The organism is Actinoallomurus purpureus (genome assembly GCF_024055795.1).
Lineage (GTDB): Bacteria > Actinomycetota > Actinomycetes > Streptosporangiales > Streptosporangiaceae > Actinoallomurus > Actinoallomurus purpureus.
Window position 1 is genome coordinate 169,602 of record NZ_JAMXMY010000003.1, and the last position, 55,612, is coordinate 225,213.

54 protein-coding genes and 1 pseudogene (2 of these 55 only partly in view) are annotated in these 55,612 nt (G+C 71.2%); 30 read left to right on the forward strand and 25 right to left on the reverse strand.

Going from position 1 to position 55,612, the window contains the following annotated elements:
* From NE236_RS08590 to NE236_RS08600, 3 genes are all read right to left on the reverse strand, one after another.
* Positions 1-1,178, reverse strand: partial view of a DEAD/DEAH box helicase gene (locus NE236_RS08590; RefSeq protein ID WP_252841319.1) — the 5' end (the start) only. The gene continues 2,452 nt to the left of window position 1, outside the view; 1,178 of the gene's 3,630 nt are visible here — the first part of the coding sequence; the start codon lies at positions 1,176-1,178; its stop codon lies beyond the left edge, outside the window.
* Positions 1,179-1,448: 270 nt separating this feature from the next.
* The gene (locus tag NE236_RS08595; RefSeq protein ID WP_252841320.1) at positions 1,449-1,568 is read right to left on the reverse strand and encodes a DUF397 domain-containing protein; all 120 of its coding nucleotides are present in this window, start codon (positions 1,566-1,568) and stop codon (positions 1,449-1,451) included.
* Positions 1,558-2,307: a DUF5753 domain-containing protein gene (locus NE236_RS08600; protein ID WP_252841321.1), complete on the reverse strand. Its 750-nt coding sequence runs from the start codon at positions 2,305-2,307 to the stop codon at positions 1,558-1,560. Before NE236_RS08600 ends, NE236_RS08595 begins: the two co-directional genes overlap by 11 nt.
* A gap of 16 nt (positions 2,308-2,323) precedes the next feature.
* On the opposite strand from NE236_RS08600, the gene NE236_RS08605 reads away from it, so the two are divergent.
* The 3 genes and pseudogenes from NE236_RS08605 to NE236_RS44995 form a co-directional block, all read left to right on the forward strand.
* Positions 2,324-3,049 (forward strand): HNH endonuclease signature motif containing protein, encoded by a 726-nt coding sequence (locus NE236_RS08605; RefSeq protein WP_252841322.1) that lies wholly within the window; start codon positions 2,324-2,326, stop codon positions 3,047-3,049.
* Between the two features lie 41 nt (positions 3,050-3,090).
* Positions 3,091-3,348 (forward strand): hypothetical protein, encoded by a 258-nt coding sequence (locus tag NE236_RS08610; RefSeq protein WP_252841323.1) that lies wholly within the window; start codon positions 3,091-3,093, stop codon positions 3,346-3,348.
* Positions 3,321-3,380 (forward strand): annotated as a pseudogene (locus tag NE236_RS44995) (hypothetical protein); the annotation flags it as partial. The gene NE236_RS08610 and the pseudogene NE236_RS44995, both read left to right, overlap by 28 nt.
* 206 nt (positions 3,381-3,586) lie before the next feature.
* On the opposite strand, the gene NE236_RS08615 reads toward NE236_RS44995, so the two are convergent.
* A complete protein-coding gene (locus NE236_RS08615; protein ID WP_252841324.1) occupies positions 3,587-4,504 on the reverse strand; it encodes an oxidoreductase in 918 nt (305 codons plus the stop codon).
* A gap of 81 nt (positions 4,505-4,585) precedes the next feature.
* On the opposite strand from NE236_RS08615, the gene NE236_RS08620 reads away from it, so the two are divergent.
* Positions 4,586-5,185: a TetR/AcrR family transcriptional regulator gene (locus NE236_RS08620; RefSeq protein ID WP_252841325.1), complete on the forward strand. Its 600-nt coding sequence runs from the start codon at positions 4,586-4,588 to the stop codon at positions 5,183-5,185.
* A gap of 94 nt (positions 5,186-5,279) precedes the next feature.
* On the opposite strand, the gene NE236_RS08625 is transcribed toward NE236_RS08620, so the two are convergent.
* Both NE236_RS08625 and NE236_RS08630 read right to left on the reverse strand, forming a co-directional pair.
* Positions 5,280-6,158 (reverse strand): patatin-like phospholipase family protein, encoded by an 879-nt coding sequence (locus NE236_RS08625; protein WP_252841326.1) that lies wholly within the window; start codon positions 6,156-6,158, stop codon positions 5,280-5,282.
* A 139-nt stretch (positions 6,159-6,297) separates the two neighbouring features.
* Entirely contained in the window at positions 6,298-6,615 is a 318-nt protein-coding gene (locus NE236_RS08630; protein WP_252841327.1) for a GNAT family N-acetyltransferase, read from the reverse strand.
* A gap of 61 nt (positions 6,616-6,676) precedes the next feature.
* Here NE236_RS08630 and NE236_RS08635 point away from each other — a divergent pair, with 61 nt between their 5' ends.
* The 3 genes from NE236_RS08635 (at position 6,677) to NE236_RS08645 (ending at position 10,398) form a co-directional block, all read left to right on the forward strand.
* Positions 6,677-7,546, forward strand: a complete 870-nt coding sequence (locus NE236_RS08635) for an AAA family ATPase (RefSeq protein ID WP_252841328.1) — start codon at positions 6,677-6,679, stop codon at positions 7,544-7,546.
* Between the two features lie 73 nt (positions 7,547-7,619).
* Positions 7,620-8,981, forward strand: coding sequence for a vWA domain-containing protein (locus NE236_RS08640; protein WP_252841329.1), 1,362 nt, complete (start codon positions 7,620-7,622; stop codon positions 8,979-8,981).
* Between the two features lie 328 nt (positions 8,982-9,309).
* A complete protein-coding gene (locus tag NE236_RS08645) occupies positions 9,310-10,398 on the forward strand; it encodes a baeRF2 domain-containing protein (protein WP_252841330.1) in 1,089 nt (362 codons plus the stop codon).
* A gap of 150 nt (positions 10,399-10,548) precedes the next feature.
* On the opposite strand, the gene NE236_RS08650 is transcribed toward NE236_RS08645, so the two are convergent.
* Positions 10,549-12,240, reverse strand: a complete 1,692-nt coding sequence (locus NE236_RS08650; protein ID WP_252841331.1) for a cholesterol oxidase substrate-binding domain-containing protein — start codon at positions 12,238-12,240, stop codon at positions 10,549-10,551.
* Positions 12,241-12,538: 298 nt separating this feature from the next.
* Here NE236_RS08650 and NE236_RS08655 point away from each other — a divergent pair, with 298 nt between their 5' ends.
* Positions 12,539-13,825 carry an alkaline phosphatase family protein gene (locus NE236_RS08655; RefSeq protein WP_252841332.1) on the forward strand — a complete coding sequence of 429 codons (1,287 nt, stop codon included), beginning with the start codon at positions 12,539-12,541 and terminating at the stop codon, positions 13,823-13,825.
* Between the two features lie 103 nt (positions 13,826-13,928).
* Here the strand turns inward: NE236_RS08655 and NE236_RS08660 are convergent, their stop codons facing one another.
* A complete protein-coding gene (locus NE236_RS08660; RefSeq protein ID WP_308209068.1) occupies positions 13,929-15,380 on the reverse strand; it encodes a flavin-containing monooxygenase in 1,452 nt (483 codons plus the stop codon).
* A gap of 95 nt (positions 15,381-15,475) precedes the next feature.
* On the opposite strand from NE236_RS08660, the gene NE236_RS08665 reads away from it, so the two are divergent.
* The gene (locus NE236_RS08665; RefSeq protein WP_252841333.1) at positions 15,476-16,102 is read left to right on the forward strand and encodes a TetR/AcrR family transcriptional regulator; all 627 of its coding nucleotides are present in this window, start codon (positions 15,476-15,478) and stop codon (positions 16,100-16,102) included.
* A 170-nt stretch (positions 16,103-16,272) separates the two neighbouring features.
* Positions 16,273-16,848 carry a Uma2 family endonuclease gene (locus NE236_RS08670; RefSeq protein WP_252841334.1) on the forward strand — a complete coding sequence of 192 codons (576 nt, stop codon included), beginning with the start codon at positions 16,273-16,275 and terminating at the stop codon, positions 16,846-16,848.
* Between the two features lie 9 nt (positions 16,849-16,857).
* Here the strand turns inward: NE236_RS08670 and NE236_RS08675 are convergent, their stop codons facing one another.
* Positions 16,858-17,289 (reverse strand): nuclear transport factor 2 family protein, encoded by a 432-nt coding sequence (locus tag NE236_RS08675; protein WP_252841335.1) that lies wholly within the window; start codon positions 17,287-17,289, stop codon positions 16,858-16,860.
* Between the two features lie 112 nt (positions 17,290-17,401).
* Between NE236_RS08675 and NE236_RS08680 the strand changes: the two genes are divergently transcribed.
* Positions 17,402-19,375 (forward strand): ABC transporter ATP-binding protein, encoded by a 1,974-nt coding sequence (locus NE236_RS08680; protein WP_308209069.1) that lies wholly within the window; start codon positions 17,402-17,404, stop codon positions 19,373-19,375.
* A gap of 10 nt (positions 19,376-19,385) precedes the next feature.
* Here NE236_RS08680 and NE236_RS08685 read toward each other — a convergent pair whose 3' ends face one another.
* From NE236_RS08685 to NE236_RS08695, 3 genes are all read right to left on the reverse strand, one after another.
* The gene (locus tag NE236_RS08685; RefSeq protein ID WP_252841336.1) at positions 19,386-20,057 is read right to left on the reverse strand and encodes a TrmH family RNA methyltransferase; all 672 of its coding nucleotides are present in this window, start codon (positions 20,055-20,057) and stop codon (positions 19,386-19,388) included.
* Positions 20,058-20,112: 55 nt separating this feature from the next.
* Entirely contained in the window at positions 20,113-21,120 is a 1,008-nt protein-coding gene (locus NE236_RS08690) for a cytochrome d ubiquinol oxidase subunit II (RefSeq protein ID WP_252841337.1), read from the reverse strand.
* 72 nt (positions 21,121-21,192) lie between these two features.
* Positions 21,193-22,548, reverse strand: coding sequence for a cytochrome ubiquinol oxidase subunit I (locus NE236_RS08695; protein ID WP_252841338.1), 1,356 nt, complete (start codon positions 22,546-22,548; stop codon positions 21,193-21,195).
* 182 nt (positions 22,549-22,730) lie between these two features.
* On the opposite strand from NE236_RS08695, the gene NE236_RS08700 reads away from it, so the two are divergent.
* The gene (locus NE236_RS08700; RefSeq protein WP_252841339.1) at positions 22,731-23,906 is read left to right on the forward strand and encodes a winged helix DNA-binding domain-containing protein; all 1,176 of its coding nucleotides are present in this window, start codon (positions 22,731-22,733) and stop codon (positions 23,904-23,906) included.
* Between the two features lie 103 nt (positions 23,907-24,009).
* Here NE236_RS08700 and hrpA read toward each other — a convergent pair whose 3' ends face one another.
* From hrpA to NE236_RS08715, 3 genes are all read right to left on the reverse strand, one after another.
* Entirely contained in the window at positions 24,010-27,876 is a 3,867-nt protein-coding gene (gene hrpA, locus NE236_RS08705) for an ATP-dependent RNA helicase HrpA (protein ID WP_252841340.1), read from the reverse strand.
* A 185-nt stretch (positions 27,877-28,061) separates the two neighbouring features.
* Complete coding sequence (gene pgeF / locus NE236_RS08710; protein ID WP_252841341.1) at positions 28,062-28,772, reverse strand: peptidoglycan editing factor PgeF; 711 nt, start codon at positions 28,770-28,772, stop codon at positions 28,062-28,064.
* Between the two features lie 52 nt (positions 28,773-28,824).
* Positions 28,825-29,850, reverse strand: coding sequence for an NAD-dependent epimerase/dehydratase family protein (locus NE236_RS08715; protein ID WP_252841342.1), 1,026 nt, complete (start codon positions 29,848-29,850; stop codon positions 28,825-28,827).
* Between the two features lie 143 nt (positions 29,851-29,993).
* Here NE236_RS08715 and NE236_RS08720 point away from each other — a divergent pair, with 143 nt between their 5' ends.
* The 10 genes from NE236_RS08720 to NE236_RS08765 all read left to right on the forward strand — a co-directional run bounded on the left by NE236_RS08720 (position 29,994) and on the right by NE236_RS08765 (position 37,549).
* Positions 29,994-30,257 (forward strand): CoA-transferase, encoded by a 264-nt coding sequence (locus NE236_RS08720; protein WP_252841343.1) that lies wholly within the window; start codon positions 29,994-29,996, stop codon positions 30,255-30,257.
* Entirely contained in the window at positions 30,254-30,925 is a 672-nt protein-coding gene (pcaH, locus tag NE236_RS08725; protein WP_252841344.1) for a protocatechuate 3,4-dioxygenase subunit beta, read from the forward strand. The genes NE236_RS08720 and pcaH overlap by 4 nt, the downstream gene beginning before the upstream one ends.
* A gap of 62 nt (positions 30,926-30,987) precedes the next feature.
* Positions 30,988-31,524, forward strand: coding sequence for a protocatechuate 3,4-dioxygenase subunit alpha (gene pcaG / locus NE236_RS08730; RefSeq protein WP_252841345.1), 537 nt, complete (start codon positions 30,988-30,990; stop codon positions 31,522-31,524).
* Positions 31,525-31,634: 110 nt separating this feature from the next.
* The gene (gene pcaB, locus NE236_RS08735; RefSeq protein WP_252841562.1) at positions 31,635-32,915 is read left to right on the forward strand and encodes a 3-carboxy-cis,cis-muconate cycloisomerase; all 1,281 of its coding nucleotides are present in this window, start codon (positions 31,635-31,637) and stop codon (positions 32,913-32,915) included.
* 70 nt (positions 32,916-32,985) lie between these two features.
* Complete coding sequence (pcaD, locus tag NE236_RS08740) at positions 32,986-33,735, forward strand: 3-oxoadipate enol-lactonase (protein ID WP_252841346.1); 750 nt, start codon at positions 32,986-32,988, stop codon at positions 33,733-33,735.
* Entirely contained in the window at positions 33,732-34,109 is a 378-nt protein-coding gene (pcaC, locus tag NE236_RS08745) for a 4-carboxymuconolactone decarboxylase (protein WP_252841347.1), read from the forward strand. Before pcaD ends, pcaC begins: the two co-directional genes overlap by 4 nt.
* A 115-nt stretch (positions 34,110-34,224) precedes the next feature.
* Positions 34,225-34,776: a coiled-coil domain-containing protein gene (locus NE236_RS08750; RefSeq protein ID WP_252841348.1), complete on the forward strand. Its 552-nt coding sequence runs from the start codon at positions 34,225-34,227 to the stop codon at positions 34,774-34,776.
* Positions 34,777-34,861: 85 nt separating this feature from the next.
* Positions 34,862-35,644 carry an IclR family transcriptional regulator gene (locus NE236_RS08755; RefSeq protein ID WP_252841349.1) on the forward strand — a complete coding sequence of 261 codons (783 nt, stop codon included), beginning with the start codon at positions 34,862-34,864 and terminating at the stop codon, positions 35,642-35,644.
* 54 nt (positions 35,645-35,698) lie between these two features.
* Positions 35,699-36,862, forward strand: coding sequence for a 4-hydroxybenzoate 3-monooxygenase (locus NE236_RS08760; protein WP_252841350.1), 1,164 nt, complete (start codon positions 35,699-35,701; stop codon positions 36,860-36,862).
* Positions 36,863-36,910: 48 nt separating this feature from the next.
* Positions 36,911-37,549 carry a LysE family translocator gene (locus tag NE236_RS08765; RefSeq protein ID WP_252841351.1) on the forward strand — a complete coding sequence of 213 codons (639 nt, stop codon included), beginning with the start codon at positions 36,911-36,913 and terminating at the stop codon, positions 37,547-37,549.
* A 21-nt stretch (positions 37,550-37,570) separates the two neighbouring features.
* Here NE236_RS08765 and NE236_RS08770 read toward each other — a convergent pair whose 3' ends face one another.
* From NE236_RS08770 to NE236_RS08785, 4 genes are all read right to left on the reverse strand, one after another.
* Positions 37,571-38,416, reverse strand: a complete 846-nt coding sequence (locus NE236_RS08770) for a spermidine synthase (RefSeq protein WP_252841352.1) — start codon at positions 38,414-38,416, stop codon at positions 37,571-37,573.
* Positions 38,417-38,646: 230 nt separating this feature from the next.
* Positions 38,647-39,798, reverse strand: a complete 1,152-nt coding sequence (locus NE236_RS08775; RefSeq protein ID WP_252841353.1) for an acetyl-CoA C-acetyltransferase — start codon at positions 39,796-39,798, stop codon at positions 38,647-38,649.
* 10 nt (positions 39,799-39,808) lie between these two features.
* Entirely contained in the window at positions 39,809-40,426 is a 618-nt protein-coding gene (locus NE236_RS08780; protein WP_252841354.1) for a TetR/AcrR family transcriptional regulator, read from the reverse strand.
* A 79-nt stretch (positions 40,427-40,505) separates the two neighbouring features.
* Positions 40,506-41,306 carry an SDR family oxidoreductase gene (locus tag NE236_RS08785; RefSeq protein ID WP_252841355.1) on the reverse strand — a complete coding sequence of 267 codons (801 nt, stop codon included), beginning with the start codon at positions 41,304-41,306 and terminating at the stop codon, positions 40,506-40,508.
* A 62-nt stretch (positions 41,307-41,368) separates the two neighbouring features.
* On the opposite strand from NE236_RS08785, the gene NE236_RS08790 reads away from it, so the two are divergent.
* Entirely contained in the window at positions 41,369-42,499 is a 1,131-nt protein-coding gene (locus NE236_RS08790) for an acyl-CoA dehydrogenase family protein (RefSeq protein WP_252841356.1), read from the forward strand.
* A gap of 24 nt (positions 42,500-42,523) precedes the next feature.
* A complete protein-coding gene (locus NE236_RS08795) occupies positions 42,524-43,504 on the forward strand; it encodes an acyl-CoA dehydrogenase family protein (protein WP_252841357.1) in 981 nt (326 codons plus the stop codon).
* A 93-nt stretch (positions 43,505-43,597) separates the two neighbouring features.
* Here the strand turns inward: NE236_RS08795 and NE236_RS08800 are convergent, their stop codons facing one another.
* The 6 genes from NE236_RS08800 to NE236_RS08825 form a co-directional block, all read right to left on the reverse strand.
* Entirely contained in the window at positions 43,598-44,359 is a 762-nt protein-coding gene (locus NE236_RS08800) for a methyltransferase domain-containing protein (RefSeq protein ID WP_252841358.1), read from the reverse strand.
* Between the two features lie 86 nt (positions 44,360-44,445).
* Complete coding sequence (locus tag NE236_RS08805; RefSeq protein ID WP_252841359.1) at positions 44,446-45,705, reverse strand: MFS transporter; 1,260 nt, start codon at positions 45,703-45,705, stop codon at positions 44,446-44,448.
* 422 nt (positions 45,706-46,127) lie between these two features.
* Complete coding sequence (locus NE236_RS08810; protein ID WP_252841360.1) at positions 46,128-47,177, reverse strand: NAD(P)H-dependent flavin oxidoreductase; 1,050 nt, start codon at positions 47,175-47,177, stop codon at positions 46,128-46,130.
* 97 nt (positions 47,178-47,274) lie between these two features.
* Positions 47,275-48,021, reverse strand: a complete 747-nt coding sequence (locus NE236_RS08815) for a CoA-transferase subunit beta (protein ID WP_252841361.1) — start codon at positions 48,019-48,021, stop codon at positions 47,275-47,277.
* A gap of 52 nt (positions 48,022-48,073) precedes the next feature.
* The gene (locus NE236_RS08820; protein ID WP_252841563.1) at positions 48,074-48,925 is read right to left on the reverse strand and encodes a CoA transferase subunit A; all 852 of its coding nucleotides are present in this window, start codon (positions 48,923-48,925) and stop codon (positions 48,074-48,076) included.
* A 5-nt stretch (positions 48,926-48,930) separates the two neighbouring features.
* Positions 48,931-49,695, reverse strand: coding sequence for an enoyl-CoA hydratase family protein (locus NE236_RS08825; RefSeq protein WP_252841362.1), 765 nt, complete (start codon positions 49,693-49,695; stop codon positions 48,931-48,933).
* Between the two features lie 57 nt (positions 49,696-49,752).
* Here NE236_RS08825 and NE236_RS08830 point away from each other — a divergent pair, with 57 nt between their 5' ends.
* From NE236_RS08830 to NE236_RS08855, 6 genes are all read left to right on the forward strand, one after another.
* A complete protein-coding gene (locus NE236_RS08830) occupies positions 49,753-50,526 on the forward strand; it encodes an SDR family oxidoreductase (RefSeq protein WP_252841363.1) in 774 nt (257 codons plus the stop codon).
* 73 nt (positions 50,527-50,599) lie between these two features.
* Entirely contained in the window at positions 50,600-51,499 is a 900-nt protein-coding gene (locus tag NE236_RS08835) for an SDR family oxidoreductase (protein ID WP_252841364.1), read from the forward strand.
* A gap of 115 nt (positions 51,500-51,614) precedes the next feature.
* The gene (locus tag NE236_RS08840; protein ID WP_252841365.1) at positions 51,615-53,969 is read left to right on the forward strand and encodes an MFS transporter; all 2,355 of its coding nucleotides are present in this window, start codon (positions 51,615-51,617) and stop codon (positions 53,967-53,969) included.
* A 2-nt stretch (positions 53,970-53,971) separates the two neighbouring features.
* Entirely contained in the window at positions 53,972-54,457 is a 486-nt protein-coding gene (locus NE236_RS08845) for a MarR family winged helix-turn-helix transcriptional regulator (RefSeq protein WP_252841366.1), read from the forward strand.
* Positions 54,454-55,230 (forward strand): MSCRAMM family protein, encoded by a 777-nt coding sequence (locus NE236_RS08850; protein WP_252841367.1) that lies wholly within the window; start codon positions 54,454-54,456, stop codon positions 55,228-55,230. The genes NE236_RS08845 and NE236_RS08850 overlap by 4 nt, the downstream gene beginning before the upstream one ends.
* A gap of 14 nt (positions 55,231-55,244) precedes the next feature.
* On the forward strand, positions 55,245-55,612 hold the 5' portion of the coding sequence (locus NE236_RS08855) for a YceI family protein (protein WP_252841368.1). Its footprint extends 442 nt past the window's final position; only the first 368 of its 810 coding nucleotides appear in the window; its start codon is at positions 55,245-55,247; the stop codon falls past the right edge of the window.

Below are 55,612 nucleotides of genomic sequence, written 5' to 3' on the forward strand. Positions count from 1 at the left end.
ACGCCGTCGATCACCACGTCCCGTCTCTCGCGCACGTCGATGCGGTCACCGGCGGGTACGGCGGAGGGCGCGGTGAGGTAACGCGTCAGGGCGGCGCCGTACCCGCCGGAGGCCGCAGCCGCGACGCGTTCCAGGTCTTCGGGGAGCAGGCTGTTCAGGAACGGAGGCTCGGGATCCGGCAGCGAACCGTCCTTCTTCCTCGAGACCGGTCGGCTGTGGATCAGGAACCGCCGGTGGTCGACGAGATGCGATACGCCGCAGACGTCGGCTACGTGTGCTGCAAAGGCCACGACGTCCGGGAGGAGTAGCGGCCGTCCCGGGCCGCCGCCATGCTCCTTCTCATCTTCCTGAGGCTTGGTCTCCCGCGTCTCGCCGTTTTCGTCGGGCGCCTCGTCCTTCCCGGCGAGACGTTTGCCGAGCCGGTCCATCACAGGTTTGGCCACCCCGGAGAGCAGGCCGACCCCTACGGCGCCGATCATCCCGCTCAGCGAGGCGATCAGCGCGCTCACCGCGTTCTCGGCGGCCGACCCGAGGATTTCGCCGATCGGCTTGCGCCAGCCTTCCGGCGACGCCGAATCCGTGCCCGGATCATAGGAGAAGTAGTGATGCGTGAGGCGGAGGACGGCCATCGCGCACTCGGCCGAGATGGTGTCGAATCCATCGAGCCAGCCGCTGTCTCCAGGCCCAGGATCGAGGATCCGGCCGGTGGCCCACGCACAGGAGGAGAACACCGCGGTGTCCTCGAGAAGGATGCCCCGCTCATCCACGGTGAACGCGAAGACGGCTGTCTCTCCGGCCTTCCGCCTCCCGGCGTAGTCCTCTTCCTGCTGGAAGCCGAACCGGTCTGCCAGTGACGTGCGGACTGTGTCAAGCGAGAACACGCCGCCGTAGACGGTGTGCCGCCACGACGCGCCGTACCGGCCGCCCCTGGGACGTTCCTCGGACAGCAGGTGACCGGGCTGCCAGGGCAGCGCGGGTAAAGGTCCTCCATCCCGTATGGCCACTGGCTGGACCCATTCGGTGCCGGCCTTGCGCTCGCTTATCTTTGTCGGCTTGGCGAGCGTCGGTGGTGCGAAAAGCTCGATGGCCCGCCAGTACTCCAGTAGGTCCGCCATGCGCCGCTGCTCGCGCCCCAACCCGTCCCCCTCGCGTCGGCCGGCGATCGGCAGGGCCTTCACGATACGGGGGACAGCTCCCGGTTGGTGCCTGATTTTCGCCCCGCTGCGCGGCGCGGGCGCTGCCGTACGCAGCCGCCGATGGCGGAGCCGCTTGTTATGCCTGGTTCTGCATCGGACGGTTCGTCATCGGCGGCACGCATGCGGATCACGGCCACCTGCCGTGCGTTCCTCTCTCACGGCGCGTCGCGCGAGAATCTCGGCGGAGCCGGCGACAGGGGGACGCTCCGGCATCGCGATCGTCGCCGGGGTCTCGCCGTCGGGCATGGATGGTCAGACGACGGTACTCGCGGCGTCGGCGCGCCGTGCGTCCGTCGCGACCGCCACCTCGACGCAGGCTCCGTTGGGCTCGCTGCGACTCGACTTGCGCCAGTCGGTGTTTTCAGTGGTCATGGAGGAGATCCTGTCCTGAGAGGGGAGCGTCGGCCAGCTCGGTCAGCAGCGCGACGCTGTCCTCGGGCGACAGACACGCCTGCCGGAGATGGTCATACCGTCGTGTATACCGCAGCACCTCGCTCGGCTCGGTGTGAACGAGATCGGTGGTGACGGTGTCGACGACCGCCATCGGCAGGTCCTCGGCGTCCGCGAACGTGTAGAGGAAGAACGGCGACTTCGGAAGCAGACCGCCGCTGATGCGCGCGTCGATCGGCAGGAGCCGGATGGTGATGTTCGGCTCCGCCCGTGCGGTGTCGGCCAGGTGCCGGAGCTGGGCGATCAGCACGTCCGGCGGCACGCCGATCCGGCGGATGACGATCTCATCGAGGATGATCTCGTACGCTGGTCCGCCCGGTCGCAGTATCTGGCGCCGGCGCTGGAGGCGGGCCTCGGCCATGCGTTCGGGGACGTAGTCGATCGTCCCTTCGGCGCGGGTGAGCTGCACCAGCGACCACGTGAACTCGGGTGTCTGCAAGATGCCGGGCATCGCCGTCTGGTGGTATTCGCGGATCGTCTTGGCGCCGGACTCGATGTCGGCGTAGAGGCGCTGGCGGGCGCCCATGGCGTCGCCGAAGGAGTCCCACCAGCCCTTCTCGGCGGCGTCGCGGGCGATGCGGATGACCTCCTGCCACTTGTCCGGTGACACCCCGGATGGCCGACCCGGCGAAACCTCGATCGCCGATGACGGCGAACGCATCGATCCTCGGACGCGGATGCCGCGTGTGGTGGCCGCTGACGCGATGGCCCGCGCCGTCGGAGGTCGGATCGGCACCGTGCACCTGACCGTTCCGCTGCTCACGCTGCTCGGGCTGTCCGCCGAGCCGGGCGATGTGGCCGGGTACGGTCCGCTCACCGCGGAGATCGCCCGCCAGATGGCCGGTGCCGCGTCCGATCCCAAGACGCGCTGGTGCGTCACTGTTACCGGCTCTGACGGCGAACCTCTCCACCACGGGCATCTCGGCTATCGGCCTCCTGCGGAGATGGCCCATGTCATCCGGATTCTGCAGCCGACCTGTGTGCTCCCGGGCTGCGGTCGTCCGGCCTCCGCATGCGATCTCGATCACCGCGTCCCGTACGACCGGGGCGGCGCGACCTGCCCGTGCAACATGAGCCCGCTGTGCCGCCGGCATCACCGGACGAAGCAGGCCGATGGCTGGCGGTTCACCGAGCATGACGGCTGGCTCCGCTGGACCACGCCCGCGGGTAAGGCATACGACATGTCGCCGAATCTCTTGACCACCGATGCGCGCTTTCTGGTCGTCGCGGAGCATCGACCGAACGGTCCACCGGCCACGCGTGTCGGCGTTGCGCGTTCGCTCGTCGAGGACCGCTGGCGGAAACGCATCCCGGGCCCGCCACCTCTTCACCGGCCGAGAGCGGGCGGCGGCGGTTGCGCCGTGTCGGCCGAGAGTTCACCGTCCGCCGCGGCCGATTCATAGCGAGCAGTGCTGGATCGGTGCCACGCAAGGGCGCCGTTGCCGTGGTCATCGAAGAGTTGGTCGCCGCGGTGCTCCGTGGTGTCTCGATCGACATGATCCTGGAGACGACGGTGAGGGAAGGCGGAGCACTTGCCGGGAATATCGGCGGAGTTGCCGTTTTCCGGAGGCTGGAGGACCTGGCGCGATTCTGGCGCTGGCCGTCGCGGAACCGCCCGGTCGTAGGCCGTTCACGCGCAGCCTCCACGCCAAGCTCATCGCGGCAGATGAGCCTGTGGCGCTACTGGGCAGCGCCAACCTGACCGACCGGGCGCTCGCGCACAACATTGAGGTAGGGGTAGTGCTCCGGGAAAGCGACGCTGTACGGAACATCGTCCGCCACTTCCGTGGACTCATGGCACCACCCGACGGGCAACTGGAGCCGATCCTAATCAACGGATCGGCGGCCGGCTCGACCTCCGGACTTGCCGTATCACTCGGGCACGTCCTGCCATCGGCCACCACGGATTGGACCGGCCGGGAGGGCGGTGGGCCGGGCCTTCAGGCGCTGGCCGCCGTGGCCGGTTCGGGGAAGGTGACGCCGGTGAGTTCCTCGGAGACGGTCCACAGGCGCCGGGCGGTGGCAGGGTCGCTGGCCGCCGCCGAGCGGCCGACCAGGGTCGGGGCGCCGCGCATCTCGGCCAAGCCGTCGGGACCGACGTAGCTCGCGCCGGGCAGGTCCTGGACTGCGGCGTACAGGGTGGGGAGCGCACCGGCCCGGTTGTCCTGGGCTATGAACCTGTTGCCCATCCGCGCGAGGGTACGCCGGATGACGTTGGTGTCGTGTCCCTGGAGGTTGGTGGCGGCCCAGCCTGGATGCGCGGCCATGGCGCGTACGGGTGAGCCCGCTTCGGTGAGCCGCCGCTGGAGTTCCAGCGTGAACAGCAGGTTGGCCAGCTTGGACTGGCTGTAGGCCTTCATGGGAGCGTACTCGCCGGTCAGGTCGAGGTCGTCGAAGTGGATGTAGGGGCTGCCCGGCATCTTGTGCGCGCCGGACGACACGGTCACCACACGGTCGGTGATGTGCGGCAGCAGCAGGTTGGTCAGGGCGAAGTGGCCCAGGTGATTGGTGCCGAACTGCATCTCGAAGCCGTCCTTCGTCGCGGCCTGCGGGATGTTCATGACGCCGGCGTTGTTGACGAGCAGGTGCAGATCGCCGTGCCAGCCGGCGGCGAACTCGCGGACGGAGGCGAGGTCGGCCAGGTCGAGCCGGCGTACCTCCACGCTCCCCCGCACGGTCGCGGCGGCGGCCTCGCCGCGCTTGGGATCCCGTACGGCGAGCACCACATGGGCGCCCGCTCCGGCCAGCGCCTCGACGGTGGCGATGCCGAGCCCGCTGTTGGCGCCGGTCACGACGGCGGTGCGGCCTGTCTGGTCGGGTATGTCGGTGACGTTCCACTTGCTGGATGCAGTAGCCATGAGCGCAATGTAGGCGATGTCAACAATGCTGTCAACGACAACAATGTAGGCAGTGATCACTTCTCCGATACACTGACGGCCATGCAGACCCGCCCTCGTCGTTACCACCACGGAGACCTCCGTGCCGCGCTGCTGACTCGCGCCGAGGAGACGCTCAGGGAGAAGGGGCCGGCCGCCCTGTCGCTGCGCGAGCTCGCCCGTGACCTGGGCGTCAGCCACGCCGCGCCGAGCCGCCACTTCAAGGACAAGCAGGACCTGCTGGACGCGCTGGCGCTGAACGGCTTCGAGCGGCTGGGCGAGATCATCGCGGCGTCCCAGGAAGGGGCCGGCGAGTCGTTCGCCGAACGGCTGGACGCCATGGTCCGCGCCTATGTGGGATTCGCCACGGCCAACGCCGCGCTGCTCGACCTGATGTACTCGATCAAGCACGACCCGGAGGCGTCGGAGGCACTGAGCGTGGCCGCCCAGCGCTGGGCCGAGGAGATCGTCGAACTGATCGGCGATGGCCAGAGCCGGGGCGAGGTCCGGGAGGGACCGGTGGAGCGCGTCGGTGTGCCGGTCTTCGCGACCCTGCACGGTTACGCCGGCCTGGCGGTGAGCGGCATGCTGCCACCGGAGACGACCGAGCACGGACTGGACGACGTGATCGCACACACCTTGCGGGGATGCGCGCCGGACTAGGGCCGGCGAACTCCGGGAGTCGGGGCGCGGCCCCGACCCGTGTACGCAGGCGAAGCGGCATGAGCGTCGGGGCCTTCGCCCTCGGCGCGATGTCTCACATTACGGTGCCTGGACGCGCAGACCTCCACACGTGGGCGGTACGGTCCGCCTCCCGGCGGCCCTGCTCACGACCCGCGTGCGCCGTCGCCTCCCGGATGGACGGGTCGAGCGGGTTGGGGCCCATCGCGGCGACGGACGCCTCGTCCGGGTGGACGACCACGACCGTGGAGCCCCGGCGTCTGAGCTCTTCGACCTCTTCCTTGAGGCCGCCCCACGGGGGGCTCGGGGCGTCGGCCGGTGTCGGAGAGAGGATCAGAATGCGGTCGTAGCCCAAGGTCAGGTCGGCGTTCTCGCTGGATCGGACGCCGCCGTCGACGTAGCGGCGGCCGTCGATGGAGACCGGCGGCCAGATCCCGGGGACGGCGCAGCTGGCCGCCACCGCGTCGACCAGATTCACGGCGGACTCAGGATCGAAGATCCGCCGCTCACCGGTCTCCGCGTCGACGGCGGTGATGGCGACCGGGCGGTCCGGCCATTCGGATGACGGCAGGCGCGAGGCGACGGCCTCTCGTCGTGCCTTCTCCGGGACCGTGGGAACGTCCAGTGCCCAGGCGCCGATACGGCGACGGATCTCGAGAACGTCCTCTGTGCCCGCGATGATCTTCCCGAGGGTGGCGGCGTAGGTCGTGAGGTCGAGGTTCGCGGGGATCTCCCTGGCCTGGAGGGCGGGCTCGACCTGTCGCCGGAACAGATCCTCCATCGGCAGGCCGCTGCTCACCTGGGCCGCGACGGCGGATCCGGCCGACGTTCCCACGATCAGGTCGGCGCCCCGCACGTCGACACCGGCGTCGGTCAGGCCGGTGAGCACGCCTGTCTCCCAGGCGATCCCCGCCAGACCGCCACCACCGAGAACCAGGGCCCGTCGTATCGTCATGGCCCTGAGGCTAACTTCTTTGGTGGTCTCCATGATCAGGCGGAGCTTGGCGACCTGCTCGTCGTAGGTGTCAGGAGGCGCGCCGGAACATCGCCGGACGGTGAACGAATCTCACGTTCGCGTACCGCCCGGCGAAGGGTCAAGTAAAGAAGATCCGCTCCTGGGTGATGGGATAACCGGCCTTCGCGAACGCGGCGACCATGGGCGTGTTCGTCACATCGGTGTCGGCCAGGATGCGTTCGGCTCCCTGGCAGGCCAGGAGATGGGTGCATTCGGCGAGGAGGTCGAAGGCGTAGCCGTGGCCCCGCTGTTCGGGCACGACGCCGATGAGGCCGACGACCGGTGCGGTGTGGTTACGGGTCGGGACGACGAGCCCCACGAGGTCACCGCCGGGCGTGTACGCCAGCCGCCACCATTCGCGGGGGCTCTCACCGGGTGCCCTGTCTCGGGCGTCCATCCGTTTTCCGGGGCGGATGGGATAGGTTCGAACGCGATTCGGTCCGTTTCCTGGAGCGCAGATGACCTTCACCTCGCCCGCCGACGTCCGTGAGCGTCTCGCGGCCGTGGACTACCTGGCCGACGACGCGATCGCGACGACCGTCTACCTCGCCGCCGCGCTCGGCAAGCCGCTGCTGGTCGAGGGCCCGGCCGGGGTGGGCAAGACGGAGCTGGCCAAGGCCGTCGCCGCGATCACGGACGCCCGCCTCGTACGGCTCCAGTGCTACGAGGGCCTCGACGAGCCGCGCGCCCTGTACGAGTGGAACTACAAGAAACAGCTGCTGCGCATCCAGGCGGCCGGCGACCAGTCGTGGAACGCCACCCACGACGACATCTTCACCGAGGAGTTCCTGCTGGAACGCCCGCTGCTGACCGCGATCCGGCGTACCGATCCGACGGTGCTGCTGATCGACGAGATGGACAAGGCGGACGTCGAGGTGGAGGGGCTGCTCCTGGAGGTGCTGTCGGACTTCCAGGTGACCATCCCCGAGCTGGGCACGATCACGGCGGCGCGTCGGCCGTTCGTCGTCCTCACCTCCAACGCGACCCGCGAGCTGTCCGAGGCGCTCAAGCGGCGCTGCCTCTACCTGCACCTCGACTACCCGTCCACCGAACGCGAGCGCGACATCGTACGGGCCCGCGTGCCCGGCATCGACGAGGCGCTCGCGGCCCGGCTCGCGCAGGTCGTGGCGATGCTGCGGGAGCTGGAACTGAAGAAGGCGCCCTCCATCGCCGAGACCCTCGACTGGGCCCGTACTCTCCTGGCACTCGGCCTCGACCGGCTCGACGGGGAAGCGATCGCCGCGACGCTCGGCGTCGTCCTCAAACACCACTCCGACCACGAACGCGCGCTCAAGGAGGTCGTCCACGGCGATGCCCGTGCTCGGTGAGACCCAGGAGCGTGAGGGTGTCCGATGGGATCCGTGGCGTGATGACGCCGTCGGCTGAGATCCGGGAGTCCTGATGGCGCTGCTGGACCGGCACCTGGGTTTCCTCACGGCGCTGCGGGAGGCGGGCCTGCCCGTGTCGCTCGCCGAAGGGCTGGACGCCGTCGACGCCCTGGCCGCCATCGATCTGACCGAGCGTGAGTCGCTTCGCGCGGCGTACGCGGCCACCCTCGTCAAGCGGCACGCGCACCGTGAGGCATTCGACACGCTCTTCGACCTGTGGTTCCCGCGGGTGACCGGCAGCCCCGAGACGGCACGGGAGCGCCCCGCGTACGACGACCCGGAGGTGCGGCGGCTCCGTGACGAGCTGAGCCGGCTCCTGCTGGAGGGAGACGAGAACGCCCTGCGCGACTTCGCCCGCGAGGCCGTCGGCGCGTACGGCCGAGGCCCGGGCGGAAGCGGGGCCGGCGGGAACGGCCAGTGGTTCTCCTTCCAGGTGCTGCGAACGCTGTCCCCGGAGACGCTCATGGCCGGGCTGCTGGCCGCCGTGCTGACCTCACGTGGAGGCCTCGACGAGAAGGTCGCCCGCCGGACGTTCGTGCGCCGCGTCGAACGCTTCGAGAGGTTCGTCGCCGAGGACATACGGCGGCGGATCGCCGAGGACAGCGGCGCGGAGAAGATCGCGCGCAGCACCGTACGGCCGCCGCTGGAGCAGGTCGACTTCCTGCGGGCGACGCGCGCGGACCTGACCGCGATCCGGCGGGAGATCCAACCGCTCGCCCGGAGACTGGCCGCGCGTCTCGCCCATCGCCGGCGGCACGGCGGGCGCGGACGGCTGGACTTTCGCAGGACCGTGCGCGCGTCACTGTCGACGGGCGGCGTCCCGCTGACCACGCACCACCGGCCGCCGCGCCCGCACAAGCCCGAGCTCGTCGTGCTGTGCGACGCCAGCGACTCGGTCTCCTCCTTCGCGCACTTCACGCTGTTGCTGACGTACGCGCTCCGCGAGCAGTTCGCCCGGGTGCGGGCGTTCGCGTTCATCGACGATCTGGACGAGATCACCAGCTTCTTCGCACCCGGCGCCGACGTGGTGGAGGCGATGACGAGGATGACCCGCGAGGCGCGGCTGGTCTGGGTCAGCGGGCACAGTGACTATGGGCGCGCGTTCGGGGTGTTCGAGGACCGGTACGCGGACGCGATCACGCCCAAGACGGCTCTGTTGATCCTCGGGGACGCCCGCAGTAACTACGGGGCGCTGAACCTCGACGCCGTACGACGGCTGGCCGGGCGGGCGCGGCATGCGTACTGGCTCAACCCCGAGCCCGTCGCGGACTGGGACTCCGGCGACTCGGCCGCCTCGGCGTACGGCGCGGTGGTGCCGATGCGCGAATGCCGCAACCTCACCCAGCTGACGGACTTCATCGAGTCGCTCGCCTGACGGCCAGGCCCTTGATCCCCTGACCTCCGGGAACGCCGGTAGCCGACTGGCTCCAGCTCGTGTACGCGCGGCTCCAGCGGGCTGCGGAGGGCTGACGTGACGCGTCCGGCGCGGGCCGTGTCCGGGGGCGGGCGCGGGCCGGCCGTGGCGGGGCCGGGAAGAGATGCTGTGGCCGGCTGGGCCGCAAAGAGATGCAGTGACCGTCCGGGGGCGGGCGCGGGTCCGCTGCGGCTGGCGTACCCGCGGTTCCAGCGGGCCGAAAAGGGCTGACCTGCTTCGGCGGGCCGGATCCGGGGTTTGGGATCCCCTCGGCGGGTAGGCGGCCAGCATGGACGTTACTTTCCTCAAGTCGTTGTACGACAGCCCGGGACCGTTCGCCTCCGTATACCTCGACATGAGACGGGCCAGGGAAGACGCCCCGAAGGTCATCGAGCTGCGCCGCCGGGCGCGGCAGCGGGAGCTGGCCGAGCAGGGAGCCCCGCCCGCGACGATCGAGGCGATCGCGCGGATCGTCGACGAGGAGAACACCCGGCGCGAGTCCGGCACCCTCGCGGTGTTCGCGGCGGGCGGTGAGGCCGTCCACTACGAGGTCCTGCCCGGCGCGCCGCTGGCCGAACTGGCCCGGTACGCCCCGCTTCCGCACGTCAAGCCGCTGCTGGCGCAGCGCGGGCAGCCGATCGCCTACCTGGCGGCCACCGTCGACCGGCTCGGCGGGGAGATCACCTGCGTGTCGCGGGACGGCGCACGCCGGACGATCGGCGTCAAGCCCGACGAGGACTTCCCGGTGCGCAAGACGAAGGCCGGTGACATGTTCCGGCAGGACAAGCAGCAGCGGGCCGCCGAGGAGGTCTGGCGGACCAACGCCAAGAAGGTCGCCCACGCGATCGTCGCGGCCGCCGACGACTGCGGCGCCGACGTCGCTGTGCTGGCCGGAGACGTCCGTGCCCGCACCGCCGTCCAGGAGGAGCTGCCGGAACACCTCCAGGCACGTCTGATCGACGTGGGAGGGGCCGGGCCCGCGCTGGACGACGAGATCGCCCGCGCCGTCGAGCTCAAGCGCCATGAGCAGCTCACGTCACTGCTGAGCCGGTTCGAGGAGCAGCTCACCAAGAAGGGCCGCGCGGTCGAAGGCCTGGACGGCGTGACGGACGCGCTGCGTAAGGGCCAGGTCGCCTGCCTGTTCCTGGAGGACCGGCCCGAGTCGTCGACCACCGTGTGGACCGGGCCTCAGCCGACCGAGCTGGCGACCTCGGCCGATCACCTGCGGGAGCTCGGCGTCGCCGACCCCGTCGAGGACCTGGCCGACGCCGCTCTCATCCGGGCGCTGGCCGGCACCGACGGGGACCTGGTGCTCCTGCCGCCGGAGTCGCTGCGAGCCGAGTCCGGGGTGGGAGCCCTGCTGCGGTACGTGGAGTGAGCGGGACACCGGTGCCGTCGCCGTCTTTGAGGGAACGGCGCACCTGCTGGAGGAGCTCGACGACAGCCCGCTCGCGAAGTGATCCGGAAACCCCCGGGTAGGCGGGGCGTCGCCCGGCCGGCGGACGGTCGAGCCGGGCGACGCCGTGCGTCACGGCAGGAGCGTGTCCAGGAACGTGTTACTGAACACGCGGTTCGGGTCGTAGCCGTTGAGCGTGGTCCGCGCGGCGTCGAAGCCGTCGCCGGCCGCCTGGCCCGCGTTCACGGCGTTGCGGATGGTGGTCGTGAGCATGGTCGTGTCGGCCCACGCGGCACTGCTCGTGACCGCCCACGCCTTGGACCACTCGGGCCGCACGGTCGCGTACGAGCCGGTGTAGTTGGAGAAGATCCACTGCTCCATCTCGCGGTAGAACGCGTTGCACTGGGGCGTGCCGGGGATGGTCCCCATGTCGAGCCAGACGCACACGTCCCATTCGGGGTGGTCCGGGCGGGGCCGCACGGAGGACAGCTGCGGCGTGACGGCGCCACTGACCTCTGACTCGGACGGCTGGTCCAGGCCGGTCACGCGGATCTCGATCGGGCCGTTCATCGGATACTGGCCCTGCGCCTTGTACGCGTTGATCCGCGAGACGTACTGGTTGTAGAACTCGCTGACCACCCGCTGGATGTTCGCCCGCGCGGTGAGGACGGCGTACCCGGCCTCGACGATCCGCAGCGTGGTCGGCTGGACGTACAGCAGGGTGTTCTTGGACCAGCCCCAGATGTCCCACGTGCCGGTCGTGATCAGTCCCGAGCCGACGATCGACATCTCGAGGTTCTCGAACGATGGGGTGACCGACACGTCCCCGCCCACGATCTGCGCGATGAAGTCGGACTGCTGCTGGTTGATGAAGTTCGCGAACGTGTAGTTGTACGGACTGTCCACCTGCTTGGACAGGGCCGGCTTGGTCGGGCTGAGCGTCCACAGCTTGATCCACGGGACGGTCGTGAACGGGAACCAGATCACCTCGATCCGCCCGCACCCGTTGAGGAGGCTCGCGAACGAGTTCGACCCCGCGGTGGCCGGCGCGGCGAAGACGTCGGTCACCTGGAGGTCGAACCGGCTCTGGCAGCGCAGGCGCTGGTCGGCGCCCACCTCCAGGGTGACCTCGGTGACGAACGCCCGGCCGAGGTGGGCCAGGAACGCCTTCATGGCGGGATCGGTCCGGGTGAACGTCTTCAGGGTGAACGCGCCGCCGCTCCAGACGACGGCGGTCAGGGACCGGATGAGGTTGCTCAGCGAGCCGTAGCTCGTCCCGGCGAGCCGGCTCTCGCCCTGGGCGGGGATGGCCGAGCCGTGCGCGTTGATCGCGAGGACGCCGCCGAGCGTGATGTCCCCGGGCGCCGGGATGGCGGCGAACCCCAGGCCGGCCGTCTCCAGCGTGGCGAGCAGGGTGTCCATCGTGACGCCGGTCTGCGCGGTGACCGTCGATGAGCCGACGCTGACGGACGTCAGGTGCTGTGTCGTGTCGACGAGGATGACCTTGCTGACGTCCGCGCCGTTCGGTACGAGGATCGGCGACCAGTTGTGTCCCATGCCCTTGGGCCGGACGCGGTAGCCGTTCTGCTGCGCCCAGTTCGCGACGGCCACCACGTCGGCGGGGGTGTTCGGCGCGCAGGTCAGGGCGGCTTCGACCGTGATCTCTTCGGACCAGTTCTGGTAGGCCTGCCGGTAGAGCGGCAGGGGGAAGCCGGGCAGGGTGTCGGCGCGGGCGGGGATCCGGAACGCCGGAACCCAGGTGAGGACGGCCGCACCGGCGGCCGCGAACAGGCCGCGGCGGGAGAGGTGGGACGGGGAATCCATGGGGCGCTCCCGGGGGGAGCGGCGGCCCGGGTCGCCGGACCGCCGGAAAGCAGGGAGGAGTCGGCGGGGGCCGCCGAGAGCACCCCGCCGGAGTGACTTGGCCGCAGGTGCGGCCGGAGCCGTCAGTGAGCACGAGCGTCAACGCTTGCGCTGGTTATACGGCGCTCAGCATCATTTGGTCAAGCATTTGCTTGGTAGAAGTGCGACTGTCCGGAACCGGCCTCCCGATCGGCCGTTCGCGGCCGGATCAAGCCGTCATACTCGCCTCGGCACCGGGTCATGACGCTGGGAGGCGACGGTGGGCGAGGTCAGCCGACGCGGGTTCATCGCCGGGACGGCGGGGGCGGTGGCGGCGGGCGTCGTCGCGGCCGAGCCCCTCACCGAGGGCCGGGCCGAGGCGGCCACGGGACTGCCCGCGCCGGAGCGGTCGGGCATCGACCACATCGTCGTGGTCATGATGGAGAACCGCTCCTTCGACCACTACCTCGGCTGGCTGCCGGGCGCGGACGGCCGGCAGGCCGGGCTGACGTACGCCGACCGCGACGGCGTGACGCACGAGACGCACCACCTGACCGCGCCGCACGGCTGCGGTTTCCACGACCCGGACCATTCGTACGAGGGCGGCCGGGTCGAGCTGAACGGCGGGGCGTGCGACGGCTGGCTGCGCGCCGGCGGGAACGACCTGCTGTCCATCGGCTACTACGAGGCCGCCGACCTGGGGTTCTACGGCCGTGCCGCACGCGACTGGACCGTCTGCGACCGCTACTTCGCCGCCATGATGGGCCCGACGTTCCCCAACCGGTTCTTCCTGCACGCCGCCCAGACCGATCGGCGTACGACGTCGGTGGAGAAGCTCGCCACCATGCCGACGATCTGGGACAGGCTCGCCGCCAAGGGCGTCAAGGGCCGCTATTACTACAGCGACGTGCCGTACACCGCGCTGTGGGGGACGCGGTATCTCGGCATCAGCCGTCCGATCGCGGAGTTCTACGCGGCGGCCGCGACCGGCACGCTTCCGGCGGTCTCGTTCGTGGAGCCCGGCTTCCTCGGCGAGGCGGTGCCCGGCCTGTCCGAGGACGAGCACCCGCTCGCCGACATCCGGCTCGGCCAGCACTTCCTGGGAAAGGTGCACGACGCGGTCGTGAGCGGTCCCGACTGGTCCCGTACGGTGCTGGTCATCACGTACGACGAGTGGGGCGGGTTCTTCGACCACGTCGCTCCGCCCGCCGGCCCCGACCCGGACCCGGACCTCGGCGCCGGCCTGCGCGGCTTCCGGGTGCCCTGCGTGGTCGTCTCGCCGCGGGCCCGGCGCGGCCACGTGGCGCATCGTGTCTACGACCACACGTCGATCCTGAAGATGATCGAGTGGCGGTTCGGCCTCGCCCCGCTGACCGTACGGGACGCGGCGGCGCGCAACCTGGCCGAGGTCCTCGACTTCACGAGGCGGCCACGGCTGAAGGTCCCGCGGTACGACGTCCCGCGCCCGCTGACGTTCGGCTGCATCCTGCCCGACCACGCCCATGCCGGAGAGGACTGGGCGGACCTCGCCGCGCTCGCCCGGCACCGCGGCTACGCCACGCCCTGAGGGACCGCCCTTCGGGTGGCTCGGGTAGGTGCGGCGTGGGTCAGGCGGAGGACAGGACGCGTTCAGATGGGAGATCGGGCGGCTCGGGTAGGTGCGGCGTGGCTCAGGCGGAGGACAGGTCGTAGTCCTGCCGGCGGGCGCGACGGGTGCGCGCCCAGTACTCGAAGGTGAAGCCGGGCCACAGGGTGCGGTTCACGCCGTGCTCGTCGAGGTACCAGCTCGTGCAGCCGCCCTCGTTCCACACCGCCCGGCGCAGCCTTCGCTGGAGATGGTCGTTGAACCGCCGCTGGGCGTCGGCGCGCACCTCGATCGCCTCGGCCTTCTTCTCCGAGAGCAGGCGCAGGCAGCTCAGCACGTGCCGCACCTGCGACTCGATCATGAACACGACGGAGTTGTGGCCCAGACCGGTGTTGGGCCCGAGGAGCATGAAGAGGTTCGGAAAGCCCGCGACCGTCACGCCGTGGTGGGCCTCGATGCCGTCGGCCCAGGCGTCCTGGATCTTCAGTCCGTCCCGGCCGACGATCCGCTGCTCGGCGAGCGCCTCGGTGACCTTGAAGCCGGTGCCGTAGACGATGACGTCCACGTCGTACGTGGTGCCGTCCGCGGTCACCAGGCCCGTCTCGGTGATCTCCGTGATCCGCTCCGTGACCAGGTCGACATGGGGACGGGTCAGCGCCGGGTAGTAGTCCGAGGACAGCAGGATGCGCTTGCATCCGATCGTGTAGTCGGGGGTGACCTTCGCACGGAGCTCCGGATCGTCGATCTGCCGCTCGATGTGGCGACGGGCCATCCGCTCCATCGGTGCCATCAGCCTCGGGTCCAGGGTGAACCCGACCGCACGGGTCTCCAGCATCCAGTAGAGGCCGTTACGGAGGGCGCGCTGCGTCCCGGGCACGTGACGGAAGACGCGCCGTGCGCCGTCGGACAGGAGGAAGTCGGGCTTGGGCTGGATCCACGGCGGGGTGCGCTGGAACACGTGCAGGCGGCTCGCCTCGTCGGCGAGCCGGGGAACGAACTGGATCGCCGACGCGCCGGTGCCGATCACGGCGACCCTCTTCCCGGACAGGTCGGCCGCCGGATCCCACTGCGCGGAGTGGAACGCCGTGCCCTGGAACCGCTCGGCGCCGGGGATCTCGGGGTAGGACGGCACGTGCAGCGCGCCGATCGCCGAGATCACGGCCTTCGGGGTGAGGACCTCGCCGGACGCCAGGGTGACCCGCCAGTGGCGGCCCGTCTCCTCCCACTCCATCGCCTCGACGGCACTGCCGAAGCGCAGGTGCGGGGCGAGGCCGTACTTGTCCACGCAGCGGCGCAGGTAGTCCCAGATCTCCGGCTGCGGGGCGAACATCCGCGACCAGTCGGGGTTGAGCTCGAAGGAGAAGGAGTACATGTGCGACGGCACGTCGCACGCGCACCCCGGGTACTGGTTGTCGCGCCAGGTGCCCCCGAGGTCGCCCGCCTTCTCCAGGATGACGAAGTCGTCGAAGCCCGCCCGCTTCAGCTGGATGGCCATGCCGAGGCCGCCGAATCCGGAGCCGATGATCGCGATCTTCACTGAGCCTCCCGGGTCATCATCGCTCACCCTCAGGTTACCAGTAGTAAGTTACCAAGAGTAGGTTACCGACGGTAGGGGTGAGATAGAGTTCACATGTGATCCCGAACGACGCCGTGAGAGCCCGCCGCCCGCGGATGTCCCGCGCCGAGCGTGAGCAGCAGATGCTCGACGTCGCCGAGGAGGTGTTCGCCGAACGGGGGTACGGCGCCGTCTCCATGGAGGAGATCGCCGAACGCGTCGGGCTGTCCAAGCCGATGCTGTACGAGTACTTCGGTTCCAAGGAGGGGCTGCTGCTCGGCGTCGTCCGAAGGGCACGTGGCGAGCTTCGCGAGGTCACCGAGCGCGCCGTCGGCGCGGGGGGCACTCCCGAAGAGATGCTGCGGCGCGGCTACGTCGCCTACTTCCGGTTCAACGAGGCGCACCGCAGGGCCTGGCTGGTGCTCCTGCAGGAGCCGGTGCTGCTCCGGAGCGCGGCCGAGGAGATCGAGGCCATCCGCCGCCAGCAGAGCGAGATGATGGTGGAGCTGCTGGCCGCCCACCTCCCGGACCGCCCGCGCCGCGCCCTGGAGGCCTACGCCGAGAGCATCATCGGCGCCTGCGAGCGCATGGCCCTGTGGCGGGCCCGCACCCCCGAGGTCACCCCCGAAGAGGCCGCCACCCACCTCATGAACCTCACCTGGACCGGCCTCGCGACCCTGAACCGTCCGGCTGTCGCGGACTGACCGCGAGTCCGGTTCACGCCGCCGGTCGAGCTGCGGTCCTCGATCGAATCGCCCGACGGGAGAATCGTAATCAACTGATTACGATGAGTTGACTCGACAGGATTTTCGACTACGGTAAGTCCCGTCTCTGTCACCTTGTGTCCTCGCCTCCCGGAGGGAAGGATGCATCTATGGCCGTCGATACTGTTGAGGCACCGGTGGATCCCCGCGTCGAGTTGGAGAAGCACTACCGGGAGTTCTGTGAGCAACTCCCCGACCATCGCGTCGAGATCATCAATGGCCGGATCGTGGTGAACCCTGTGCCGACCTACGATCACGCGTGCATCGTCTTTCAGCTGCTCCTGCAACTCGTCGGACTGGCCAAGGAGCGCGGGTGGGAGATCCTCACCGAGATGTCGGTATTTCTGGGACCGCAACAGGACCGCTATCGGCCGGATCTGATCGTCGTTCGGCCTAAGCCGCGCATGTGGGGAGCCGGCCACATATATGGCGACCAGACACTCCTCGTGGCGGAGGTCGTGTCTCCCAGCAGCGTGGTCGATGATCACGAGGTGAAGCCACGGCACTATGCCGCCGCAGGGGTGTCGCTATGTCTGGTGATCGACACGCTCACCGGAAAGGTCCGTCTGCTGTCCGATCCGGGGCAAGCGGGATATCGGCACGAGACCGATATCGTCCTCGGCGGTCTGCTCGATCTGCCCGAGCCGTGGAAATTGACGCTCGACACCGCGGCCTTCACCGACTGACCGAGACGTTCAGGCGATCGTGCGCCAGGACTGCTCCTGGACGAGTTCGCGGCTGCGCCAGCCGTCGGGTGTGCGGATCAGCCGGTGGTGGTACCAGCCACCGCCGCGGATGATCCCGGGCTCGGTCGCGGCGATCGTCGACCGTGAGGGGGCGAGCGTGTCGGCGAACGACGCGCTGACCCGTGCCTCGTCGCCGTCGACCGCCATCGTCACCGCTCCGATCAGATGCTGCCGTCCGGGCCAGGCCGCCAGCACCTCACCCAGCCAGCGCTTGATCGCTTCGCGGTCGCCGCTCACGCCGCCGGACGCGGAGAAGTCGATGGTCGCGTCCTCGGTGAAGACCGAGTCGAGCAGCGCCCAGTCCCCGCCGTCCACCGCGCGGACATAGCGGGCGAGCAGCTCGCCGACCTCCAGCCGGTCGGCGATCTCCTGAACGTCCATTCCCGGATCATCCGTCTCACCGACCGGACGATCAATACCGGAACGGCCCTACGACCGGTGATCTCCTTTCCACGGAGGGACACTGCCCTCGGTGGCCACTGGGGGAGGCGTGATGCGACGTCGTTCGGCCGAGCGGGCGGGGAACGAGCCCGCACGGAAGGCCCCGGAAGGGACAGAGGAGGCGACCGCGGGGGAGGGCGCCGTCGTCGGGGCGATGGCCGCGGTGCCCTGGCAGGCGCACTTGGCGGAGCTGGCCTCGACGAGCCTGGCGGGCATGAGCCGCCGCCTGCCCACTCTGATCGGCGCGGCCATCCGCCTCGCGTGGCGGGCAAGCCGGTTCGACACGGTGGTGACCATCCTGCTGAACCTCGCCGCCGGGGTGTTCACCGCGTACGGGCTCCTGGCGACGGCCGGCGTGCTGACCGCCCTGTTCGCCGGTGGGGCGACACCCGACCGGGTACGGGCGGCCCTGCCCTCGCTCGCGCTGGTCGCCGGTGCGGCGGCGCTGCGCTCCGGGCTGCAGGCGGGCGCGGGATGGGCGCAGGCCCGGCTGCGGCCGAAGGTCAACCGCATCGTCGAGACCCGTCTGTTCGACCTCACCACGCGGGTGGACCTGACGGCCTTCGACGACACCGACTTCCACGACGCCATGCACCGCGCCCGCCAGCAGGGCCTGTACGAGGCGTCGTCGGTCGTCCAGGAGGCGATCGACATCCTGACCGGCCTCGTCGGGCTGACGGCGGCGGCCGGAGCGCTCGGCGTGCTCCATCCCGTGCTGCTGCCGCTGCTGCTGCTCACCGCCGTTCCCGACGGCTGGGCCGCGGCGCGAGCGGCCCGCATGCGCTACCTGACCATTTTCACCCTGTCGCCGGTCCGCCGCCGCAAGTGGGTGCTCGCGGACCTGATGGCCGACCGGGACTCCGCGGCGGAGATCCGCGCCTTCACGATGCGCGGCTTCCTCGGCCGTGAACACGACCGCCTCGCCACGGAGGAGTGCGAGGTCCACGTGGCCCTGGCCCGTCGCCAGGCGGTGGCGCGGGTGATCGGTGAGATCGTCGGTGGCGTCGCGACCGGGGCGGTGTACGTCGCGCTCGGCGCGCTGCTCGCGACCGGGTCCGTACCTCTCGCCGTCGCCGGCACCGCGGTCCTGGCGATCCGTACCGGCAAGACCTCCCTCGCGTCCCTGCTGTACGCGGTCAACCAGTGCTACGAGTCGGGCCTGTACTTCGCGGACTATCTCGACTTCTGCGCCGAGGCCGAAGTCCGGATCCCCGAAGGACGGCACGGGCCGGCGCCGGCGACCTTCGACGTCATCACCGCCGAGGACGTCTGGTTCACCTATCCGGGCGCCGACGAGCCCAGCCTGCGCGGGGTCTCGGTCCGGATCCACGCGGGGCAGGTCGTCGCGCTGGTCGGCGAGAACGGATCCGGCAAGACCACCCTCGCCAAGATCCTGGCGGGCCTGTACCGGCCGGACGAGGGCGAGGTCCGCTGGGACGGCGTCCGCCTTTCCGAGGTCGACCTCGAACGCCTGCGCGAGAACGTCGCGATGATCCCGCAGGACTACACCCACTGGCCGATGACGGCACGGCACAACATCGCGATGGGCCGTACGCCCGACGACGCCCTGATCGCCGAGGCGGCCCGGGCGTCCGGCGCCGACGAGGTCATCGCGCCGCTGTCCCACGGGTACGGCACGCTGCTCGACCGGCGGTTCAAGGACGGTCACGAGCTGTCGGGCGGTCAGTGGCAGCGGATCGCCGTCGCCCGCGGCTTCTACCGGGACGCTCCGCTGCTCATCTGCGACGAGCCCACCGCGGCCCTGGACGCCCGCGCCGAACACGCGCTGTTCGAGCGCATCCGCGGCCATGCCGACGGCCGTACGGTGCTGCTCATCACGCATCGGCTCGCCAGCGTCCGCCACGCCGACCAGGTCTACGTCCTCGACCACGGCCGGGTCATCGAGGAAGGACCGCCCGCGGAGCTGCTCGCGGCGGGCGGCGTCTTCGGCGAGCTGTACGACCTGCAGGCCCAGGCCTACCAACTGCAGACGGAGCAGGCGGGCGGGCCGAACCCGCCCCGGTGAGCCCGGCGGTTCAGTGGCCGGCTGCGTGCCGCCGGATCCACTCGTACATCGCGACGCCGCTGGCCACCCCGGCGTTGATGGAGCGCGTGGAGCCGTACTGGGGGATGTGCAGGACGACGTCGGCGGCCTCCCGGGCCTCTTCGGACAGGCCCGGCCCCTCCTGACCGAAGAGCATGACGCACGCGGCCGGCAGCTTCGCGCTCTGAATCGGCCGGGACCCGGGCAGGTTGTCGATCCCGATGATCGGCAGGTCACGCTCGCGGCACCACTCCACCAGGTCACTCGTCGCCGGATGGTGGCGTACGTGCTGGTAGCGGTCGGTGACCATGGCGCCGCGCCGGTTCCAGCGACGGCGGCCGACGATGTGCACCTCCGCGGCGAGGAACGCGTTGGCGTTGCGGACGACCGCGCCGATGTTGAAGTCGTGCTGCCAGTTCTCGACGGCGACGTGGAAGGGATGCCGCCGGGCGTCGAGGTCGGCGACGATCGCCTCGTTGCCCCAGTAGCGGTACTCGTCGACGACGTTGCGGCGGTCGCCGCCCGCGAGCAGCTCCGGGTCGAGCCTCGGGTCGTCGGGCCAGGGCAGCGGGTGCGGCCCGACGCCGGGCTCGTGCGGGGCGGGCGCCGTCACGGTCTCGGGCTCGGCGCTGTTCGGGGGAGGCGCTGCGACGTCGGACGTCATGCGCCCGAGCATAGAAGGTGCCCGGACCGCCGCCGTCGTCCGGCGCGCAGGGGGCTCAGTCCGTCTCGGCCTCCCTGCTTCGCTGGAAGAGCGCGAAGAGCCAGACCAGCGACGGCACCAGGAGCACCAGCCCGACGAGGACCGTGGCCAGCGTGGCGTGCAGGACGGTGGGCTGGGCGGCGGCGCCGGCCACGGTGACGTGCGGCGGCAGGAGGACGGGGTACTGCGCGACCGGCCAGCCCCAGATCACCGCGGCGACCGCGGTGGCGGCGGTGATCCTGGCCACGGCGTACCGCCGGATGACGAGCAGAGCCAGAGAGGCGACGCCGGCGACCGCGGACAGGATGACCACCGGGAGAGCGCGGCCGGTCAGGCCGTCGTACAGGCGTGGCGCGTCGTGGCGGAGGACGAAGATGCCGCCGATCACGACGACGCCCATGACGGCCGCGGTGATGATCCCGCGACGGCGGAAGGCGTCCGCCAGTTCTTCGCCACCGTGCCGGCGGGCGTCACCGGTGAGGTAGACCGCCGCGAGGTACGCGGTGGTCCCGACCGCCAGCACGCCTCCGAGGATCGAGGTGGGGTTCCACCAGCTGCGGATCAGGTCCCCCCGGGCGAGGCCGGCCGGGACGCGCCCGGACGCCACTCCGCCCGCGACCGTTCCGAGGAAGAACGGGGTCAGGACGGAGGACAGCGCGAACGCGCCACCGAACAGCCGCAGCTGCCACAGCTCCGTGCTGGCCTTGCGGAACGCGAACGCCGAGCCGCGGGCGATGATGCCGAACGCCACCAGGGTCAGCGGAATGTACAGCGTGGAGGCCACCGACGCGAACACCGGCGGGAAGCAGGTCCAGAACAGCACGATCACGAAGATCAGCCAAACGTGGTTGGCCTCCCAGACGGGCCCGATCGAGTGCTCGATGAGACGGCGCTGGGCGAAGCCGCGCCGCGGCCCGCCCGCCAGGGCGTCCCAGAAACCCCCGCCGAAGTCGGCCCCGCCCAGCAGCGCGTACATCGTGATCCCGGCCCAGGCCAGGGCCAGCAGAAACTGCGCGGAGGTCATGGCGTGTACTCCGTGGCGGTCACGGGGTGCACTCCTCGGCCCAGGCCGGCAGCGGGAGGCGCTGTGCGGTGGTCACGGGGTGTACTCCTCGGCCCAGCCTTCCTGGGGAGCGGTGACCGGCTGTCTCCCCAGGTGGCGCAGGACGTAGACGGCCGCGACCGTCAGCACCGTGTAGACGGCCAGCACCGCGACCAGGCCGACCCACAGCCCCGGCGCCGGGTTGACGGCGTCGGCGGTGCGCTGGTGCTGCCAGACGATCCAGGGTTGCCGCCCTACCTCGGTGGTGACCCAGCCGGCCTCGAGGGCGACGACCGAGGCCAGTCCCGAGATCGCCGTCAGGCGCAGGAACCAGCGGGAACGCGGCAGGTCCCGGCGTCGCCACCAGGCGAGCGCCAGCCAGGCGCCGAGCAGCACCAGGCCGAACCCGATCGCCACCATCACCTGGAAGCCGAGATGGACCGGATTGATCGGTGCCCGATCGGCGACCGGGACCTTGTCCAGCCCCTGGACGACGGTGCCGGGCCGGTAGCCGACGAGCAGGGACAGCGCGTCCGGGATGCGCACGGCGTACCGCATCCGCCCGTCGATGTACGCGCCCCCGATCGACAGGGGGACATGCGATCCCGTGTGGTTCAGACCCTCGATCGCGGCCAGCTTGGGCGGCTGGTCGGTCGCCAGGAATCTCGCCATCGAGTCGCCGACCACCACCTGCACGGGCGCGACGATCGCGGCGGCGGTGAACGGCAGCAGCAACCCGATCCGGTGATACCGGTCCCGCCGTCCGCGCAGCATTCCGACGGCGTACACACCGGCGATCCCGAAACCGGCGACCATGAAGGCGGCCAGGATCATGTGGAGGGCCTGCGGTGGCATGGCGGGGTTGAACATCGCCTTCCAGGGCCGCACGTGAGTGACCTTCCCGTTGACCAGGTCGAAGCCGCGCGGCTGGTTCATCCAGGCGTTCGCCGAGACGACGAAGAACGCCGACGCCACCCCGGCCACGCAGACCGCCAGCCCGGCCAGCAGGTGCCGGTGGGGCGGCAGCCGGTCCCACGCGTACAGGTAGATGCCCACGAAGATCGCCTCGATGAAGAAGGCGAACCCCTCCAGCGCGAACGGCAGGCCCAGGACCTGGCCGTACGTCCCCATCAGGCCGGGCCACAGCAGGCCCATCTCGAAGGACAGGATCGTGCCGGAGACGGCGCCGACGGCGAACAGGACGCCCATCACCTTCGCCCAGCGGTGCGCGAGCCGGGTGTAGTCCTCGTTTCCCGTACGGTGGCCGCGCCACTCGGCGAAGACGGTGAACGCCGGCATGCCCACCCCGAAGCAGGCGAGGATGATGTGCCAGCCGAGGGAGAAGGCCATCTGCCCCCGGGCCGCCATCAGATCGCCCGGAGTCGCCGCGACCGCCGGAAGTGCGAGCATGAGCGGCTCCTCACGGTCCGCAGGGGTCGTACCGGCCGGGCGTCGGCGCGTACGGACACGACATTTGCTTCGTCTACCCGCGCAGCGTGATCCCACGCGCGCTCCCCGGCGCCGACTTTCCCGCAGGTCCGCTGGTCACCGGCGTTCTCCCGCAGAATTCCGGATTCCGCGATAATCGGCGGATGAGCGTACGGGCGATCAAGGCCGAGGAGCGCCGTGCGCGTCTCGGGACACGTCACCACCTGGCGGCTCCGGCGGACACCGCGGTAGACGTCGCCCGGGCACTGGTGGCCCTGCACGGCACCGACCCGGCGTCGGTGCACCTCGCGGCGACGGCCCGGATGCGCGATCCCGACGTCGGCGCCGTCGAGAAGGCGCTGTACGACGACCGCCTGCTGCTGCGGATGCTGGCCATGCGGCGGACCGTCTTCACGGTCCTGGCCGAATTCGTCCCGGTCGTCCAGGCGGCCTGCTCCGACGACGTGGCCCGGCGCGAGCGCAGGCGCACCCTGCAGCTCATCGAGCAGGCCGGTCTGGGGGACGACGCCTGGCTCCGCGAGGTCGAGGAGGCCACGGTCGCGGCGCTGCGGGCCCGCGGCGAGGCGTTCACCGCCGACCTGTCCGCCGACGTACCGCGGCTCAAGGAGCGCATCCTCCTGTCGGAGGGCAAGGCGTACGAGGCAAGGCCGACCATCGCCAACCGGGTCCTGCTCGGCCTGGCCGCCGAGGGACGCGTCATCCGGGGCAGGCCACGGGGTTCCTGGACGAGCAGCCAGTTCAGCTGGTCCCCGATCGAGGCGTGGCTGCCCGGCGGCCTGCCGGGCATCCCCGTCGACGAGGCGCGGGCCGAGCTGATCCGCAGGTGGCTCGCCGCGTACGGGCCGGGGACCGCCGCCGACCTCAAATGGTGGACCGGTCTCACCCTGACCGAGGTCAGGAAGGCCCTGGGGCGGATCGCCGTCGAACGGGTGGACGTCGACGGCGAGGACGGATACCTCCTGGCCGACGACATGGACCCGGTGCCCGACCCCGGGCCGTGGGTGGCGCTGCTGCCCGCTCTCGACCCGACGGTCATGGGCTGGGCCGGCCGCGACTGGTATCTCGGGGAGCACGGCCCGCTGCTGTTCGACCGCAACGGCAACGCCGGACCCACGGTCTGGTGCGACGGGCGGGTCGTCGGCGGCTGGGCGCAGCGCACGGACGGCGAGGTCGTGTACCGGCTCCTGGAGGACATCGGCGCGGAGGCCGCCTCCGCCGTCGCGGCCGAGGCCGCCCGGCTCACCACATGGCTGGGATCGGTCCGGCTCGCGCCCCGAGCCCGTGGCCGCTCTCCGGTGGAATCCGACCTGGTGGCGTGAGGTCCCGGGCCGAGTGCCGGGACGCCGAGCCGCTGCGCGCGGTTATGTGGCGGTGGCTCGGTCCAGGGCTTTCGGGATGCGCTGAGTTCCCGGTGAGACCGGGCTATGTGGCGGAGGCCTGGTCCAGGGCCTTCAGGATGCGCTTCTCCGAGACGGGGTAGGCGGTGCCCAGCTGCTGGGCGAAGAGGCTGACCCGCAGTTCCTCGATCATCCAGCGGACCTGCCGGATGTCCGCGTTGCCCGGCCTGGCGTCGCGCGCCCGGATGTAGGCGGCCTCGACCTGCTGGATCCGCTGCAGGCGCTGGCGGTCGCCGTGCGGGTCGTCGGGCAGCTTGTCGAGACGGCGTTCGACGGCCCGCAGGTAGCGCAGCAGGTCGGGCAGTCGCCGCCGGCCGGTGGCGGTGACGAAGCCGGGGAAGACCAGCCGGGACAGCTGGGCCCGTACGTCGGTCATCGCGGGGATCAGCGTGGGGCTGTTCGTGCTCTTCAGCCGTCTCTCGATCTCGTGCGCGGCGGCCAGGATGCGCTGGACGTGGGCGAGGACGTCGGCGGCGGTGTCGGCGAGGTCGGCGCGGACATGGTCGGTGAGCCGCCCGAAGCCCGCCTCGTCCCAGACCGGCCCGCCGCCCTCGGTGATCAGGTGGTCGGCGGCGCAGGCGACGCAGTCGTCGAGGAGGGCCCCGACGCCGCCGTGGGGGCCCCGGCTGAGAACCAGCTTGGCCTGGTTGCCCAGCCTGCCCTGGAGGTACTTCACCGGGGACGGGCTGTTCAGCAGGACCAGCCGCCGGGTGCCGCGCCACATGGCCCGCTGCTGCTCGGCCTCCGTGGCGTACGTGCGCACGGCCACGCTGTCGCCCTCGTCGGTGAGCGCGGGGTACGCCTTGACGCGGCCCTGCTCGTACGTGCGCGGCAGCGTGCCGATGTCCCAGGTGCGCAGGCCCTTCCGCTCGATGTCGTCGGCGGCCTTCGACAGCGTGGCCGACACCTTCGGCGCCAGCCGGCGTTTCAGCTCGGCGAGATTCTTCCCCTCCATCAGGGTCTGCCGGCGGTCCGTCACCCGATAGGTGATCTTCAGATGGTGGGGGACGCGGGACAGGTCCCACGCCTCGCGCGAGACGGTCACGCCGGTCATGGCGCGCAGCTCGCGCTCCAGCGCGTCGAGCAGCGGCCCCGACCCCGGCGTCATCCGGGCGAGGACCTCACGGGCGACGTTCGGGGCGGGGACGAAGTTGACGCGGAGCTGCTTGGGCAGCGACCGGATCAGCTCGGTGACCAGGTCCTGTCGCAGACCCGGGATCTGCCAGTCGAAATCCTCGCCGCTGACCTGGTTCAGCACCGGGAGCGGGATGTGGACGGTCACGCCGTCGGCGTCGGTACCCGGTTCGAACTGGTACGACAGGTGGAACCGGTGCCCGTCGGCCTTCCATGCGTCGGGGTAGTCGTCCTCGGTGACCTCGTCCGCGGTGTCGTTGACCAGCATCGAGGTGGAGAAGGTGAGCAGCTCCGGGTCCTCGCGGCCCGCCTTCTTCCACCAGCCGTCGAAGTGGCCGGCGGAGACGACCTCGGGCGGGATGCGCTCGTCGTAGAACGCGAACAGGGTCTCGTCGTCCACGACGATGTCGCGGCGCCGCGCCCGGTGCTCCAGCTCCTCGACCTCCTCGAGCAGCCGGCGATTGTCGCGCAGGAACCGGTGGTGGGACTCCCAGTCGCCCTCGACCAGCGCGTGACGGATGAACAGCTCCCGGCACAGCTCCGGGTCGATCTTCGCGTAGTTCACCTTGCGCTGCGCCACGATCGGCACGCCGTACAGCGTGACCTTCTCGTACGCCATCACGGCGCCCTGGTTCTTCTCCCAGTGCGGCTCGCTGTAGGTGCGCTTGACCAGGTGCTCGGCGAGCGGCTCCACCCACTCCGGCTCGATCTTCGCGGCGATGCGGGCCCACAGGCGGGACGTCTCGACCAGCTCCGCCGCCATCACCCAGCGCGGCGGCCGCTTGGCCAGCGCCGAGCCGGGGAAGATGGCGAACCGGGCGTTCCGGGCACCGAGGTATTCGCGCGGGCCGCGCCGGGCGTCGTCCTTGCGGTCGGTCTTCTTCTCGGTGTCCGTCAGGCCGATGTGCGACAGCAGCCCGGCCAGGAGCGAGACGTGCACGCGCTGCGGGTCCGCGGGCGTCGTGTTGAGCGTGACGCCGAGGTCCTTGCCGACCTGCCGCAGCTGGCCGTAGATGTCCTGCCACTCGCGGATGCGCAGGTAGTGGAGGTACTCCTGCTTGCACAGCCTGCGGAACTGGTTGCCGGACAGTTCCTTCTGGCGGTCCCGCAGGTAGTTCCACAGGTTGAGGTAGGCGAGGAAGTCCGACTCCTTGTCGGCGAAACGCGCGTGCTGCTGGTCGGCGGCCGCCCGCTTGTCCGCCGGGCGTTCGCGCGGGTCCTGGATCGACAGCGCGGCCGCGATCACCATGACCTCGTGCGCGCAGCCGTTCCGGTCGGCCTCCAGGACCATGCGGGCCAGGCGCGGGTCGACCGGGAGCTGCGCGAGCTTACGGCCCAGTTGCGTCAGCCGCTCCCCGTCGAGCGCCCCGAGCTCCTGCAGGAGGTTCACGCCGTCCTTGACGTTGCGGCGGTCCGGCGGGTCGATGAAGGGGAAGTCGAGGATGTCGCCCAGGCCGAGGTCGGTCATCTGCAGGATGACCGAGGCCAGGTTGGTGCGCAGGATCTCGGCGTCGGTGAACTCCGGGCGGGTGAGGAAGTCATCCTCGGTGTACAGCCGGATGCAGATGCCCTCGGACACGCGCCCGCAGCGGCCCTTGCGCTGGTTGGCCGACGCCTGCGAGACCGGCTCGATGGGCAGCCGCTGCACCTTCGTGCGATGGCTGTAGCGCGAGATACGGGCGGTACCCGGGTCGATGACGTACTTGATGCCCGGCACGGTCAGCGACGTCTCGGCGACGTTGGTGGCCAGGACGACGCGCCGGCCGCGGTGCGCCTGGAAGACCCGGTGCTGCTCGGCCGTCGACAGCCGGGCGAACAGCGGCAGCACCTCGGTGTTCTTGAGTTTCCGCTTCTCCAGGGCGTCGGCGGTGTCGCGGATCTCCCGCTCGCCGGACAGGAAGACCAGGACGTCGCCCGGCGGCTCCAGGGCCAGCTCGTCCACGGCGTCGAGGATCGCCTGGACCTGGTCGTCGTCATCCTCGATCGGGCGGTAGCGCAGTTCCACCGGGTAGGTGCGGCCGGACACCTCGACGATCGGCGCGTCGTCGAAGTGCTTGGAGAAGCGCTCGGGGTCGATCGTCGCCGAGGTGATGATCACCTTGAGGTCGGGGCGCTTGGGCAGCAGGCGTTTGAGATAGCCCAGGATGAAGTCGATGTTCAGGCTGCGCTCGTGCGCCTCATCGATGATCAGCGTGTCGTAGCGGCGCAGCATCCGGTCGCGGGAGATCTCCGCCAGGAGGATGCCGTCCGTCATGAGCTTCACCAGCGTGTCGTCGCCGGAGTGGTCGGCGAAGCGCACCTGGTAGCCGACGGCCTCGCCGAGCGTCGTGCCCAGCTCCTCGGCGATCCGGTCGGCGACCGTGCGCGCGGCCAGCCGGCGCGGCTGGGTGTGCCCGATCAGCCCCTTGACGCCCCGGCCGAGCTCCAGGCAGATCTTCGGCAGCTGGGTGGTCTTGCCGGACCCCGTCTCACCGGCGACGATGACCACCTGGTGGTCCGCGACCGCCTTGAGGATCTCGTCCTTCTTCTGGCTGACCGGCAGGACGTCGGGATACGTGACCGCCGGGATCTGGGCGCGCCGCCGCGCGACGCGGCGCTCGGCGGCCTCGATCTCCGCGGTGACCTCCGCGAGGATCTTCTCCCGGGCCTCGGCGTCGCGCATCTTGCGGAGTCCGTCGAGACGACGACGCAGCCGATGCCGGTCGCGCAGCATCAGCTCGGGCAGGCGGGTCTGCAGGTCGGTAATCGAAGATCCCATCGCAAACGGAAGGATAGGCAGGCGGCCGGATGGTCGGGCCTCCGGCGTCCACCGTGCCCGATCCGCGGACACGGCGCCACTAGATTTCCGCGGCCGTCAGGCCGGCGGGCGAGCGCGGTGATTCCAACACCGGCTCGTCATGATCTGTTCCGGGAGGGCGTACCACTGGGCGTACGGCGCGGGGCTCACGATTCCAGCCAGATGAGTGCGGCGAAGCGGCCGGTGCGTCCCTCACGCCGGTAGGAGTACAGCTCGGGGCTCTCGATCGTGCACCGCGCGTCGTGCCGTACGTCGGCCACGCCGGCGGCGGTGAGCTGGGCGGTGATGCCCGCCCTGATGTCCAGCGCGGGCGTCCCCTGACGGGTGGTCGACCACGCGGCGGGCAGCACGGCGGCCACCTCCTCGCGCAGCTCGGGGGACACCTCGTAGCACGCGCCGCACGCGTTCGGGCCGATCAGCGCCACCATCCGGGCGGGGTCGGCGCCGCGCGCCGTCATCGCCTCGACCAGCGCCGGAACGACGCCGGCGGCCGTGCCCGCGCGTCCCGCGTGGGCGCCTCCCACCAGTCGTGCCTCCGGGTCGGCCAGCAGTACCGGCGCGCAGTCGGCGACGAGCACGGCCAGCGCCAGGCCCGGCTCGTCCGTGTAGACGCCGTCGAGGCCCGGGGGATCGTCGCCGAACGGACCGGTGACGTACCGGACGTCGGCGCTGTGCACCTGACGCATGTAGACGACCCGGTCGACGCCGAGCTCGGCGGCCGTCTTGGCGCGGTTCTCCCGGACCGCGGCGGGATCGTCCCCGACCGCGCCACCGAGATTGCGCGAGTCGTACGGCGCGGCGCTCGTCCCGCCAGACCGGTCGGCGACGACGGCACCCACCCCATCGGCCAGCTGCATCAGGCGCTCCTCCTCACTGCCGGTCCCCGACGTTACCAACCGCTCACCCCGCTCAGCGGGCGCCATGGCTCCCGCCCTCCGTCCAGGCGGCGAGGATCCGGCGTTCCTTCTCGGGATCGATGCCCTGGCCGCCCTCCGCGGCCCGGCCGGCGGCGACGTTCTCGTCGCGGATCCAGGCCCATGTGTCCTGGACGGTGTCGGCGACCGGGCGGCAGCGCAGCCCGGCCCGTAGCGCCTGGTCCGAGGACGGCAGCCAGACGCCCGCCATCGTGGGGCCGCCGGGCGCCCACATCGGCAGCTCGGTCCATTCCGCCACGCCCCGCTCCAGGAGGAACGCGTCGTCCACCCATGTCGGGACGGCGGCCGAACCGGTGACGCGGACGCAGTCGTCCAGCAGCGCGCCGAAGGTGGTGTTGCCCGGGACCCCGCTGACCAGGAACCGTCCGGTCGCTCCGGCCGCGAGCCGGGCCAGGCCGAACTCGGCGATGTCGCGGGCGTCGACCAGCTGCATCGCACGGCCGGGGTCGCCGGGCGCGAGGACGGGTCCACCGGACGCGATCCGGTTCAGCCACCACGTCAGCCGCGGCACCTGCTCGCGCGGCCCGGTGATCAGGCCCGGGTTGAGGATCAGGACTCGGCCGTCGAAGCCGGTCTCGACGGCGCGTTCGCACCCGGCCTTGAGGGTGTTGTACGGGACGTCGTCGTCCGGTCCCGCGTCCGGCGGGCACGGGTGGAGCGCGGAACTCTCGTCGACCCGGCGCTCCGGCCAGTCGGCGTAGGCGTGGACGGACGAGACGAACAGGTAGGCGTCCGCGTGGCCCGACAGCGCCCGCGCCGATCGCCCGGCCACACGGGGCACGTACCCGCAGGTGTCGATGACCGCGTCCCAGCGGCGGCCCTCGACGAGGCGGCGCAGGTCGTCGTCGTTCTCCCGGTCGCCCCGGACCACCTCGGCGCCGGGCACGTCCGTACCGCTCCGCCCGCGGTTGAAGGTGGTGACCCGGTCACCTCGCCGGAGCGCCCGCGTCACGAACGCATGGCCGAGGAAGACGGATCCACCGATCACCAGAAGGCGCATGACCCGATCATGGTGGGGTTCCCGGCACGTCAGGGCGATGTTCGCGTGCGGCGGAAGGCCGGCACCGTGTCCGGAGATCTCCGGACTTCCGCTGAGCGGAAGGTCGGTGCCCCGGCGCCGGTGGGGATCGGCAGGGTAGGAGCATGGACAAGGTGCTTCCCACGGCGGCGGAGGCGGTGACGGACGTCGGTGACGGCGCGTCGATCGCGGTGAAGGACGGCAGCCCGAAGATCGTCGAGGAGTGTTCGCTGCCGCTGACCGGCGCGGCGTGCGTCCATCGCGTCATCACCGATCTGGGCGTCCTCGACGTCACCCCCGAGGGCCCGGTCCTGGTGGAGACGGCGCCCGGGGTGAGTGAGCGGGAGATCCGCGATCGCACGGGACCACCGATCGGAGCACCTCGATGACCGACCCGAACCCGCCCTACCTCTACCCGCCGTACCAGAGCACGCCGCTGCGGGCGCCGTCCCGGCCGCTCGTGATGCCGGAGTACGGTCCGGACGCGATCGAGCTGTCCGGTCCCGTCTTCGGGCAGGCGGAGCTGGGGCTGCTCGACAACGACCTGACCAAGCAGCACGCCGGTGAGCCGCTGGGCGAGCGGATCATCGTGACGGGCAGGGTCCTCGGCTCCGGCGGGCGCCCGGTGCCGGGTGCGCTGGTCGAGATCTGGCAGACCAATGCCGCCGGGCGGTACGTCCACCTACGCGACCAGCACCCGGCGCCACTCGACCCGAACTTCACCGGAGCGGGCCGCTGCCTCACCGACGCCGAGGGCCGGTACCGGTTCGTCACGATCAAGCCGGGCGCCTACCCGTGGCGGAACCACCACAACGCCTGGCGGCCCGCGCACATCCACTTCTCGGTGTTCGGGACGGCGTTCACCCAGCGGCTGATCACCCAGATGTACTTCCCCGGCGACCCGCTGTTCGCCCACGACCCGATCTTCCAGTCGATCCCGGACGAGAAGGCCAGGGAGCGTCTCGTCTCGCGGTTCGACCTGGCCACGACCGTGCCGGAATGGGCCCTCGGCTACGAGTGGGACATCGTCCTCGGCGCGACCCCCATGGAGGCCTGATGACTCTCACCGGCATCCGACCACGAGCACTCTTCCAGTGCCGTACCAAGGAGGGTGCAGTAGTGACCACACCGTCCCAGACCGTCGGCCCCTTCTTCGGTTACGCCCTGCCGTACGCCGACGGGCCGTACGTCGTCCCGGAATGGCATCCGGACGCGATCCGGCTCCGGGGCCGGGTTCTCGACGGGGCCGGCGAGCCGCTGCCGGACGCGCTCGTGGAGATCTGGCAGGCCGACGCGGACGGCGATGTCTCCAGGGGCGGGGGCGAGCTACGACGTGCCGGCAACGACTTCTCCGGCTTCGGGCGCTGCGGGACCGACGCGGGCGGGAACTACTGGTTCTCGACCGTGAAGCCCGGCGGCCCGGCCCCGCACATCGCCGTGCTGATCTTCGCTCGCGGCCTGCTCAAGCCGGTCGCGACCCGCGTCTACTTCCCCGGCGAGCCGGGCAACGCCACGGATCCGGTGCTGTTCGCGGTGCCCGCCGAGCGGCGTGACACGCTGGTCGCCGTACGGGAGGGCGAGCGGTCCTACCGCTTCGACGTGCACCTGCGAGGAGAGCGGGAGACGGTCTTCTTCGAGCGGTGCTTCGCGGACTGATCCGACGGGCGTCTCTGAGTGGACGAGGACGGTGTGCCTTCGAGCGGTGCTTCGCCGACTGATCCGACGGCCGCCCGTGAGCGAACGAGGACGGTGTGTCTTTGAGTGATATGTCGCCGGCCGACCTGCTGTCACCGGTCGCCGCCGGCACCGCGGCCGAGGCGGCGACGTCCGCCGAGGCGTGGGTGCGCGCCCTGGTCGACGCGGAGGCGGCGCTGGCCCGTGCCCAGGCCCGTCTCGGGCTGATCCCCGATGAGGTCGCGCGCGCCGTCGCCGACGTCCGCCTCGACCCCGCCGAACTGGCCGTTCGGGCGCGTGGTGCGGGCAACCCGGTCGTACCGCTGGTCGCCGCGCTGCGCGAGGTGGCGGGCGACCAGGTCCACTTGGGCGCGACCAGCCAGGACATCATGGACACGGCCGCCATGCTCGTGGCGGCACGCGTCCGCGGGACGCTTCTCGCGGACCTTGACCGTACGGCGGGCGCCCTCGCCGACCTGGCCCGGCGACACCGGGACACGCCGATGGCCGGGCGTACCCTCGGGCAGCAGGCCGTGCCCACGACGTTCGGACTGCGGGCCGCCGGCTGGCTGACCGCGGTGGCGCGGACACGGGACCGGCTCGCGGGCGTACCGCTGCCCGCCCAGCTCGGCGGGGCCGCCGGGACCCTCGCGGCGCTCGGGACGACCGAACTCCTGCCGCTGTTCGCCGAGGAGACCGGGCTCGCCGAGCCGGTGCTGCCCTGGCACACGCTGCGCGCGCCTGTCGCCGAACTCGGCGCGGCGCTCGCTCTTGTCGCCGGGGCCCTCGGCAAGATCGCCACCGACGTCGTGCTGCTCGCCCAGACCGAGATCGGCGAGGTGGCCGAACCGGCCGCGGCCGGACGGGGCGGCTCGTCGGCGATGCCGCACAAGCGCAACCCGGTGCTCGCCACGATGATCCGTTCGGCCGCGCTGCGCGTCCCCGCGTACGCCCAGATCCTCTTCGCCTCGCAGGCCGCGGGGCTCGACCGGCCGGCGGGGGAGTGGCACGCGGAATGGCAGCCGTTCAACGACTGCCTGCGCCTCGTCGGCGGCGCGGCCGAGACCGCCGCCGAGCTGACCGCCGGCCTCGAGGTGTTCCCCGACCGCATGCGCGCGAACCTCCGTGAGGAACTGCTCGCCGAGTACGTCGCCGGCCGGCTCGCCGAACGCGAAGGCCGGGCGGCCGCCGAGGAGACGGTCGCGCGGGCGGTGCGCGAGGGCCGCCCGCTGGGCGACCTGCTTCCGGAGGAGGACCGTACGGCCGACGGCCCGGCAACCGCGTTCGGCGTCGACCTGGCCGACGCGACCGGCCGAGCGCCGGAGCTGGTGGACCGCGCCCTCGCCGCCTACGCCGGGAAGGAGCCGGAGTGAGCGACCCGAACGATCGCGATCCCGGGCCGGCGGGCCGTACGCTCGCCACCCACGCTGGAGAGGACCCGAGGTGACCGGCCTGAACCACCGCTTTGACGGCCCGGAGGACGCCCCGGTCCTGGCCCTGGGCCCTTCGCTGGGGACGACGCTCGACCTGTGGGAGCCGCAGCTGCCCGCGCTCACTGCCTCCTGGCGGACCCTCCGGTTCGACCTGCCGGGCCACGGTGGCTCAGTCCCGGTCCACGGCTCGGTCGCGGACTTCGCGGACGCGGTCGTGGAGCTTTTCGACGGGCTCGGCGTCGGCCGCGTCGCCTGCGCCGGAGTGTCGCTGGGCGGGGCGATCGGCACCGTCCTGGCGCTGCGCCACCCGGACCGGGTGACGAGCCTGGCGCTGTGCTGCACCTCCGCGTGGTTCGGCGACCCGGATCCCTGGCGCGACCGGGCCGCGCGTGTGCGCGCCGAAGGCCTCGAACCGCTGACGGACATGTTCGTGGCGCGGTGGTTCACCGCGGGCTACGCGGGGCCCGGGGTCGATGCCGTACGGAAGATGCTCGAGCGGGTGGATCGCGAAGGGTACGCCGCGTGCTGCGACGCGATCGCCGGTTTCGACGTCCGGGATCGCCTCGGCGGCGTGCGCGCGCCCGCCCTCGTCCTCGCGGGCGCCGAGGACGTGGCGACGCCTCTGGACCACGCCGAGACCCTCGCCGCGGGCATCCCCGCCGCCGAACTGGTCGTGGTGCCCGGCGCCCATCTGGCCAATCTCGAATGTCCGCGTCCGGTCACCGAGGCGCTGGCCCACCACCTGGAGAGAACAGCATGAACGATGGGATGAGGGTTCGCCGGGAGGTCCTCGGCGGCGCGCATGTCGACCGTGCGCGGGAGCGTACGACGGAGTTCACCGCGGACTTCCAGGACTTCATCACGCGGTACGCGTGGGGGGAGATCTGGACCCGGCCCGGCCTCGACCGCCGGACGCGCAGCTGTGTCACGCTGACCGCCCTGGTCGCCGGCGGCCACCTGGACGAGCTGGCCATGCACGTACGCGCGGCCCTCCGCAACGGCCTCACCACCGACGAGATCAAGGAAGTACTGCTGCAGACCGCGGTATATTGCGGAATCCCTGCGGCCAACGCCGCCTTCGCCGTGGCTCAGCGGGTCCTCGCGGAGGATGGTCTGATTGCGGAACGTGAGTGATCGATTTCACTTCGTGTTCGCGCAGAGCGTAATCTGTCGCTCACGCTCCGCGCTGGCGGGTGCGTGGTCGAGTTCCCCGACCCCCCAGGGAACGCGAGGCACGGGAGGTAAGGTCATGGACGTGGCCGACACCGAGCGACGGATCAACCAGCTCCGCAACGACGTTTACGCGGTCTACGAGCAGCTGACGACCGTCCAGCTGACACAGCAGACACACGGCAGTCAGCTGACGTCGCTCAGCAACACGGTCAGCCGCATCTGGACCACGCAGCATGAGCATGGCGAGCGGCTGAACCACATCGACAGCGCGCTCTCGGTGCTGACCGAGAAGGTCGGCGGGTTCGACGAGCGGTTCGGGCAGATCGATCAGCGGTTCGGGCAGATCGATCAGCGGTTCGGGCAGATCGACGAGCGGTTCGGGCAGATCGATCAGCGGTTCGGGCAGATCGATCAGCGGTTCGGGCAGATCGACGAGCGGTTCGGGCAGATCGATCAGCGGTTCGGGCAGATCGACGAGCGGTTCGGGCAGATCGACGAGCGGTTCGGGCAGATCGACGAGCGGCTCACGAGGATGGACCAGCGGTTCGACGAGCATGACGCCAAGCTGGACGACCAGGGCAGGAAGCTGGACCTGATCCTCGAGGCGCTGAAAATCGGCCCCAACTGATCGGACTCCTCGGCGCCCCGCGACCCGATGCCGGATCGCGGGGCGTTGCCTATCGTGAAGGTCCCGGGTGAGGGAAGCGGGAGCGATGACGAGTGCCGAGCGCCCGCCCAGCGTGGCGGGCAAGGTGATGGCGATCCTCGAGTCGTTCGCGCCCGGCGGTGTCCGGCTGACCCTCACCGAGATCTGCGCCCGCGCCGGGCTGCCGCTCGCCACGGGGCACCGGCTCGTTCGCGAGCTGGCCGGCGGCGGCTTCCTCGAGCGGCTGTCCGACGGTTCCTACCGCATCGGAACACGCCTGTGGCGCGTCGGCGCGCAGGCCTCGGCGGCGACGACCCTGCGCGAGCTCGCCCTGCCGTACATGGAGGAGCTGTACGCGGCCACCCACGAGAACGTCCAGCTGGCGGTGCTCAGCGGCGGCAAGGCCCTCTACCTCGAGCGCCTGCGCGGCCCACGGTCGGTGCCGATCGTGACGCGTGTCGCGGCCGAGCTCCCGCTGCACGCCACCGGCGTGGGCAAGGTCCTGCTCGCCTTCGCCGGCGAGGAGCTCGCCGAAGAGGTCATCGACGGGGGGCTGGCGTCGTACACCCCGCACACCGTCACGGACGGCGGTCGCCTGCGGGCCTGCCTCGCCGACGTCCGGCGGTCCGGGTACGCCGTGACCCGTGAGGAGATGTCCCTCGGGACGTGTTCGGTCGCCGCGCCGGTCCGGGGCGCCGCCGGCGACGTGGTGGCGGCCCTGTCGCTCGTCACCCGGCGGAGCGGCGCGGACCTGCGGCGGCTCGTGCCCGCGGTCCTCGCCGCGGCGACCGCCCTGTCCCGGGACGTCGACGCCCACAGTGGTTCCGCTGAATGGAAGAACTGGGCCTGACGGCCGGGACGGCGGCAGGAGGATCATGCTGAGGACGTCGAAAGAGGATCACCGATGCGCACCCAAGTGGCGATCGCCGGGGCCGGACCGGCCGGACTGCTGCTCTCTCATCTGCTGCGCCTGCGCGGCATCGACTCCGTGGTGCTGGAGAGCCGCGACCGCGCGTACGTGGAGAGGCGGCAGCGGGCCGGGATGCTGGAGCAGGGGACCGTCGACGTCCTTCGCGGGAGCGGTGTCGGGGAGCGGCTCGACCGGGAGGGCCTCACCCACCACGGTCTCGAACTCCGCTTCGGCGGGGCAGGCCACCGCGTCCCGCTGTCGGACCTGACGGACGGGCGGACGGTCACGATCTACGCGCAGACCGAGATCGTCAAGGATCTGATCGCCGCGCGGATGGCCGCTGGAGACGAGCTCCACTTCGAGGCCGAGGTCCTGTCGGTGGATCCGGGCACGCCGTCCGTGACCTACCGCCGCGACGGCCGGATCCAGACATTGGAGTGCGACGTCGTCGCGGGATGCGACGGCTTCCACGGCGTCTGCCGTCCGGCGGTGCCGGACACCAGGGTCTACGAGCGGGAGTATCCGTTCGCGTGGCTCGGCACCCTCGCCGACGTCCCACCCTCCACCGAGGAGCTCATCTACGCGTACAGCGAGCGTGGGTTCGCCCTGCACAGCCTGCGATCCCCGAAGATCAGCAGGCTGTACCTCCAGGTCGATCCGGCGGACGGCATCGCCGCGTGGCCCGACGACCGGATCTGGTCCGAGCTGCGGGCGCGGTTCGCCACTCACGACGGCTGGGAGCTGCGGGACGGGCCCATCCTGGAGAAATCGATCACTCCGATGCGCAGCTTCGTGGCCGAGCCGATGCGCCATGACCGCCTGTTCCTCGCCGGGGACGCCGCGCACATCGTGCCGCCCACCGGCGCCAAGGGACTGAACCTCGCGATCTCCGATGTGGTCGTCCTCGCCGAGGCGCTGGCCGCCTGGTACGGCTCCGGCTCGACCGAGCTCCTCGACGCCTACTCCGCGACCTGCCTGCGACGCGTGTGGCGGGCCGAGCACTTCTCGTACTGGATGACCACGCTGCTGCACAAGGATCCCCGCCAGGACGCCCTCGGCCACCGGCTGCAGCTGTCCCACCTGGAGTACGTCGCCGCGTCGAAGGCCGCCGCGACGACACTGGCCGAGAACTACGTCGGAGCCGCGCCCACGCTCTGACCGGTAGAGCGTTGTGCGGTGCGCGTTCCGACTCTTAGCGTGTGGCTCATGATCTCGCTCTCCCAGGCGCTGTCCTTCGGCCTCGCCTCCTTCATCCTCATCGTCATCCCGGGGCCGAGCGTGCTGTTCATCGTCGGGCGTGCGCTGGCGTACGGGCGGCGCGTCGCACTCGTTTCCGTCGTCGGCACTGAGCTCGGCGCGCTGTTCATCGTCGGAGCGGTGGCGCTCGGCATCGGTTCGCTGGTGGAGCGGTCCGTGCTGATCTTCACGACGGTGAAGCTGGCCGGGGCGGCCTACCTCGTCTTCCTCGGCGTACGGGTGCTCATGCGCCGGGGTGGAGACACCGGTCTCGAAGCCGTGGCCGCCGACGCGCGTAGAGGATGGCGCGCGTGTTTCGACGGTTTCCTGGTCGGGATCACCAACCCGAAGTCGGCCGTGTTCTTCGCCGCGGTGCTGCCGCAGTTCGTGGATCCGGCCCGTGGTCACGTACCCACCCAGATGTTCACCCTCGGCCTGATCTCCGTACTGGTCGCTCTCGCCGCCGACTCGGTCTGGAGCCTCGTCGCCGGCACGGCCCGGGCCTGGTTCGGCCGCTCGCCCCGGCGGCTGCGGCTGGTCGGCGGCGTCGGCGGTCTCGCCATGATCGGCCTGGGTATCGGCGTCGCGCTCACCGGCCGCAAGGACTGAACGCGTCCGTGAGGGGAACCGTCAGAAGACGCCCTTGGGCGGGGGCGGCGACGGGCGGGCGGTCGCGTCGGTGACCGGTGCGGCGCCCGCGGTGAACCTCGTCAGCTCCGCGCCGTACAGCACCCGCGCAGGGAAGGGATCTCCGGCCGCCTTCCGCGTGAGCTCCGCGACGGGCGGCGGGATGGAGCCCGCGACCACGATCAGGTTGCCGAACCGGCGGCCGCGCAGCACCGCCGGGTCGCCGATGAGACAGAGCTCCGGCAGCACCGAGCGTAGGGTCGCCACCTGGCCCCGGGCGAAGGACAGCGGCGCGCCGTCGGCCACGTTCACGGCGTACCACCCGCCTGGGCGCAGCACCCGCGCCACGGCCGCCGCGAACTCCACGGTGGCCAGGTGCGCGGGGGACCGGCTCCCCGCGTACACGTCGCCGATCACCAGGTCGAAGGAGTCCTCGGGAGCCCGCACCAGGACCTCTCGGGCGTCACCGTGCCTGATCCGGACCCGGTGGCCGCGCTCCAGCGGCAGCTCGCGGCGTACGAGGTCGATGAGCGCGGCATCGACCTCGACCACCTGCTGGGTCGAGCGCGGCCGGGTCGCGGCGACGTAGCGCGGCAGGGTGAGCGCCCCACCGCCCAGGTGCAGCACCCGCAGCGGCTGCCGTGGCGGTGCCATCAGGTCGACGACGTGGCCGAGCCGCCGCACGTACTCGAAGTCGAGGTAGGCGGGGTCGTCGAGGTCCACGTGGGACTGCGGCGCGCCGTCGAGCAGCAGCGTCCAGGCCTGGGGGCGATCCGGGTCGCGGACCAGCTCCGCGATGCCGGAGTCGACCGTCTCCTCCACCCGGTGGGCGCGCTGCCGGTGTGCCATCGGCCCACATTAATCGACCTGCGCACCCACCGAAGATCGCGATACGGTGCGTGCTGCCAGACGCCTCACGGGCTGCAGAAGCTGGACAGCCTCTCCGTGGCGCGTTAGCTCAATAGGCAGAGCACGGCGATCTTAGGACTGATCCGTTCTCTTAAACGCCGCTGGCGTGTGCAATTGGGCGGCAAGCCGGGGTCCGGGAGATGGACAAAGCTCCCGGACCCCACCGATTTCTACAGGCGTTCGATGATGGTGACGTTGGCCTGACCGCCGCCCTCGCACATCGTCTGCAGGCCGTACCGGCCGCCGGTGCGTTCGAGTTCGTGCAGCAGTGTCGTCATCAGCCGGGCGCCGGTGGCGCCGAGCGGGTGGCCGAGGGCGATCGCGCCGCCGTTGGGGTTGGTGACGGCCGGGTCGGCGCCGGTCTCCTTCAGCCAGGCCAGCACGACGGGCGCGAACGCCTCGTTGATCTCGACGACGTCGATGTCGCCGATGGTCATCCCGGCCTTCTTCAGCGCGTACGCCGTGGCGGGGATCGGGGCGGACAGCATCCGGATCGGGTCCTCGCCGCGTACGGACAGGTGGTGGACGCGGGCGCGCGGTGTGAGGCCGTGGTCCCGAACCGCCCGCTCGGAGGCGATCAGCAGGGCCGCGGATCCGTCGGAGATCTGCGAGGACAGAGCGGCGGTCAGCCGGCCGCCCTCGACGAGCGTCTTGAGCCCGGCCATCTTCTCCAGTGAGGTGTCGCGGCGCGGGCCCTCGTCCGTCGTGACGTCGCCGTACGGGGCGATCTCGCGGTCGAACCGGGCCTCGTCGATGGCGCGGATCGCACGCCGGTGCGACTCGAGGGCGAACGCCTCCATCTCCTCGCGGCCGATGTCCCACTGCTCGGCGATCATCTCGGCGCCCCGGAACTGCGAGACCTCCTGGTCGCCGTAGCGCGCCTCCCAGCCGCGCGAGCCGGCGAACGGGCCGGCGAAGCCGAGCTGCACCCCGGCGATCATGGCGTAGGCGATCGGGATCTTCGACATGTTCTGCACGCCGCCCGCGACGACGAGGTCGGCGGTGCCGCTCAGGACAGCCTGGGCGGCGAAGTGCAGGGCCTGCTGCGACGATCCGCACTGGCGGTCGACGGTGACGCCCGGGACCTCCTCCGGCAGCCCGGCCGCCAGCCAGCACGTGCGGGCGACGTCACCGGCCTGCGGGCCCACCGCGTCCACACAGCCGAAGATCACGTCCTCGACCGCAGCCGGGTCGACACCGGACCGTTCGACCAGCGCCGTCAGGGCGTGCGCGCCGAGATCGGCCGGATGGACCTCGGCGAGCCCGCCGTTCCGCCGCCCGACGGGGCTGCGGACCGCCTCGACGATGTAGGCCTCAGCCATGACATGCCTCCTACTCGTGTTGGATCCCCTCGAGGACCATGGCGAGGTACTGCTCAGCGATCTCCTCGGCGGTGAGCCGCCCGCCGGGCTGGTACCAGGTCGCCGCCACCCACACCGTGTCGCGGATGAAGCGGTAGACCAGGGCGGTGTCCAGGTCGGAGCGGAACGCGCCCTCGCGGACGCCGCGCTCCAGGAGCGCCGTCCACATCTCCTCGAACCGCCGCCGCGACTCGACCAGGTACGCGAAACGGGGGCTCGTCGCCAGGTGCCGCGACTCGTTCTGGTACATCACGACGGCCGGCCGGTGCCGGTCGATGCACCGGAACGACTCGACGATGAGGGCCGTCAGGGCCTCGCGCGCCCCGAGCCGCGCGTCGAGCACCCGGTCGTACGCCGCCCACATCTCGTTCAGGAAGGTCGACAGGATCTCGTCGGCCATCGACTCCTTGGAATCGAAGTGGTAGTAGAGGCTGCCGCCGAGGATGCCGGCCGCGTCGGCGACCTCGCGGACGGTGGTGGCGGAGTAGCCGCGGTCGGCGAAGACCTCCGCCGCGGTGGCGAGCAGTTCGGCCCGCCGCTCGGCTCGGGCGGCGGCGGTGCCCTCAGCGTCACGCCGTCGTGGACTCATGGTTTCTAGGTTCCTTATGGGTGCTGGCTGGAGACGGAGGCAGTGTCCTCGGTGTCGTGCCATCGTGGACATGCGGACCTCACGGATGCTGGCTGGAGACGGAGACGACCTCGCCCGTCATGTACGACGAGTAGCCGGAGGCCAGGAAGACGATAACGTTGGCCACCTCCCACGGCTCCGCGTAGCGGCCGTACGCCTCCTTGCGCGTCAGCTCCGTCAGCAGGTCCTCGCTCGTCACCTTCACCAGGTGCGGATGCATGGCGAGGCTGGGCGCCACCGCGTTGATCCGCACGCCGTACTCCGCGGCCTCCAGTGCGGCGCAGCGGGTCAGCGCCATCACCCCGGCCTTGGCCGCCGCGTAGTGCGACTGCCCGCGCTGTGCCCGCCAGCCGATCACCGATGCGTTGTTCACGATCACGCCGTGCCCCTGGGCGCGCATGATCCGCAGAGCCGCGCGCGTGCAGCGCATGGTGCCGCCCAGCGTGACGTCCAGCACCCGCGACCACTGCTCGTCGGTCATATCCACGAGGTCCGCCGTGCCGCCGAGACCGGCGTTGTTGACCACGACGTCGATCCGGCCGAACCGCTCGGCGGTGGCGGCGAACAGCTCCCGTACCCGCTCCTCGGACGTGACGTCGCACGGCACGGCGGCCACCGCCTCGTCGCCGAACTCCTTCGCCAGCTCGACCAGTGACCGTTCGAGCCGTCGCTCGTGCGCGTCGCTGATCATCACCCGCGCCCCCTCCTCCAGGCAGCGGCGGGCGGTGGCGCCGCCGATGCCCGCTCCGGCCGCGGCCGTCACCACGACGACGCGATCGCGCAGGAGCCCGTGGCCGGAGACAGGGGTCGCCCGGGTCGAGGGAATGCCGGTCTCGCTCACCTGCGCTACTCTACCAAACAGTTGTTAGAAAGAATCGCTCGGCGGCGTGGGAGGCGGACGTCATGGATCTCGATCTGTCGCCGGTGGAGCCCTTCCAGGCCGAGGTGCGCGCCTGGCTGCGCCGCAACGTGCCGGCGACGCCGCTGCCCTCGCTGGAGACGGAGGCGGGCTTCACCGCCCACCGCGCGTGGGAACGGGCGCTGGGCGCGGAACGGCTGTCCGCGGTGTCCTGGCCCGAGGCGTACGGAGGGCGCGGCGCGTCGCCGCTCGAATGGCTGGTCTTCGAGGAGGAGTACTACGCGGCCGGGGCTCCCGGCCGGGTGAGCCAGAACGGCATCAACCTGCTCGCCCCCACCCTCTTCGCGCACGGCACGACCGAGCAGCTCGAACGCGTCCTGCCGCCGATGGCCGCCGGCGAGGTGATCTGGGCGCAGGCGTGGTCGGAGCCGGGCGCCGGCAGCGACCTCGCCGCGCTACGGGCGACCGCCACCCGCGTCGACGGCGGCTGGCGGCTGAACGGGCAGAAGACCTGGTCCTCGCGTGCGGCCTTCGCCGACCGGGCGTTCGGCCTGTTCCGCTCCGATCCGGCCGCCGAACGCCATCGCGGGCTGACGTACCTGATGTTCCCGCTCGACGCCGAGGGCGTGACCGTACGGCCGATCGGGCGGCTGGACGGCAGACCCGCCTTCGCCGAGCTGTTCCTCGACGACGTGTTCGTGCCCGACCGGGACGTCATCGGCGAGCCGGGCCAGGGCTGGGCGGTCGCGATGAGCACGGCCGGCAACGAACGCGGTCTCACACTGCGCAGCCCCGGCCGGTTCCTCGCCGCCACGGACCGCCTGCTCGCCCTGTGGCGCGAGCACGGCGCCGACCCCCTGCTACGCGACCGCGTCGCCGACGCGTGGATCAAGGCCCGCGCCTACCGGCTGAAGGGCTTCGAGACCATCTCCCGCACCGACGACATCGGCGCGGAGGCCAGCGTCAACAAGGTCTTCTGGAGCGAGCTCGACGTCGAACTGCACGAGACCGCGCTGGACGTCCTAGGCCCGGACGCGGAACTTGAGGGCGACTGGCTGGAGGGCTACGTCTTCTCCCTCGCCGGGCCGATCTACGCCGGCACCAACGAGATCCAGCGCAACGTCATCGCCGAGCGCGTCCTCGGCCTGCCGAGGGAGCGGCGTGTCGGCGGGTGAGCCCCGATTGAATTGAGGATCAGGATGAAGTTCGTCCTCGACGCCGAACAGCGGCTGTTCGGCGAGACCCTGCACAAGCTCCTCACCGAGACCGGCACGCCCGCCCTGATCCGCCGCTGGGCGGCCGGCGACCGGGACCGTACGCTGTGGACCGCGCTCGCGGAGGCCGGGGTGTTCACCCTGGCGGTGCCCGAACGCCACGACGGCGCCGGGCTCCTCCCGGTGGAGCTGGTCGTCGCGCTGCACGAGCTGGGCCGTCACGCGGTCCCCGGGCCGATCGTCGAGACGCTCGCTGCGGCGGTGCTGCTCGGCGAGGCGGATGACGAGGCGCTGGGCGCGCGATGGCTGCCCCGGATCGCCGCCGGTGAGGCGGTGGTCTCGCTGGTGGCGCCGGCGGTGGTTCGCCGTGCCCTCGACGCGGACGCCGCGGACCTGACGCTGCTCGTCGACGGCGAGGAAGTGTGGTCCGCCCTGCCCGAGGGTTCCGCCGTACGCTCGCTGGACCCCGCGCGCCGCTTGTTCCCGGTCGTCGCGGGCGAACGGCTGGCCGCCGGTCCGGCCGTGCCCCGGGCCGCCGCGGCGGCGTACGACCTGGGCGTGCTGGCGTGTTCCGCGCAGCTCGTCGGCCTGGGACGGGCGCTGCTCGACACGACGGTGGTGTACGCACGGACGCGGCGGCAGTTCGGGCGTGCGATCGGGGAGTTCCAGGCGGTCAAGCACCATCTCGCGAACGTCCTGACCGGCCTGGAGTTCGCCCGCCCCCTCGTGTACGGCGCCGCCCTGTCCTTCGGCTCGCCGGACTTCGCCCGCGACGTGTCGGCGGCCAAGGTCGCGGCCTCTGACGCGGCGTACGCGGCCGCCCGGGTCGCCCTCCAGGTGCACGGCGCGATCGGCTACACCGACGAGTACGACCCGTCCCTGTGGATCCGCAAGGTCCGGGCGCTGCACTCCGCCTGGGGCACTCCCGCCGAGCACCGCGCCCGTGTCCTCGCCGTACCGCGCTGAACCCGGCGGCGCGCCCGTCGGCCTGACGTGAACAGGGATACCGCCCGTCTGATTCCGGCACCGGCTCCTTGCTCGGAGATTCCGCTCGGCGGACTACCCCTCTCGGCGGAGGGTGGCGAGGTAGCTGCCTGTCGAGTTCTCGAAGTGGGTGATGTCGGTGAGTTCCCAGCCGGTCCCGGGGACGAGTTCGGCGAGTTCGCGTGGTGCTGGATTCAGGTAGTGGAACCAGGGGGTCGCCACATCGCGGTAGCGGATCCGAAGGGTGCGCTGTCCGGCGATGCGACCCGCGCGCAGGTTCCGTTGGTTGTAAGGCAGATGCAGGGGGTCGTCGGAATCGGTCAGGTTTCGGCCTTGGGCGACGATGGCGGCGCCGGGCGCGGCCATCGCGGCCAGAGCCCGCAGGAATCGCGGTGCCTCCTGGCGGGTTTCCAGCAGGCCGAGGTTGATGCCCAGGAGCAGGAAGCCGTCGTACTTTGCTCCGGTCGTGGCGTGCTCGTGGACCGTGCCGCGGACGACGGACCGTATGCTCTGTCGGCGGCACACCTCGAGGGCGCCCGGGGAGATGTCGATGGCCGTGACGTCGTGGCCTCGGTCGAGCAGCGCGCGGGCGGCTCGTCCTCCACCGGCGCCGACGTCCAGGACCCTGCCCTTGAGCAGATCCAGTGCGCGGCGTTCCTCATCCGGCCACTGGTCGATCGGTGCGATCCAGGGCGCGACGGGAAGGACTATCACCAGCCCGTCGTCGCGTTCCGCGATCTGGAGGACCGGGGCGGCGGACGGATCCAGAGACGCCTCGTACGCGTCGCGCAGCATGTCCCCGATCGCATCACCGATGCGAGGACCAGGTCTGCCCATCCCTCCTTCCGGGTGGCCTTCGGTTCCCCGGTCGTCGCCGGGCTCATCTTCTGTGACTTCTCCGGGCGCGCGGCCCGCGGGACCGTTCATGGCGTCTCCTCGGCTGGGACGGGAGTGAAGGCCGGTGTCTCGGGGCGGGCGATCGGCCGGAACGTGACGAGGAGCATCAGGAGGACTCCGGCGGCGCACCATGCCCCGATGACGGTCGAGATCGAGAAGCGTTCGCTGAGGGCACCGGTGACCAGGATGGCGGCGCCCTGGGCGATCTGGACCCCGCTGCCCATGACGCCGTACGCCCGGGCCCGGTATTCGTTCGGGAGCACCTGCTGGAACAGCCCCTGCGCGGCGGGCAGCAGCAGCGACATGACCACACCGGAGGCGGTGACCAGGATCAGCACTCCGGCGAGCGGCGGGTCGAGCAGCGCGGAGGCCAGGGTGAGGGGAGCCAGCACCGCGAGCGGACGGATCAGCCGGATCCGGGTCCGTGGCCGCAACAGCCGCGTGAGGATCAGGCCTCCGATGGCGACGCCGAGCGGGTTGGCGGCCATGATGAGGCCCTGGGTCGCGCCACCGCCACCGAGCTCGGACGCCCAAGCGGCGGCGAGGCCTTCAGGGACGATCACGAAGGTGACCGCGCCGAAGCTGATGAAGGCGATCGCGCGCATCAGCGGGTGGCCGAAGACGATGGTGTATCCCTGGCGGGCCTCCCGCCACAGGCTGGTGCGGTGGGCGATCGCGAGTGTGGCAGGGCGGGGTTTGACGTAACGGTGCAGCAGGAACGCCGAGCCGACGAAGGTGACGGCGTTCAGCAGCAGCGCGGCATGCGCGCTGTATCCGGCGATCACCCCTCCGGAGGCATACCCTGCGACCTGGGCGAGGTTGAAGATGGCGTTGTTGAAGGAGACGCCGAGTAGGTACCGGTCGCCGGTCAGGATCTGTGGGAGCTGGGCGGAACGGGCCGAGTCGAACGGAGGGGCGAGCAGCCCGCCGGCGAACAGCAGCATGAGCATCACCGGTATGGGCATGCCGGGAATCGCGATCAGCCCGATGAGTGCCGCCCTGGCCAGATCGCAGGAGATCATCACCGAGCGCGACGGATACCGTTCGGCCACCGCCGCGAGCAACGGGCCCGCGGTGAGCCATGGCAGATATCCCACGGCGAAGGCCGCCGCCGACGCGAACGCCGAGCCGGTTCGATCGAAGACCAGCAACGCCACCGCGGCCTTGCACAGGTAGTCCCCGGCCCAGGAGAGCACACTCGCGGCGAACACCGCACGGTACTCCACCAGGGCGAACAGATCCCGATAGCCCGCCGGCCGTTCCTCGTCAGTCGCCGGACAACTCATTCGATCTCCGCAGCGCACTTCACGAAAGACGACCGACCCCGCCAAAGTGGAGGGTCGGCGCTGAATCATTCGAAGATTAGGGCCAACGGGGGCCATTTGGTGTCCATACGGATCATTACGTACCTCCTTTCGGCGTTCGCGCGGCCATCCTCGCTGTCCGGCAGATCGGGCGACAGGGCCCTGGGACCTGGTTTTCGCCGGCGCCAAATGAGCCTGGGGTCCCAAGGCGCGCCCTGCGGATAGGACGAACGGCCTAATGCTCGGCAGTCGTGCTGGGCGATGACCAGAATAGATCGACGGTTCGCATTCACTCGCGTACCTACCGTGACCATGACTGCACTCGGCATGGGATGATGGCCGCCATCACCACGGCGCTGGCGGAGGCGGGAATCAGCTGGCTCGAGCGGTGAGCCGGCTCGGCCTCAGCCGGTGGCGAGGTCCGCGAGGCGGGCCATGACCTCGGTGGCCTGGGCGACGATACCGTCGATGAGCTCCTGGCAGGAGGGCAGGTCGTCGATGACGGTGACGGCCTGGCCGGAGGCCATGACGCCGAGATCGGGGCGGCCGTCGACCATGGCGGCCTTGAGTAGCATCGGGGTGTTGGCGGCCATCAGCACCTGCGACCAGGACATCTCCTTGCCGTGCCGCATCGCGAGGCCGTCGCGGACCATGGCCCGCCACGACATCCCGGACACGCGCCTGAAACGAGCGGCGTTGCGCAGCGCGCGGGCCAGGCCGGTCATCCGGCCGGAGCGCTCCAGGGAGTCGACCAGGCCGGTGCGCAGGACGCGGTGCGGCATGCCGTCGACCTGCCGGGTGACGACGGTCTCGGTCATGCCGAGATAGACCCGCTTCACCTCCTCGGGCACCGAGCTGTCGGAGGTCAGCAGGAAGCGGGTGCCCATCGCGACGCCCGCCGCGCCGTACGCCAGCGCCGCGGCCAGGCCCCGGCCGTCGAAGAAGCCGCCGGCGGCGATCACCGGGATGTCCACGGCGTCCACGATCTGGGGGAGCAGCAGGGTGGTGGCGACCGGGCCGGTGTGCCCGCCTCCCTCGCCGCCCTGGACGAGGACGGCGTCGGCGCCCCACGCGGCGACCTTCTCGGCGTGCCGGCGTGCCCCCACGGAGGGGATCACGACGACGCCGGCGTCCTTCAGCCGGGCGATCAGGTCCGGCTTGGGAGCGAGCGCGAAGGACGCGACCCGGACGCCCTCCTTGATCAGCAGGTCGGTCCGCTCGCCCGCGTCCGTGGCGTCCGCCCGGAGGTTGACCCCGAAGGGGGCGTCGGTGCGCTCCTTGACCTCGCGGATCGCGGCGGCGAGTCCGTCGAGGGTCATCGTGGCCGAGGCGAGGACGCCCAGGCCGCCCGCGTTCGCGACCGCCGAGACGAGGCGGGGGCCGGCCACCCAGCCCATGCCGGTCTGCACGATCGGGTGCCGGACGCCGGTCAGCTCGGTCAGCGCCGTCCGCATCGCTCCACACTCCCTCCACAGGGCACCGGCGCCCGGCCTTCCGCGCTCGGACGCTCGTGCCCGGACCTCGACGCCTCGGCCCAGCGTCGGCGCGGCCTCATCGCCGGGCGGTGCCGGCCGCCGGAACCTCGCGTTCGCGCAGGTCCTTCGGATCGAGGACCTCCCGGATGATCCGCAGCTGTTCGGCGTCCGGCACCGGGGTCGCGGGGACGTAAGGCGGAACGACGAGGTCGAAACCGGTGGCCGTGGTCACCTCGTCGACGGTCACGCCGGGGTGGACGGACCGTAGCCGCATCCGGCGGTCCGGCGTCGCGAAGTCCAGGACGGCCAGGTCGGTGACGACGACGCGGATCTCGTGGGCGCCCCGGTCGTACCCGATGCCGCTGACCATGTCGACCGTCTCAACGAACACCCGGGGGGAGTGCCGGGGGATCCAGTAGCTGGTCGTGTCGCAGCGGGTGTTGCCGGGCGCGCCGCGCACTCCCAGCAGCTGCGCCTTCGGGCGGGCCCAGTCGCCGATGCAGGAGATGTTGGTGTTGCCGAACCGGTCGATCTGGCTCGCGCCGAGCATGACGTGGCGGCGGCCGTTCAGCACCAGCCACAGGTGCTCGCGGAACGGCAGCCAGCCCTCGATCTCGCGTGGCGTCTCGCCGAGCGCGGGCACGTCGCCGGTCAGCAGGCACACGCCGTCGTGGGTGAGCAGTCCGGGTTCGAACGTCAGCCGCGCCAGCCGGGCGGCCAGGACCGTGACGGCGCCCCCGATGCCCGCCGCGAGGATCTCGCCGTCGCCGCGGAACGCCTCCGCGCACGCCGTCACGCACACCTCTGCCCTGGTCGCGGTCATCGGTCCTCCGCGCGGGCCGTGGGGAAAACGCCGTGGTGCACGTCGTCGCCCATCAGCGGCCCTCCTCCTCGCGCCAGGCGCGGACGGCCGCCTGGTAGGCCGCCTCGTCGCCGGACAGGAACCGGTCGCGGAACGTCGCCCAGGCCTGCGGGTCGCCCGCGGCCGTGACGTACGCCCGCTGGAAGGCCTCGTCGCGGTCCTCGTCCGGTTCGCAGGAGGTGAAGTGCGCGCCGCCCGGCGTCTCGACGACCCCGGTCACGTGCGACCGGCTGATCAGCAGGCTCTGCACCGGGCCCTCCTTGAGTAGGTCGGCGGTCTCGACGAGGCGTTCGCACGAGACGTACGCCCGGCTCGCCGCCTTGACGAACAGGTCGTCGAGGTACGGGTCCGGGCCGAGGTACTGCGCGTTGCCGCGCCGGTCGGCGCGGCCCAGGTGCACCAGGGCGGCGTCCAGGGTGATGGCGGGCACCGCGACCAGCTCCTCGCCGTCCTCGTACGGGGAGCGGACGGTCCGCAGTTCCGGATTCACCCGCATGACGTCGGAGCCGAGCCCGGCGCGGGTGGGGAGGAAGGGCAGCCGGTACGCGGCGGCGTACAGGCCGAACATGAACATGCCCTCGTCGTACTCGGTGAAGGCGATGGTGCCGCGCTGACGGGCCTGGCGGAAGTGCGGTTCGAGGGGGATCGAGTCGAGCGTCGCGAACGGGGCGATGACGCGGCGGACCTTCCGGTACGCGCACAGCAGGCCGACGTCCGGGCCGCCGTAGGAGACGACCGTGAGGTCGGTGAGGGCCGACCGGCAGATCGCCCGGACCAGCGCCATCGGTTTGCGGCGCGACCCCCAGCCGCCGATGCCGAGCGTCATGCCCGAGTCGAGGGAGCCGACGACCTCCTCGATCGTCATCTCCTTCATGGCCGCCGCCCCTTCTCATCCGTGGCCGCGACGAAGGCGGCACGGTGCCGGTCGCCGGCGCCGGCCAGGTTCAGCTCGAACGTGAAGCCCTGCTCGAACCGGTAGCTGCGCCGGGGATCGACCGGGTCGATGCCGTTGAGTGACTCCTTGGCCCGGCGGATCACGTACGGGTCCTTCGCGGCGATCGTTCCTGCGACCTCCAGGGCCCGGTCGCGCAGTCCGGCGGCGGGCACCACGTCGAGCACCGAACCGTGCCGGTGCAGCTCGGCCGCCGTGACGGTGCGGCACGTGTAGACCATCGCCCGCATGAGGTGCTGCGGCACCAGCCGGGCGAGGTGGGTGGCCGCGCCGAGCGCCCCGCGATCCACTTCGGGCAGGCCGAAGTAGGCGTGCTCGGAGGCCACGACGATGTCGGCGTTGCCGGCCAGGCCGACGCCGCCGCCCAGGCAGAAGCCGTGCACCGCCGCGATGACCGGCACCTCGCACTCGTACACGGCGGCGAACGCGGCGTAGCAGCCGCGGTTGGCGCCGAGCAGCGCGGTGTGCCCCTCGGTGGCCTGCATCTCCTTGATATCGACGCCGGCGTTGAAGCCGCGCCCTTCGGCGCGGAGCACGACCGCGCGGACGGCCGGGTCGTGGCCCGCGGTGAGCAGGGCACCGGCCAGGTCGTACCAGCCCTGGGCGGTCAGCGCGTTGACGGGCGGAACGTCCATGACGATCTCGGCGACGCCCGCGTCGTGAACCGTGGTGGAGATGCCCATGCGCTACCTTTCCACCAAACATTTGTTAGAAGTAACGTAGCAGAGGAAGGGGGCGCGATGCCGTACACGCTCGATCTCAGCGGGAAGGTCGCGGTCGTCACCGGGGGAGTGCGGGGGGTCGGCCTCGGCATCAGCCGGGCGTTCCTCGACGCCGGTGCCGAGGTGATCGCCGTCGCCCGCCGCAGACCGGACGGGCTGCCGCCCGGCCTGGGATTCGCCTCCCTCGACGTGCGCGACGCCACCGCCGTACGGGACTTCGTCGAGGGCCTGGACCGGCTCGACGTCGTGGTCAACAACGCGGGCGGCACCCCCTACCTGCCGGCCGCCGACGGCGACCCGCGCACCCACGCCAAGATCATCGAACTGAACCTGGTGGCGCCCCTGCTCGTCGCCCGCGCGGCCAACGCCGTCATGCAGCGCGGGGAGGGGGGATCCATCATCATGATCGGCAGCGTGAGCGGTGTGCGCCCGTCGCCGGGCACGGCGGCGTACGGCGCGGCGAAGGCGGGCCTGGACAACCTCACCCGCAGCCTGGCCGTCGAGTGGGCGCCGAAGGTGCGCGTCAACGCGGTGACCCTCGGGATGGTCCGCACCGAGCGATCCCACCTGCACTACGGAGACGAGGCCGGGATCGCCGCCGTCGAGCGGACCGTGCCTCTGGGCCGGCTGGCCGACCCGGACGACGCTGGGGCCGCGTGCGTGTTCCTCGCCTCCGACCTCGCGGGCTACGTGAGCGGCTCCGCCCTCCTGCTGCACGGCGGAGGAGAGCGCCCCGCCTTCCTCGACGCGGCGAACGCGGACCACCCCTCTGCGCACAGGGAGAACAGATGATCTGTAAGGGCCGTGGCCGGCTGATCGGGTGGCCGGTCGATGAGCTGGGAAAGCCGATGAGCTGGGAGACCAGATGATCTGTAAGGGCCGTGTCGTCATCGTGACGGGCGCCGGGCGCGGACTCGGCCGCGCCCACGCCCTGGAGTTCGCCCGGCAGGGGGCGACCGTCGTGGTCAACGACATCGGCGTGGGCCTGGACGGATCGGGCGGCTCGTCGGACCCGGCCGCAGAGGTCGTGGCGGAGATCCGGGCGATGGGCGGGGAGGCGGTGGCCGCGCCGTACGACGTCGCCACCTCCGACGGCGCCGAGGCGCTGGTGCGGAGCGCCCTCGACGCGTTCGGCCGACTGGACACCCTCGTCTGCAACGCCGGGTTCCTGCGGGACCGCATGCTCGTCAACCTGTCGGAGGAGGAGTGGGACGCCGTCACGCGCGTGCACCTCAAAGGGCACTTCCTGCCGCTGAAGCACGCGGGCCTGCACTGGCGGGCCGAGGTGAAGGCGGGCCGTCCGGCGACCGGCCGGGTCGTCATGACCTCCTCGGGGGCGGGGCTGCTCGGCAGCGTCGGCCAGGGGAACTACGCGGCCGCGAAGGCGGGAATCGTCGGGTTGGCCCTGGTGGCGGCCGCCGAGCTGGGGCGCTACGGCGTGCGGGTCAACGCGATCGCGCCGGCGGCCCGTACCCGCATGACCGAGCAGGTGTTCGCCGCGACCATGGCCGCGCCGGAGGCCGGCGGCTTCGACGCGATGGTGCCGGAGAACGTCTCGCCGCTCGTCGTGTGGCTCGGGTCGGCCGACTGTGACATGACCGGCCGGGTGTTCGAGGTCGAGGGCGGCCGCGTCTGCGTGATGGAGGGCTTCCGGCACGGCCCCGCCACCGACAAGGGGGCGCGGTGGGATCCGGCCGAGCTGGGACCCGTGGTCCGTGAGCTGCTGGCCGACGCCGCGCCGCCGGAGCCGGTGTACGGCGCTTGAGCCAGGAGTGAGGGTTTTTTCACAGTCGGTAGGGCTCTAGGGCGGATCGCGCTGTTCTACAGTTAGTTAGCATTAAGCAACATTTGTGCTGACAAGCCACAGGAGCGCATCCCCCATGACAACGGGCGCCCACGCGACCGGACGGCCAGAGCACCGGGCTCTCGGACCCGGGTACAAGTGGATCGCGCTGTCGAACACGACGCTCGGTGTGCTGATGGTCATGATCAACCAGTCGATCGTGCTCATCGCGCTGCCGAACATCTTCGACGGCATCGGCCTCAACCCTCTCGACGCCGGCAACACCAGCTACCTGCTGTGGATGATGATGGGCTTCATGGTCGTCACCGCGGTGCTGGTGGTGTCCTTCGGCCGGCTCGGCGACATGTACGGCCGGGTCCGGATGTACAACCTCGGCTTCGCCGTCTTCACCGTGTGTTCGATCCTGCTGTCGGTCAGCTGGATGCACGGGTCGTCCGCGGCGCTGTGGCTCATCGGCTGGCGGATCGTCCAGGGCATCGGCGGCGCGCTGCTGTTCGCCAACTCGACCGCCATCATCACCGACGCCTTCCCCGCGACCAAGCGGGGCATGGCCCTGGGCATCAACGCGATCGCGGCCATCGCGGGCTCGTTCATCGGCCTGATCCTGGGCGGCGTCCTGGGCCCGGTGAACTGGCACTACGTGTTCCTGGTGTCGGTGCCGGTCGGCGTCTTCGGCACCTTCTGGGCCTACATCAAGCTGCACGACACCGGGGTGCGCAAGAAGGCCCGGATCGACTGGTGGGGCAACCTGACTTTCGCGATCGGGCTGGTTTCTGTTCTCGTTGGCATCACATACGGCATCCAACCGTACAAAGATCACACCATGGGATGGACCAACCCGTGGGTGCTCACTGCGCTGATCGGCGGCGCGCTCGTTCTGTGCGTCTTCCTCTACGTCGAGACGAAGATCGCCGAGCCGCTGTTCAACCTCTCGCTCTTCCGGAACCGCACGTTCACGGCGGGCAATCTGGCGAGCCTGCTGACCGCGCTCGGCCGCGGCGGCCTGCAGTTCATGCTGATCATCTGGCTGCAGGGCATCTGGCTGCCCCAGCACGGCTACAGCTTCGAGGACACGCCGCTGTGGGCGGGCATCTACATGATCCCGCTGACCGTCGGCTTCCTCGTGTCCGCGCCGCTGTCCGGCCTGCTGTCGGACCGCATCGGCGTCCGGCTGTTCACGGTGGGAGGCGCGCTCATCACGGCGCTGAGCTTCCTGCTGCTGCTCATGATCCCGGTGAACTTCTCCTATTGGGTGTTCGCCGTGCTGCTGGTCGTCAACGGCATCGGCTCGGGCATGTTCGCCTCGCCGAACCGCGCCGAGATCATGAACTCGGTCCCGGCCGACCAGCGGGGCGTCGGCGCGGGCATGACCGCGACCTTCCAGAACGCGGCGATGGTGCTCTCCATCGGCATCTTCTTCAGCCTCATGGTGGCGGGCCTGTCACACAGCCTGCCTTCGGCGCTGCAGAGCGGCCTGACCGCCCAGGGCGTGCCGGACCAGGCGGCTCAGTCGATCTCACACCTGCCGCCGATCGCCGTGCTGTTCGCGGCCTTCCTCGGGTACAACCCGATGCGGCAGCTGCTCGGTCCCGAGCTGCACCGGCTGCCCGCCGAGCAGGCCTCCTACCTGACCGGGCGCGGGTTCTTCCCGCACCTGATCACCCAGCCGTTCCACGACGGCCTGACGATCGCGTTCTGGTTCGCCATCGCCGCCTGCGTCGTCGCCGCGATCGCGTCGCTGCTGACCGTGCGGAAGAAGTCCGGCCGGCAGGCCGCCGAGCACGAGTCGCTCGGCTCGGAGCTGGCCGGGGCGACCGGCGAGGCCGGAATGGGGCTCAGCGAGCCCACGGTCCCCCACATGACACCGGTGACGGTCCACGCTCCGGCGGCCGCCCGGCGGGCCGCGTCGAACGGCCGGTCCGGTCCGGTCATCGCGGGATTCATCCACGACGGGACCGGCGCGGCCGTGCCCGGCGCCGCCGTCACGGTCACCGGGCCCGACGGGCACCAGCTCGGCCGGGCCACCACCGGGCCGGACGGCCGGTACGCCATCGCGGTCACCGGCGGCGACCACCTCATCATCGTGACCGCCCCCGGTCGCATCCCGCAGGCCGCGACCGTCCTGGTGGGCGATGCGTCGGTCGTACGGGACTTCCCGCTCGTCCCCGACACGGTCCCCGCGACCGGTGAGATGTACGGCGTGGTGCGGTCCCCGCAGGGGATCCCGGTCGGCGGCATCACCACCACCGTCACCGACGAGAACGGCGAGGTGGTGGCGACCACCGTCACCGACCAGCGCGGGGCCTACCGGATCACCGGTCTCGTGGACGGGACCTACACGCTGGTCGCGGCCGGCCACCGTCCCGTGACGCTGGCCGTCCAGGTTCCGCCCGGCCCGTCGCTCATCGTCCGCGTGTCACTGGGCGACTGACCATGGACACCGCAAGGACGGAACGGGCGGACGCCGCCGAGGACTCCGCCGCGATGGCCGGGCGGCTCCGGATGGCGCTCGTCGAACTCGGCCGCCGGCTGCGCAAGGACTGGCCGGACCACCTCACCCCGAGCCGTCTGTCGGCGCTGACGACGATCGCCGCCGGTGAGCCGCTCCCCGTCGGGGAACTGGCCCGGCGGATGGCGGTCAGCACCCCGACGGTCTCCCACATCGTCGACGCGCTGGAGAGACTCCAACTGATCGACCGGCGGCCCGACCCCCGGGATCGCCGGGTCTGCCGGCTCGTCCTGAGCGACGCCGGGGACGAGCTGCTGGACGACCTCGGGCGGCGCAACACAGGGTTCCTGGCCGATCGGATCCGGCGGCTGCCGGCGGACCAGCGGGCCGGCCTCACCGCCGCCCTGCCGGCCCTCGAAGCACTGGCCGCCGCCCCCGAACGGCCGCACAACGAAGGATTGGACCGATGACTGAGAACACGGCGCTCAGCGAGACGCTCACCGTCTTCGGCACGGTGCGGCGGAACGAGGGCCCGCCGGTGGCCGACGCGGTGGTCACACTGGCAGACATGGCCGGCCACAAGATCGGCTCCGCGTACACCGGGATGGACGGGGAATACCGCCTCACGGTGAACAATGGCGGCACCTATCTGATGATCGCCTCGGCGCCCGGCCACGAGCCGATCGCCTCGCTGGTGGCGGTGGGAGGGGGGACCGTCCGCCATGACATGACCATCGCCGGCGTCGGGGGGCTGATCGGCATCGTCCGGATCTCCGGCACCCGCGAGCCCGTCGCCGACGCCGCGATCACCGTCACCGACGTCCAGGGAGACGTCATCGCGACGGCACGCAGTACCGATGGCGGTGGTTTCTCCTTCATCAGCCTGCCCGAGGGCGGCTACACCCTGGTCGCCTCGGCCCCCGGACAACGGCCGGTGGCCGCCGCGGTGACGGTCCGGCAGGGCACACAGACCCGCCAGGACCTGGAACTACGGGCGAGGGGCGGGCTGAACGGCGAGGCGTGGCTCGCCGGCCGGCCGTACGACGGCGCGCGGATCACCCTCATGGACCAGACCGGGAGCATCGTCGGGACGACCGTGAGCGGCGTGGACGGTGCGTTCTCCTTCGGCGACCTCGAGCCGACGACCTACACGCTCGTCGCCGCCGGCCACGGTCCGGCCGCCGTACCCGTCCAGATCACCGGCGGCCGGGCCGTCGAGGCCGACGTCACGCTGACCGCCTGAAAGGTTCACCACTCGTGAGTTCCCCGAACACCGCTGTCACGCTCCGGATCGTCGCCCCTGGGGGCTGGCCGGTCGAGCACGCGATCATCACCCTCACCGACGACACCGGACGGCAGGCGGCCCGGACCACCGTCGACACGACCGGCCGCGCCGTCATCGAGGGCGTGCCCCCCGGCGTCTACATCCTCATCGTCTCCGCCGCGGGCCACCAGCCGGTGGCCCGGACCGCGGTGGTCGGCCCCGGCGGGCTCGACCTGGGCGCGATCGAGATCGCCGGGACCGGCGGGCGCCTGCTCCCCGACCCGGGCGTCTGGGACATCGACCCGGTCCACTCGTCCGTCCAGATACGGGCCCGCCACCTCGGGCTCGCGAGTGTGCGCGG

What these genes read in the sequence shown, in the direction of transcription:
- NE236_RS08595 (WP_252841320.1), bottom strand. Translation starts at nt 1,568, where the DNA reads ATGACCACTGAAAACACCGACTGGCGCAAGTCGAGTCGCAGCGAGCCC.
- NE236_RS08600 (WP_252841321.1), bottom strand. Translation starts at nt 2,307, where the DNA reads ATGCGTTCGCCGTCATCGGCGATCGAGGTTTCGCCGGGTCGGCCATCC.
- NE236_RS08605 (WP_252841322.1), top strand. Translation starts at nt 2,324, where the DNA reads ATGCCGCGTGTGGTGGCCGCTGACGCGATGGCCCGCGCCGTCGGAGGT.
- NE236_RS08615 (WP_252841324.1), bottom strand. Translation starts at nt 4,504, where the DNA reads ATGGCTACTGCATCCAGCAAGTGGAACGTCACCGACATACCCGACCAG.
- NE236_RS08620 (WP_252841325.1), top strand. Translation starts at nt 4,586, where the DNA reads ATGCAGACCCGCCCTCGTCGTTACCACCACGGAGACCTCCGTGCCGCG.
- NE236_RS08625 (WP_252841326.1), bottom strand. Translation starts at nt 6,158, where the DNA reads ATGACGATACGACGGGCCCTGGTTCTCGGTGGTGGCGGTCTGGCGGGG.
- NE236_RS08630 (WP_252841327.1), bottom strand. Translation starts at nt 6,615, where the DNA reads ATGGACGCCCGAGACAGGGCACCCGGTGAGAGCCCCCGCGAATGGTGG.
- NE236_RS08635 (WP_252841328.1), top strand. Translation starts at nt 6,677, where the DNA reads ATGACCTTCACCTCGCCCGCCGACGTCCGTGAGCGTCTCGCGGCCGTG.
- NE236_RS08640 (WP_252841329.1), top strand. Translation starts at nt 7,620, where the DNA reads ATGGCGCTGCTGGACCGGCACCTGGGTTTCCTCACGGCGCTGCGGGAG.
- NE236_RS08645 (WP_252841330.1), top strand. Translation starts at nt 9,310, where the DNA reads ATGGACGTTACTTTCCTCAAGTCGTTGTACGACAGCCCGGGACCGTTC.
- NE236_RS08650 (WP_252841331.1), bottom strand. Translation starts at nt 12,240, where the DNA reads ATGGATTCCCCGTCCCACCTCTCCCGCCGCGGCCTGTTCGCGGCCGCC.
- NE236_RS08670 (WP_252841334.1), top strand. Translation starts at nt 16,273, where the DNA reads ATGGCCGTCGATACTGTTGAGGCACCGGTGGATCCCCGCGTCGAGTTG.
- NE236_RS08675 (WP_252841335.1), bottom strand. Translation starts at nt 17,289, where the DNA reads ATGGACGTTCAGGAGATCGCCGACCGGCTGGAGGTCGGCGAGCTGCTC.
- NE236_RS08680 (WP_308209069.1), top strand. Translation starts at nt 17,402, where the DNA reads ATGCGACGTCGTTCGGCCGAGCGGGCGGGGAACGAGCCCGCACGGAAG.
- NE236_RS08685 (WP_252841336.1), bottom strand. Translation starts at nt 20,057, where the DNA reads ATGACGTCCGACGTCGCAGCGCCTCCCCCGAACAGCGCCGAGCCCGAG.
- NE236_RS08690 (WP_252841337.1), bottom strand. Translation starts at nt 21,120, where the DNA reads ATGACCTCCGCGCAGTTTCTGCTGGCCCTGGCCTGGGCCGGGATCACG.
- NE236_RS08695 (WP_252841338.1), bottom strand. Translation starts at nt 22,548, where the DNA reads ATGCTCGCACTTCCGGCGGTCGCGGCGACTCCGGGCGATCTGATGGCG.
- NE236_RS08700 (WP_252841339.1), top strand. Translation starts at nt 22,731, where the DNA reads ATGAGCGTACGGGCGATCAAGGCCGAGGAGCGCCGTGCGCGTCTCGGG.
- hrpA (WP_252841340.1), bottom strand. Translation starts at nt 27,876, where the DNA reads ATGGGATCTTCGATTACCGACCTGCAGACCCGCCTGCCCGAGCTGATG.
- pgeF (WP_252841341.1), bottom strand. Translation starts at nt 28,772, where the DNA reads ATGCAGCTGGCCGATGGGGTGGGTGCCGTCGTCGCCGACCGGTCTGGC.
- NE236_RS08715 (WP_252841342.1), bottom strand. Translation starts at nt 29,850, where the DNA reads ATGCGCCTTCTGGTGATCGGTGGATCCGTCTTCCTCGGCCATGCGTTC.
- NE236_RS08720 (WP_252841343.1), top strand. Translation starts at nt 29,994, where the DNA reads ATGGACAAGGTGCTTCCCACGGCGGCGGAGGCGGTGACGGACGTCGGT.
- pcaH (WP_252841344.1), top strand. Translation starts at nt 30,254, where the DNA reads ATGACCGACCCGAACCCGCCCTACCTCTACCCGCCGTACCAGAGCACG.
- pcaB (WP_252841562.1), top strand. Translation starts at nt 31,635, where the DNA reads ATGTCGCCGGCCGACCTGCTGTCACCGGTCGCCGCCGGCACCGCGGCC.
- pcaC (WP_252841347.1), top strand. Translation starts at nt 33,732, where the DNA reads ATGAACGATGGGATGAGGGTTCGCCGGGAGGTCCTCGGCGGCGCGCAT.
- NE236_RS08750 (WP_252841348.1), top strand. Translation starts at nt 34,225, where the DNA reads ATGGACGTGGCCGACACCGAGCGACGGATCAACCAGCTCCGCAACGAC.
- NE236_RS08755 (WP_252841349.1), top strand. Translation starts at nt 34,862, where the DNA reads ATGACGAGTGCCGAGCGCCCGCCCAGCGTGGCGGGCAAGGTGATGGCG.
- NE236_RS08760 (WP_252841350.1), top strand. Translation starts at nt 35,699, where the DNA reads ATGCGCACCCAAGTGGCGATCGCCGGGGCCGGACCGGCCGGACTGCTG.
- NE236_RS08765 (WP_252841351.1), top strand. Translation starts at nt 36,911, where the DNA reads ATGATCTCGCTCTCCCAGGCGCTGTCCTTCGGCCTCGCCTCCTTCATC.
- NE236_RS08770 (WP_252841352.1), bottom strand. Translation starts at nt 38,416, where the DNA reads ATGGCACACCGGCAGCGCGCCCACCGGGTGGAGGAGACGGTCGACTCC.
- NE236_RS08775 (WP_252841353.1), bottom strand. Translation starts at nt 39,798, where the DNA reads ATGGCTGAGGCCTACATCGTCGAGGCGGTCCGCAGCCCCGTCGGGCGG.
- NE236_RS08780 (WP_252841354.1), bottom strand. Translation starts at nt 40,426, where the DNA reads ATGAGTCCACGACGGCGTGACGCTGAGGGCACCGCCGCCGCCCGAGCC.
- NE236_RS08790 (WP_252841356.1), top strand. Translation starts at nt 41,369, where the DNA reads ATGGATCTCGATCTGTCGCCGGTGGAGCCCTTCCAGGCCGAGGTGCGC.
- NE236_RS08795 (WP_252841357.1), top strand. Translation starts at nt 42,524, where the DNA reads ATGAAGTTCGTCCTCGACGCCGAACAGCGGCTGTTCGGCGAGACCCTG.
- NE236_RS08800 (WP_252841358.1), bottom strand. Translation starts at nt 44,359, where the DNA reads ATGGGCAGACCTGGTCCTCGCATCGGTGATGCGATCGGGGACATGCTG.
- NE236_RS08805 (WP_252841359.1), bottom strand. Translation starts at nt 45,705, where the DNA reads ATGAGTTGTCCGGCGACTGACGAGGAACGGCCGGCGGGCTATCGGGAT.
- NE236_RS08810 (WP_252841360.1), bottom strand. Translation starts at nt 47,177, where the DNA reads ATGCGGACGGCGCTGACCGAGCTGACCGGCGTCCGGCACCCGATCGTG.
- NE236_RS08815 (WP_252841361.1), bottom strand. Translation starts at nt 48,021, where the DNA reads ATGACCGCGACCAGGGCAGAGGTGTGCGTGACGGCGTGCGCGGAGGCG.
- NE236_RS08820 (WP_252841563.1), bottom strand. Translation starts at nt 48,925, where the DNA reads ATGACGATCGAGGAGGTCGTCGGCTCCCTCGACTCGGGCATGACGCTC.
- NE236_RS08825 (WP_252841362.1), bottom strand. Translation starts at nt 49,695, where the DNA reads ATGGGCATCTCCACCACGGTTCACGACGCGGGCGTCGCCGAGATCGTC.
- NE236_RS08830 (WP_252841363.1), top strand. Translation starts at nt 49,753, where the DNA reads ATGCCGTACACGCTCGATCTCAGCGGGAAGGTCGCGGTCGTCACCGGG.
- NE236_RS08835 (WP_252841364.1), top strand. Translation starts at nt 50,600, where the DNA reads ATGATCTGTAAGGGCCGTGTCGTCATCGTGACGGGCGCCGGGCGCGGA.
- NE236_RS08840 (WP_252841365.1), top strand. Translation starts at nt 51,615, where the DNA reads ATGACAACGGGCGCCCACGCGACCGGACGGCCAGAGCACCGGGCTCTC.
- NE236_RS08845 (WP_252841366.1), top strand. Translation starts at nt 53,972, where the DNA reads ATGGACACCGCAAGGACGGAACGGGCGGACGCCGCCGAGGACTCCGCC.
- NE236_RS08850 (WP_252841367.1), top strand. Translation starts at nt 54,454, where the DNA reads ATGACTGAGAACACGGCGCTCAGCGAGACGCTCACCGTCTTCGGCACG.